Below are 55063 nucleotides of genomic sequence, written 5' to 3'. Positions count from 1 at the left end.
GCGCCAGTCCCGCCGACAGCAGCGCCCGGGCCTCCATGCTCAGCTGTCCCATCGCCGCCGCGGCCGCCAGCCCGTGCCCCACGACGTCGCCGACCACCAGCGCGGTACGGCCACCCGGCAGCGGAAAGCTGTTCACCCAGTCGCCGCCGACGCCCGCGCTGTCCGGGGTGGTGGGCTGGTAGACGCTGGCGACCTCGATGGTGTCGCTCCCGGCGCGCGGCAGCAGCCGGCGCTGAAGGGCCAGCACCTGGGCGTGCTCGCGCTGGTGCTGGCGGGCCAGGTCGACGTGGTGGGCGGTCCTGGCCGCCAGTTCCTGCAGGTCGAGCAGTTCGCTCTCCCGGAACGGCCGGTCCGGCCGGCGCCATATCTCCGCCACGCCCAGCACGATGGGCGGCTTGCCGCCCTGGCCCTCCAGGACCAGGGGTATGCACACCAGGCTGGCGGGCCGGTCGCCGGGCACCAGGGCGCGCACCAGCCGCGGATCGCGGAGCGCCCGCTCGATCACCTCGCGGTCGGGGATGACGATCGGCCGCGCGACGTCCTGGCGTCGGACCGCGATGGCCAGCAGGCGGCTGGCCTCGCCGGGGAGGTTGTCGCCGGGCGTCAGATAGCCGTCCGGCCACGCCCGGTCCGGCACCAGGGCCGCCCGCCGCAGCCGGATACGGCCCAGCGGCTGCTCGGTGACGGCCTCGCCGGTCCACACGGCGTAGTCGAGGTCGACCGCGGCGACGTCCGCCCAGGCCAGCAGGGACTGGGCCAGGGACTGCGCGGTCTCGCCGATGTCCAGCGAGGTCCCGATGGCGGTCTCCGAGGCGTACAGGTGCAGCCGCTTGGCCATGGCGATCAGGGAGACGGTCAGCCCCTCCTGGGGCGCCGCGGCGGGCAGGATGCTCATGGAGACCACCAGCTCCGTGCCGTCGTCCCTGCGCAGCCGCTGGACCCGGGCGACGTGCGGCTCCCGGGTCTCCATCACCTGCCGCAGCCGCCGGGTGACCGTCGGGATGTCCCCGGGGGGCAGCAGGTCGGAGAAGGGCCGGCCGGCAGCCACCGTCAGCCCCTCGAAAGCGGGGGCCTCCAGGTTGCAGCGGGTGATGTTCAGGTCCCGGTCGACGTCGACGGAGCCGAGGATCTGCTCCTGGCTCTCGGTGGCGGGCTCGGCACCGTCGGGCCCTCCCGCGCTCTGCGAAGCGGCAGGACCGACCGCCGTCCGGCCGCCCTGCGGGCCGTAGTTCCCCAGGGCGCGGCTGACCTGATCGGACGGCAACGAAGACGAGGGGGATGGTGTCGAGTCCATACGGCTCTCTCAGCTCGCTCGCCAGCCCCCGGCGCATGACCGGAGGCATACCCGAGTTTCCACGTGCGAAGAAGCCCCGAGATCCCCTACCGCACACCCATTGAATAACACTCGAAGCCGCTCTGCTCGCAAGATCGATCACGCAGCGAAAGCGCGTGGTCACGCCATGCGCGCCGCGCCGCGGAATCCCCGGAGTGGCGCCCGTGAACGCGCCGCGGAATCGGAGGTCGGACCGGTCCGGTCGGGGCCCCGGGCGCCACCGGATCGACCCAGCCGACCGGGCTCACCCGGGCTCACCCGGACCACCCGGACCACCCGGACCACCCGGCTCCGGGGCACCGGCGGAACCCACCCGACTACAGGCGTGTAGACGTAAGAGCCTCGTTCTGACTAAGGTATGCCTTCGCTAAGAACGGTCGGACCCGCCGGTCCGCTACGAGGAGCGAGACACATGTGGGACGACGCGTTCCCGAGCTTTCTGATCGGGCTGCGTGAGGGACTGGAGGCGGGCCTGATCGTCTCGATCCTGATCGCCACCCTGGTGCGCGCCGACGCGCGAGCGCGGCTGCCGCAGGTGTGGACGGGAGTGCTGGCCGCGGTCGCCCTGGCGATGAGTTTCGGCGCGGTCCTCACCTTCACCGCCGCCGGCCTGTCGGCCACCGCGCAGGAGGCGTTCGGCGGCACGCTGAGCGTCCTGGCCGTCGCGTTCGTCACGGCGATGGTCTTCTGGATGCGCCGCTCCGCACGGCATCTGTCCGGGGAGATCAGGGAGAAGGTCACCGCCGCGCTCGCCATGGGCTCGGGCATGCTGGTGGTCACCTCCTTCCTCGCGGTGGGCCGCGAGGGCCTGGAGACCGCGCTCTTCCTGTGGACGACGGCACGCGCCGCGGGCGAGTCCACCGGGCCGATGCTGGGCGCCGGCATCGGTCTGGTCATCGCCGCCGGCCTGTGCTGGGGCCTGTACCGCCGGGTGCTGAAGATCAACCTCACCCGGTTCTTCACCGCGACCGGCGCCGTCCTGATCGTGATCGCCGCCGGGGTGCTCGGCTACGGCCTCCGCGACCTCCAGGAGGGCCGGGTGCTGCCGGGCCGCACCGCGTACGCCGTCGACCTGAGCGGCCACGTCGACGCCGGTTCCTGGTACGCCACCCTCGTCCAGGGCGTGCTGAATCTGACCCCCACCATGACGTGGCTCCAAGTCGCCGCCTACGTCGTGTACTTGGCGGTGGTGATGACGCTCTTCGTCCGGGGTGTCAGGGCGCCCCGCGCACCGGCCGAACGGCCGCACGCCGCCGCCGGGTCCACCGCCGCGCCCTCCACCGCCGCGCCCTCCACCGGCGGCTCCGCTCCCTCCACCGGCGGCTCGCCGCAGCCGAAGGGCGCGAACGCGCCGGAGGAGGCGGGCGCACCAGCCGCCGGCCCCTCCCCCGCCGCCACGGGCCGAACGCGGCGGCGCCCCGCCTGGGCCGTTCCCGTCACGGTGATCGCCGTGCCCACGCTGGTCGCCGGCCTGGTCGTCGCCCTCAGCGACGGCAAGCCCGCCGGCGCCCAGACCGTCGCCGTCTCCGGGTCGGACTGCGGCAAGGGCTTCACCGCGCCCGGGACCGGCCGCCGGACGTTCCAGATGCACAACACCGGCGGCAGGACGTCCGAGGTCTACCTCGTCGACCCGGCCACCAACGCGGTCTACGGCGAGATCGAGGGGCTGGCCCCCGGCACCACCCGGGACCTGGTCGCCACCGTCGGCGCCGGCACCTACGCCTGGCGCTGCGTGCCGACCGGCGGCAAGGCCGTCACCTCGGCCTCGGTACGGGTCAGCGGCAGCGGTACCTCCCGGGCCGTGCTCCCGCTCGCCGAGTCCGACCTGCGACCGCCCCTCGCGGCCTACAAGGCGTACGTGGCCGCCGGTCTCACCACCCTCGTCCGCCAGACGGACACGCTCACGGCCGACGTCCGGGGCGGGCGGCTCGCCGCGGCACGCGCGGACTGGCTCACCGCCCACCGCACCTACGCGTCCCTCGGCGCCGCGTACGGCACGTTCGCCGACTTCGACGGGCAGATCGACGGCCGTCCCGACGGGCTGTCGGGCGGGATCGGGGACCCGCGCTTCACCGGTTTCCACCGGATCGAGTACGGCCTGTGGCACGGCGAGTCGGCGGCCGGCCTGATGCCGTACGTGCAACGGCTCGGCAGCGACGTCCGCGAGCTGCGTACGGCCTTCCCCGGACAGGACTTCGACCCGTCGGACCTGCCGCTGCGCTGCCACGAGATCCTGGAGAACACCCTCCAGTTCGAGCTGACCGGTGCCACGGACCAGGGCAGCGGCACCAACCTGGCCACCGCGGACGCCGACCTCGCGGGCACGAAGGAGTTGCTGCGCGTGCTGCGTCCGCTGATCTCCGCGCGCGATCCGCGGCTGCCGGCGACCGTGGACGCCGATGTCGCGCGCCTGCAGGCGCTGCTGGACGCGGCCCACCAGGGCGCCTCGGGCAAGAGCGCCTCGGGCAAGGGCGGTTCCGGAAACAGCGGCGGATGGACTCCGGTGGAGTCGCTCGACCCGACCGCCCGGGCGAGGATCAACGGAGCCACCGGACAGCTCCTGGAAGACCTCGCCCCGATCCCCGATCTGCTCGAAGTCCGCAAGTCCGGCTGATCCGGGGCCCCTTCGGCGTCCCGCCGACCCGCGCGCCGCCGTCGGCACGACCGCGTCCGTACCCGTACCACCGCATCCGTACGACCGACCACCCCCGTATGACCACATCCGTGGACCGCTCGACCGGCAGCGCCGCTCGGGAGGTCCGGAAGGGACGCCGTCCATGCCCGACTCCGCTCACCCCGAGCCCTCCCAGGGGGGCTGCCCGAGGGACGCCGGCCGCCGGTCGTTCGTGAGGACGGCGCTCGGTGTCGGGGCCGGGGCCACCGCCCTGGCCGGCGGCGGCGCCGCCGTCACCACGGCGCTCGGTGGCGACAGCGCGCACGCGGCCGAGCCCGGCCGGGCGGCACCGGTCGCCTTCCACGGTGCCCACCAGGCCGGCATCACCACGCCGACGCCGGCCGCCGCGGCCTTCGTGTCGTTCGACGTCATCGCCGACACCAGGGCCGAACTCGCCGGCCTGCTCCGCACGATCACCGACCGCGCCCGTTTCCTGACCGTCGGCGGCGCCCCGGCCGACCTCGGCGTCGGCGCCCCGCCCTCCGACAACGGCATCCTCGGCCCCACGGTCCCCGCGGACGCGCTGACGGTGACCGTGGGCGTCGGGTCGTCCCTGTTCGACGACCGCTACGGCCTGTCCGCCGCGAAGCCGCGCCGGCTCGCGCCCATGCGCACCTTCCCCAACGACAACCTCCAGGCGGCGGAGAGCCACGGCGACCTGAGCCTGCAGATCTGCGCCGGCAGCACCGACACCGTGCTGCACGCCCTGCGGGACATCGCCCGGCACACGCGGGGCGCCATGCAGGTCAAGTGGCGTGTCGACGGTTTCCACAGCGCGCCCCGGCCGACCGGGACCCCGCGCAACCTGCTCGGCTTCAAGGACGGCATCGCCAATCCCGACGTGGCGTCCGGGCGCGAGATGGACCGGCTCGTCTGGGTCACCGACGCGCTCGGCGAACCCGCCTGGGCCCGCGGCGGCAGCTACCAGGTGATCCGGATCATCCGGATGCTGGTCGAGTTCTGGGACCGGGTCTCCCTCACCGAGCAGGAGAAGATGTTCGGCCGCCGCAAGGACACCGGAGCCCCGCTCGACGGCGCCCAGGAAGGCGACACGCCGCAGTACGCCAAGGACCCGCACGGCAACGCGATCCCGCTCGACGCGCACATCCGGCTGGCCAATCCGCGCACCGCGCGCAGCGACGACTCCCGCATCCTGCGCCGCGGCTTCAACTACGACCGCGGCGTCGACGCGGTGGGCGATCTCGACATGGGCCTGGTCTTCTGCTGCTACCAGCAGGACGTGGTCCGGCAGTTCGAGGCCACCCAGACCAGGCTCGTCGACGAGCCGCTGGTCGACTACATCTCGCCGGTCGGCGGCGGGTACTTCTTCGCGCTGCCGGGCGTACGCGACGCGAAGGACTGGCTCGGACGCGGACTTCTCGGCGCCTGACGCGCGCCCCTCGCTGTCCACCGCCGCGCCGAACGTCTACAGTGCTGTAGACATTCGGGTCCGCCGGAGCGGCCCGACCCGGCAACGGATGCGGAGCGGCAGCGCGATGATCCCAGCGTCCACCGTCAGCGGGGCCTCGCCCCGGCACCGGCGCGGCCTGTGGCCACGCCGTACGCGGGTCGCGGTCGCCCTGTGCGGATGCGCCCCGCACCGCGGCGGCTCGCCGTGCGGCCGGACCGGTTCCGGGCCGCGGCCCGGCCGGGTCCGCAGGGCTGGGCCGGCGCTCGCCCTGTTCGCGCTGTTCGCGGCCCTGTTCGGGCTGCTGCTGTGGGCGCTGAGCGCGCGCGACGGCGCACCGATCGGACCCGACCGGGTCCTGCACCACTGGGCGGTGGCCCATCGGTCGGCCGATCTCACCGCAGTCGCCCACCTGCTGGACTCGACCGGGGCCGGCCCGCTGCCGTACATCGCGGTGATGCTGGCCGGTTGGACCGGGTGCGCGCACCGGACCGCTTCGCGGCGGGAGGTGTCGGCGGCCCTCGGCGCGGTGGTCATCCTGCTGACCGGGCAGGCGGTCCGCCTCGCGGTCGTGTTCGCGCTGGCCCGGCCCCGACCGCCGGTGACCGACTGGGCGGTGCTCAGCACCGACTGGGCGTTCCCCTCCGGGTACGCCACGACGTCCGTGCTCACCGCGGGACTTCTCGCCTGGGCGGTCCTGCGCAGCGACGCGCCCCGCGGGGCGGTCCGGTTCGACGTGCTGGCCTGCCTGCTGTGGGCGGCCGCCATCAGCGCCACCCGGATCTACCTCGGCGTGCAGTGGCCCACCGACGAGCTGGGCGGCTGGCTGCTGGGCGCCGCGTGGCTCGCGCTGACGCTGCCGATCCTGTCCGGACTCGCCGGACCCGCCGGCCGGACGCTCTGACGCACCCCGCCCGTCGGCCGTGCCGACTCACCTCGCGGGAAACGCCGTTGAGCGCGCGGGCGGCGGCCCGGGAGACTGCCGCCATGGGCTCCCGGCGCTTCGTCTTCCTCGACCCCGACGGCAGCGCCGGCGGATGGCTGTACGCGGTCGTCGAGGCGGCGACGGGAGTGGTCTACCAGCAGCAGTACGGCGGGACCGCCTGCCGGCAGGGGCAGGTCGAGGGTTTCCTGGTGCCGCTCTTCGAGCCGGACGGGCTGGACGCGCTGCGCGAGCTGTTCGAGCGGGACTTCCGCGGTGCGGGCACCCGGCACAGCACCTGGCCGGACGCCAGGCGGGAGCGGCTTCGCGGCATCATCGGGACTCTCCGCTACTGGGTGTCCGACGGGACCAGCGAGGAGCCGTACCCCCTGCGGCTGGACGACAGCCGGTTCGGTGCGGCCGACGAGGCATGGGTACCGGTGATCACACCGGACGGCCCCGCGATGCTGGTGTGGCTGAACTCCGACTGACCGGCCGCCGCCAGGGCTCCCGGCAGCGGGCTCGGGTACGCGGGGAGCGCGGGGAACTCGGGGAATGCGGCGAACGCGGGGACTCGGGGAATCCGACGTGGCGGCCCGGAGCCGCGCGCGGGACCTGCCGCGGCTCCGGGATGCCCGTACACCGTGGGACGGTCAGCCCTTGGCGCCCTTCGGCACCGCGTTCATCACGGCGGTGCTGCTGCGCAGGACGTCCTTGCACAGAGAGACGGTGCCGGTGTTGTCCACGTACTTGGCCGAGACCCAGTTGGAGTTGTCGCGCAGCAGGTACCAGATGTCGTTGCCCGCGATGTTCTGGGCGTGGACCTTGCAGCGCAGGCCGACCTGCTGGTGGTACGCGAGGGAGCCCTTCACGGACGAGTCCGTGCTGGGGAACTGGCGCTGGACGACGCCGTCACCGGCGACGACGGTGCCGTACGGGCGGGCCGGGGTGGCGGCCTGGGCGGCCGTCGCGCCGAGCAGCGTGGTGCCGAGCGCCACAGCGGTGGTCAGCGCGCTCGCGCCGACGATGATGCGGCTGCGGAGAGTGGGAAGAGCAGCGGATGTCGCCAAAGGACTTCTCCTGTTCCAGATGTGCGGGGAGACGCATGGGCACCGCCGAACGTACGCCGCACAATATCCAACAACTAGGATAAATCGCCGTGTTGAGCCGAACGTGCGAGGCACTCACCCGTCTGCGGGTACCGGCGCCGCCCGGAAGGGGGCGGTGGTGCGGGAGGGGCGCCTTCTGGCTGGTGGGCAGGCGCGGCCCCCGACGCCTTCCGTCCGCCCGGGGGAAAGCCCGACCCCGGCGAGGAGCCGATGGAGACGTTGTGCCGGGAACCGGATCACCCCTGACACGTTCCGGGATGTGGGCGGTGCCGAGCCAAAGGCAGCCGGGCGATCTAGGCTGGCGGGTGCAGCTGGTTCGCCCTGCCCGCCAGGCAGGCGCGTCGTAAGAGGGAACCCGGTGGGAATCCGGGACTGCCCCGCAGCGGTAAGTGGGAACGATCGCCGCCATCAGCACTGGGTCCGCGGCGCGGACCTGGGAAGCGACGGCCAGTAGGTGCCTGCCCCGGCAGGCGTGCCCACGAGTCCGAAGACCTGCCCGTTGCCCGTACGCGACCGATCGCGTGCGGATGTCCCGGTGACCTCGTGGGCGGGTCGGCGCACATGTCAGGCGGTGGAGCGTCCTCGAACCGGGCGTGTTCGGTCCGTCCTGTTCGCCGCCTTCGCGTCCGCGTCCCGTCTCCGGGATGCCAGGGAGACATCTCGCGAAGGAGATTTCCGTGTCAGCAAAGCCCGCAGCCGCGGCAGCACGGGCCACCGTGTACGGCTACCCCCGCCAGGGACAGCACCGGGAACTGAAGAAGGCCGTCGAGGGCTACTGGAAGGGCCGTGTCACCGCGGACGCCCTCCGGGAGACGGCGGCCGGACTGCGCCGCGCCAACTGGCGGCAACTCGCCGAGGCCGGCGTCCACGAGGTGCCCACCGGCGACTTCTCGTACTACGACCACGTCCTGGACACCAGCGTCATGGTCGGCGCCGTCCCCGAGCGGCACCGTGCCGCCGTCGGTGCCGACCCGCTCAACAGCTACTTCGCGATGGCCCGCGGCACCCAGGACGTGGCGCCGCTGGAGATGACGAAGTGGTTCGACACCAACTACCACTACCTGGTCCCCGAGTTGGGCCCGGACACGGTCTTCGCCGCCGACTCCGCACAGCAGGTCGGCGAGCTGCGGGAGGCCCTCGCGCTCGGGCACACCCCGCGGCCGGTGCTGGTCGGCCCCGTCACCTACCTGCTGCTCGCCAAGCCCGCCCCCGGGGTGCCGGCCGACTTCGAGCCGCTGACCCTGCTGGACCGGCTGCTGCCGGTGTACGCCGAGGTGCTCGCCGACCTGCGGGCCGCCGGCGCCCGGTGGGTGCAGCTCGACGAGCCCGCCCTGGTCCAGGACCGTACGCCCGCGGAGCTGGACGCCGCCGCCCGCGCCTACCGCGCGCTGGGCACCCTCACCGACCGGCCGAAGCTGCTCGTCGCCTCCTACTTCGACCGGCTCGGCGAGGCGCTGCCGATCCTGGTGAAGGCCCCGATCGACGGCCTGGCCGTCGACTTCACCGGCGCGGCCGCCGCCAACCTCGACGACCTCGCCGCCGTCGGCGGGCTGCCCGGCAAGCGGCTGGTGGCCGGCGTCGTCAACGGCCGCAACATCTGGATCAACGACTACGAGACGTCGCTGTCCACCCTGGCCACCCTGCTCGGCCTCGCCGGCCAGGTCGACGTGGCCGCCTCCTGCTCCCTGCTGCACGTGCCGCTGGACACCGCGCCCGAACAGGACATCGACCCGCAGGTGCTGCGCTGGCTCGCCTTCGCCCGGCAGAAGACCGCCGAGATCGTCACGCTCGCCAAGGGCCTGGCGCAGGGCACCGACGCCATCGCCGCGCAGATCGCCGCCAACCGGGCCGACCTGGCCTCCCGCGCGGCCTCGCCGATCACCCGCGACCCGGCGGTACGCGCCAGGGTCGCGGCCGTCACCGACGCCGACGGCCGCCGCGCCCAGGCGTACCCGCAGCGCGCCGCCGCCCAGCGCGCCCACCTCGGGCTGCCGCTGCTGCCGACGACCACCATCGGGTCGTTCCCGCAGACCGGCGAACTGCGCGCCGCCCGCGCCGACCTGCGGGCCGGCCGGATCGACCGGGCCGGCTACGAGGAGCGGATCAGGACCGAGATCGGCGAGGTGATCGCCTTCCAGGAGCAGACCGGCCTCGACGTCCTGGTGCACGGCGAGCCCGAACGCAACGACATGGTGCAGTACTTCGCCGAGCAGCTCACCGGCTACCTCGCCACCCAGCACGGCTGGGTGCAGTCCTACGGCACCCGCTACGTCCGCCCGCCGATCCTGGCCGGCGACATCTCCCGGCCCGAACCGATGACCGTGCGCTGGACGAGCTACGCCCAGTCGCTCACCTCGCGCCCGGTCAAGGGCATGCTCACCGGGCCGGTCACCATGCTCGCCTGGTCCTTCGTCCGCGACGACCAGCCGCTCGGCGACACCGCCCGCCAGGTCGCCCTCGCGCTGCGCGACGAGGTCACCGACCTGGAGGCGGCCGGCACTTCGGTGATCCAGGTCGACGAGCCCGCGCTGCGCGAGACCCTGCCGCTGCGGGCCGCCGACCGTCCCGCGTACCTGGCCTGGGCCACCGAGTCCTTCCGGCTGACCACCGGCGCGGCGGGCGCGGCCACCCAGATCCACACCCACATGTGCTACGCCGAGTTCGGCGACATCGTGCAGGCCATCGACGACCTCGACGCGGACGTGATCAGCCTGGAGGCCGCCCGCTCCCACATGCAGGTGGCCGACGAACTGGCCGGCCACGGCTACCCGCGGGAGGCCGGCCCCGGCGTCTACGACATCCACTCCCCCCGGGTGCCCGGCGCGGACGAGGCGGCCACGCTGCTGCGCAAGGGCCTGGAGGCGATCCCCGCGGAACGCCTGTGGGTCAACCCGGACTGCGGGCTGAAGACCCGCGGCTGGCCCGAGACCAAGGCGTCGCTGGAGAACCTGGTCGCCGCCGCCCGCACGGTCCGCGCGGAACTGCCCACCGCCTGAGCCCCGGTGGGCCGGGAGGGAGCCGCGCGGTTCCCTCCCGGCCCGCCCGGCGCGGGGGCCGCCGGCGCGGCCACCGGAAGGGCGCGGGCTCTACGGGTGCCGGCTTTACGGGCTCCGGCCTTACGGGTACCGGCCTTACGGGTACCGGCCCCTACGGGTGCCGGCCCTACGGGCGCAGGTCGAGGTTCTGGTAGATCTCCGTGGTCGCCTTGGAGAAGTTCATCGTCATGAAGTGCAGGCCCGGGACGTCCTCGGCGATCAGCCGGCGGCACATCTCGGTCGCGTGCTCGATGCCGATCGCCCTGACGGCCCGCGGGTCGTCCTCGGCCGCGAGCATCCGCTCGGCGAGCCCGGGCGGGAAGGCGGCGGTGCTCAGGCTCGGGATGCGGCGCAGCGAGCGGATCGTGGTGACCGGCATGATCTCCGGGATGATCGGCGTCGCGCACCCGGCGGCCGCCACCCGGTCGCGCAGGCGCAGGTAGGCGTCCACGTCGAAGAACATCTGGGTGATCGCGTAGTCGGCGCCGGCCCGGCACTTGGCCACGAAGTGGCGGATGTCGCTGTCCCAGTCGGGCGAGCGCGGGTGCCGCTCGGGGAAGGCCGCGACGCCGACGCAGAAGTTGCCGGACTCCTTGACCAGTTCCACCAGTTCGGCCGCGTACGCCACGCCCTGCGGGTGCTTCACCCACGGGCCGAGCGGGGCGCCGGGCGGATCGCCGCGCAGCGCCAGCACGTTGCGGACGCCCTGGTCGGCGTACTGGCCCAGGACGTGGCGCAGTTCGGCGACGCTGTGGTCGACGGCGGTGAGGTGGGCGACCGGGGTGAGCGTGGTCTCCTGCGCGATCCGCCCGGTGATGTTGACGGTACGGCCGCGCGTGGAGCCGCCCGCGCCGTAGGTCACCGACACGAAGGTCGGCGCCAGCGCCTCCAGCCGGCGGATCGCCGTCCACAGGCCGGCCTCCGCGGCGGCGCTGCGCGGGGGCATGAACTCGAACGAGTAGGAACGGCCGCCCGCCGCGAGGAGATCGCGGATGGACGGTGCGTGTTCCGCCTGCGTGCTGGGCACCCCGTAAGCCATACGTGCAGGTTAACGGCCTGGCGGCGGCCTCCGGCGGACCGTCCACGTGGTGATATCGGGGTCGCGGCGGGACCCGGGTGGCGGTGCTGGGCGGCGGTGCTGGGCACGGTCGCGGGCCGGCGGTCGCTCGGCCGCGGCCGGTGGGTCAGGCGCGGCCCGGTGGGTCAGGCGCGGCTGTCCTCGGTGCGGCCGGTGCGGCGCAGCAGGTAGGTGTCCATGATCCAGCCGTGCCGGGCGCGGGCCTCCGCACGGACCTGCCGGATGCGGTCGGCGACGTCGGCGAGCCGCCCGGAGACCAGGAGCTCGTCTGGCGTGCCGATGTAGGCGCCCCAGTAGATCCACACGTCGTCGCCCTCGATCCGGGTGAACGACTCGTGGGCGTCGAGCATCACGACGACGTCGCCGTCGCCCTGGCGGTCACCGCCGCCGCTGCCGGTTCCCTCGCCGGCTCCGTCGCCGACCGCGTCGCCTTCGCCGGTCGGGAAGAGCTCGGCCAGCCGGCGCGCGGGCGTGATGTGGACGGGCCGGCCGACCTGGTTGAGGCTGGTGCGGTGCCGGGCCGCCAGCGCGGAGACGCTGCTGATCCCGGGCACCACCTCGACGTCGAAGCCGACCGTGCCGCGCGCCGCGATCTCGTCCAGCATGCTCAGCGTGCCGTCGTACAGCGCCGGGTCGCCCCAGACCAGGAACGCGCCGGCCTGGCCGGGCGCCAACTCGTCCCGGATCAGGCGCTCGCAGGCGTCGGCGCGCCGGGTCCGCCAGTCGTGGACCGCGGCGGTGTACGCCTCGCGGCCCGCCGCCGACCGGTCGCGCGGCGGGTCGTCCAGCTCGACGACGCGGTGCGGCCCGTCCGTGTGCTCGTCGATCACGCTGCGCCGGAAGTCCGTCAACGACGACTTCGCCGGGCCCTTGCCGATGAGGAAGAAGACGTCGGTACGGCGGATGGCCCGCACCGCCCCGAGCGTCAGGTGGTCGGGGTCGCCGGCTCCGATGCCGATGACGAGGAGGTGGCGCTGCTCCGTGCTCATCTGCGGGCTTTCCAGGTGGGTGGTCGAAAGGCCGCTGGTCCGCGGCTGTCACGCACCCGGCAGGGGCGCGCTGCACGAAGCGTACGCTGCCCCGCGCGCGGGCCGGCCGGTGGTATCCCGCCCGCGGGGCCGACCCTGCGCGAGCCGTCGGACGCGGCCGTGGTCGACGGCGACGTGGTGGTGGTGGAGTCCGCCGGGCACCGGCTGACCCGGATGCGGCTGCCCGAGGAGGCGGCCCGCGTGCAGGGCGCCGCCCACCGCACGCAGCGGGCGGCGACCGACGTGGCGCCGGGCCCGCTGCGGCTGGACGTCGTGTTCAGCGCGCCGCCCGGCCAGAAGCTGGACGACCGCTACGGTCCGGCCACCCGGCTGCTGGTCGAGGCGACCCCGCCGGAGCTGCTGAAGGCGGGCACCGGCAAGGGCACCGACCTCTTCCGGGAGCTGGAACTGGACCCGGCCGTGACCGAGGGTGTCCTGCACGTCTCGGCGATGGCGGCGTCGTGCGACGACGACACGGCCAATCCGTATCCCGCCTGCCATGTGCACCAGCAGGACTGGGGTGTCCCGGTGCGGCTGGTGCCGGGCGGCGACGCCCGGCTGGCCCTCGTCCTGGCGGGCATGGACGAGGGCCCCGCCGAACAGGCTCAGTAGCGGCGGTCCGACGGGTAGTAGCGCTCCTCCACGACGGGCGGCACGTCGCCGTCCGCCGTGGGCGGGATGCGCCGACGCTTGAAGATGCTGACGTACGCGGCGAGTCCGATGATGCCCACGGCCATCATGATCAGGCCGACCAGGTCGACGTTGACGCCCTTCATGTGCCAGTCGGTCGCGAACGTGATGATCGCGCCTACGGCGATGAGGACTATGCAGCCTCCGATGCCCACGATGCCCGCCTCCCTGTCGAGTTGACGGCGTGTGGTGACGGCTGTCGCCTACCCGGACCCCCGACCCGCAATCAGCGCGGTTCCTCGGCGGTGCGGTTCCTCAGTGGCGGCTGCGGCTGTGGCTGTGCGAGTGGTGGCTGTGGCTGCTCCCCGACGTGCTGTGACAGGCGGTCAGCCCGACCCCGCACACCGCGACGACCACGGCGGCGACCACGACGCTCCGACTACGGCTGCTGGCAAGGCTGTTGGTACGGCTGGTGCTGTCGCTGCTTCTGTGCGTGCGGCTCGGCATGGCGCGGTATCCCCCGGGGTGTCCTCGGCTGCGGTGTTCGAACGGACATCCTGCCGGGAGAGTTTCACAGCGCGGTGACAGGAACATCCCATTCGCTCGACAGGATGCGCGGATCGGCGATCATGGCGGTATGGATCTCCGCCACCCCGCCAAGCCGCGCCCCGGCGACCGCGTCGCGGTCGTCTCCCCCTCAGCCGGCCTCCCGGCGGTGCTGCCGCTGCCGTACGAGCTCGGACTCACCCGGCTGCGTGCGGAGTTCGGGCTCGAGGTGGTGGAGTACCCCGCCACCCGGCGGATGGGGGCCACGCCGGAGGAGCGGGCCGCGGACCTGCACGCGGCATTCGCCGACCCCGACATCAAGGCGGTGATCAGCAGCATCGGGGGGGACGACCAGATCACGGTACTGCCGCTGCTGGACGCGGAGTTGCTGCGGGCGAACCCCAAGCCGTTCTTCGGCTACAGCGACTGCACCAACCTGCTGGTCTTCCTGTGGAACCTGGGGATCGTCGGCTACCACGGCGGCAGCGTGATGGTGGAGTTCGGCCGGCCCGGGGCCCTGCACCCGCTCACCGAGCGGTCGTTGCGCGCGGCGCTGCTCGGGTCGGGGCCCTACGACCTGGTGCCCGCGGCCGAGTTCACGGACCTGGCGCGCCGTTGGGAGGACCCGCGGACCTTCGACGCCGCGCCCGAGCTGGAGCCGGCCGGCGGCTGGAGCTGGCACCGCCCCGACCGCGTGGTGCAGGGGCCGAGTTGGGGCGGGAACCTGGAGATCCTGTCCTGGCTGCTGATGGCCGACCGCGGCATCAAGGCGCCGGAGGAGTACGAAGGGTGCGTGCTCTTCCTGGAGACCTCGGAGGAACTGCCTTCCGACGAGGAGGTCTTCCGCATCTTGCGGAACATGGGCGAGCGCGGGCTGCTCCGGCGGTTCCCCGCGCTGCTGATGGGCCGCGCGAAGAGCTGGTCGTTCGAACGGCCGCTTCCGCCCGAGCGGCGCGTCGACCACCGTGCCAGGCAACGCGCCGCCGTCCTGCGTGCGTTCGAGCGGTACGCCCCGGACACGATGATCGTCTTCGACGTCGACCTCGGCCACACCGACCCGCAGCAGGTCATCCCCTACGGCGGCCAGGTCCGCGTCGACGGCCCCGCCCGCCGCATCACGGTGACGTACTAGGAGGTACCGGCCACCGGCAGGACGGGGCCGCCGGGCGGGTCAGCTCGCCAGGAACGCGGTGAGGGCGTTCGCCAGGTGGTGCGGGTCGTCCGCGCCGGCGAGCTCGCGGGCGGAGTGCATGGAAAGCAGCGGCACCCCGATGTCCACGGTGGTGATGCCGTGGCGCGCCGCGGTGATCGGCCCGATCGTCGTCCCGCAGGGAATCGTGTTGTTGGAGACGAAGTGCTGCAACGGCACCCCGGCCCGCTCGCACGCGGCAGCGAACACCGCCCGGCCCACCCCGTCGGTGGCGTACCGCTGGTTGACGTTCGTCTTGAGGATCGGCCCCCCGTTCGCCCGCGGGTGATGGCTCGGGTCGTGCCGCTCCGCGTAGTTGGGGTGCACGGCGTGCCCGACGTCGGAGGACGCGCAGACCGTCGAGGCGAGCGCGCGCAGCACGTCCTCCTGGTCACCGCCCCGCGCCAGCACGGACCGCTCGAAGACCCGCCCGAGCAGGGGCCCGCCGGCCCCGGTGTCGGACTGGCTGCCGGTCTCCTCGTGGTCGAACGCGGCCAGCACGGGCACGAACGCGAGATCGGGCCGCGCGGCGGCCGCGATGAGCGCGGCCACGCCCGCGTGCACGGAGAGCAGGTTGTCCAGCCGGGGGGACGCGAACAGTTCGCGGTCGCGCCCGAGATACGCCGGCGGCTGGACGTCGTGCGTCATGAGGTCCCACCCGGTGACGTCGGCCTCGGCGACGCCCGCCTCCTCGGCGAGGAAGGCGATCAGGTCGCCCTCGGTCGCGTCGCCCAGGCCCCACAGGGGCTGGAGGTGGCGCTGCCGGTCCAGGGTGAGCGCGTCGTTCGCCGAGCGGTCGAGGTGGACGGCGAGCTGGGCCACCCGCAGCAGCGGCCGGTCGACGTTCACCAGGCGGGTGGAGCCGTCGCGCAGCGACAGCCGCCCGGCGATGCCGAGGTCGCGGTCGAGCCAGCTGTTGAGCAGCGGGCCGCCGTAGATCTCGACGGCGACCTGGCGCCAGCCGTGCGAGCCGAGGTCGGGCTGTGGCTTGACCCGCAGGTTGGGGGAGTCGGTGTGCGCGCCGACCACGCGGAACGGGGTGTGCGGTGCGGCGCCCTCGGGCACGTACCAGGCGACGACGGCGCCGCCGCGCACCACGTACCGCCCGCCGGCCCCGCCGCCGGTGCCGTCCTCCCACCGCTCGGCCTCCTCGACCCGGCGGAATCCGGCCGCGTCCAGCCGCTCGGCCACGGAGGCCGCGGCGTGGTACGGAGAGGGCGCGGATCGTACGAACGCGGCCAGGTCGTCGGTGTGCCCGCGGTCGAACGCAGGGTGCTGAGAGGTCATGGCAGCAGCTTAGTTTCGGCTCGGTTCCAGCCCCACCCGGCCGTTCGCCCGGTGGCCAGGCGGCGGCACCCGACGGCGGTCCGGCCGCACACGACGGTGTGCCGCCGCCCCGGAAGGGCGGCGGCACACCTGCCGTGCCTCGGTCAGAACGCCTCTTCGGGCAGGTCCATGACGTCGAGCGTGACGGCCTCGGCCAGTGCCCGCGCCGTGCCGACCTCCGGCAGGACGGTGGCCGCGAAGAACTTCGCCGCCGCGACCTTGCCCGCGTAGAACGCCTGGTCCTTGCCGGTCGCCGCCGGCAGCTTCTCCGCGGCCACCGCGGCGCCGCGCAGCAGCAGGTAGCCGGTGACGACGTCGCCGGAGGCGAGCAGCAGCCGGGTGGAGTTCAGCCCCACCTTGTAGATGGAGCGCACGTCCTGCTCGGTGGCCGCGAGGTCGGTGAGCATGGTGCCGACGATCGACTCCAGGTCGGCCGCGGACTTCGCGAGCTGGTCGCGGGCCGGGGCCAGGTCCTGCCCGCCCGGCGCCTCGGCGAGGAACTTCTTGATCTCCTCGCTGAGCGCGGTCAGCGCCTGCCCCTGGTCGCGGACGATCTTCCGGAAGAAGAAGTCCTGGCCCTGGATCGCGGTGGTGCCCTCGTAGAGGGTGTCGATCTTGGCGTCCCGGATGTACTGCTCGATCGGGTACTCCTGGAGGTACCCGGAGCCGCCGAAGGTCTGAAGTGACTGGGCGAGCTGCTCGTAGGACCGCTCGGAGCCGTAGCCCTTGACGATCGGCAGCAGCAGGTCGTTGAGCCCGTGGAGCTGCTTGGTGTCCTCGCCGCGGGCCTCGGCGGCCTCGATGCTGTCCTGGACGGTCGCCGTGTAGAGGACGAGGGAGCGCATGCCCTCCGCGTACGCCTTCTGCGTCATCAGCGAGCGGCGTACGTCGGGGTGGTGGGTGATGGTGACCTTGGGCGCGGCCTTGTCGGTGAACTGGGCCAGGTCCGGGCCCTGGACCCGCTCCTTGGCGTACTCCAGCGCGTTGAGGTAACCGGTGGAGAGGGTGGCGATCGCCTTGGTGCCGACCATCATGCGGGCGAACTCGATGATCCGGAACATCTGGCGGATGCCGTCGTGCCGGTCGCCGATCAGCCAGCCCTTGGCGGGGTGCCGGTCGCCGAAGGTCAGCTCGCAGGTGTTGGACGCCTTCAGGCCCATCTTGTGCTCGACGTTGGTGGCGTACACGCCGTTGCGCTCGCCCAACTCGCCGGTGGTGAAGTCGAACTCGAACTTCGGGACCATGAACAGCGACAGGCCCTTGGTGCCGGGTCCCGCGCCCTCGGGGCGGGCCAGCACGTAGTGGATGATGTTGTCGGTCAGGTCGTGCTCGCCCGAGGTGATGAAGCGCTTGACGCCCTCGATGTGCCAGCTGCCGTCCTCCTGCCGGACCGCCTTGGTGCGGCCGGCGCCGACGTCGGAGCCCGCGTCGGGCTCGGTGAGGACCATCGTGGTGCCCCACTGCTTCTCGACCGAGACGGCCGCGATCTTCTTCTGCTCCTCGGTGCCCTCCTCGAAGAGGATGCGGGCGAAGGCGGGACCGGAGCCGTACATCCACACGGCCGGGTTGGCGCCCAGCACCATCTCCGCGAAGGCCCAGATCAAGGAGCGGGGCGCGGTGGTGCCGCCGATCTCCTCGGGCAGGCCGAGCCGCCAGTACTCGGCGTCCATGAAGGCCGCGTAGCTCTTCTTGAACGACTCGGGCAGCGGCGCGGTGCTGGTCTCGGGGTCGAACACCGGCGGGTTGCGGTCGGCGTCGGCGAACGAGTCGGCGAGCTGGCGCTCCGCGAGGCGGGCGATCTCGCTCAGGACGTCCTTCGCGGTGTCCACGTCCATCTCGGCGAACGGACCGGTGCCGTAGACCTGGTCGCGGCCCAGGACCTCGAAGAGGTTGAACTCGATGTCGCGGAGGTTCGACTTGTAGTGGCCCATGACGGAGGCTCCGTATCGCAGTCAAGAAGAAGGCTTCACCCGAAATGATGCTACCGGTCGGTAATAAGGCGCAACCCCTTCCGGCCGGATGTGACGCCTTCCTCGTTGCCCGCCCGCCCGGGTCGATACCCTTGGGCCCGTGTACGGCTACGAGCAGAGCGGGAACGGCGGGCCCGGCGGTCCGATGGGCGCAGGCCCGATGGGTCCGCCGATGGGTGCGCCCATGGGCTCCCCGATGGGCGGCGGTCCGATGGGCGGCCCCGGCTACCAGGACCCCTCTCCCGCGTACCCGGAGCCGTCGCCGCCGTCGCTGGCCGACGCGGTCCGGGCGTTCACCACGGGCGCGATGATGGCCGAGGACTTCCAGGCGATCTTCGCCACGTCCAAGGTGTACTGCCCGCGCGGCGAGAACCCCGGGTTCCTGGCGCTGCACGACACCCAGCAGCCGGTCATCCCGATGTTCACCTCGCTCAAGGAGCTGCGGCGGTACGCGGGCAAGGAGTCGAAGTACTTCGTGATCACCGGGGCCGAGGTGCTGGACCTGCTCCCGACCGGCTACGGCTTCGTGCTCGACATCGACGGGCAGCACCGGATGGTGTTCGACGCGAAGGCGGTCGAGCAGATGGTCGACTTCACGATGCGCCGGATGTACGGCTAGCTCGTCAACGGGTCCGCTGGCTCGTCAACGGGTCCGCCCGGGTCGCCCGCAAGCACGCGGTGGGCCGCACGTACCAAGAGGCGCGGGGAACCGCGCGACAAGCCACCCACCGGCGGGTGGTCCCTGGAGCCGCGCGACAAGCCACCCACCGGCGGGTGGTCCCTGGAACCGACAGAACGCACCACCCCGGCGGGTCTGCTCGCCGTGAGGGAATGCTCACGCCTTGCGAGATGTTCAGAGTTCAACTACTTTGGAAGCTGAGCATTCGCTAGGAGGCCGTCATGCCCGCAGTGACCGTAGAGAACCCGTTGAGCCTGCCCCGGGTGAGTCCGGCGCAGGGGAGCACGCCGAGGCCCGCGCTCGCGGTGAGCACCGCGCCGAGCGGACTGGAGGGCGAGGGCTTCCCGGTCCGCCGCGCCTTCGCCGGAGTCGACTACCGCCACCTGGACCCGTTCATCCTGATGGACCAGATGGGTGAGGTGGACTACGCGGCGGGTGAGCCGAAGGGCACCCCGTGGCACCCGCACCGTGGCTTCGAGACGGTGACGTACATCATGGACGGCACCTTCGTGCACCAGGACAGCCACGGCGGTGGCGGCACCATCACCAACGGCGACACCCAGTGGATGACCGCCGGGTCCGGGCTGCTGCACATCGAGACGCCGCCCGAGTCCCTCGTGCTGAGCGGCGGCCTCTTCCACGGGCTCCAGCTGTGGGTGAACCTCCCGAAGGCGGACAAGATGATGCCGCCGAAGTACCAGGACATCCGCGCGGGCGGCCTGAAGCTGCTCACCTCCGAGGACGGCGGCGCCCTCATCCGGCTGATCGCCGGGGACCTCGGCGGGCACCAGGGCCCGGGCGCCACCCACACCCCGATCACGATGATCCACGTCTCGGTGAACCCGGGCGCGACCGTCACGCTGCCGTGGCGGGCGGACTTCAACGCGCTCGCGTACGGACTCGCCGGCAGCGGTTTCGCCGGACCCGAGGCCCGCCCCTTCCACCTCGGCCAGGCGGTCGTCTTCGGCAAGGGCGACGCGCTCACGCTGCGCGCCCACGACAAGCAGGACTCCCGCAGCGCGAACTTCGAGGTCGTCCTGCTCGGCGGGCTCCCCATCCGCGAGCCGATGATGCAGTACGGCCCGTTCGTCATGAACTCCCACGCCGAACTCGCCCAGGCCTTCGACGACTTCCAGGCCGGCCGGCTCGGCACGATCCCGGCGGACTCCCCCCTGGGCCGCTGACGCCGGCGCACCGACCGCACGGACCGCACCGACCGCACCGACCGCACCGACCGCATCCGCGGGGGGCGGGTGCAACGGAATTGCCACAGAGAGTGGCGGGTGGTTGAGGGCCGGGAGCGGGGCTCCCTACCGTGGCCGGTGTGACGGCGAATGTGGGGGACGTGGTTGCGGGCCGCTACAGGTTGGTCGAGCTGGTGGGCCAGGGCGGCATGGGGCGGGTGTGGCGCGGCCACGACGAGGCGCTCGAACGCGCGGTGGCGGTCAAGGAGATCCTGGTCCCGCAGGGCACCTCCGCCGTGGAGCAGCGGGTGCGGGTCGAGCGGGTGCGGCGGGAGGCGAAGATCGCCGCGAACCTGCGCCACCCCGGGATCGTCGGCGTCTACGACATCGTGGAGCGCGAGGGCGCGCCGATGATCGTGATGGAGTACGTCGCGGGCCGCTCGCTGCGCGCCGTCCTCGACGAACGCGGGCCGCTGCCGGTGGCGGAGACCGCGGAGATCGGGGCGGCCGTACTGGACGCGCTCGCGCACGCGCACGCCGCGGGCGTGGTGCACCGCGACGTCAAGCCGGACAACATCCTGCTGGCCGAGAGGCGCATCGCCCTCATGGACTTCGGCATCGCCCGCCTCACGGAGGGCAGCACGACGCTGACGGAGTCGGGCGCGATGGTCGGCACGCCGAGGTACATGTCCCCCGAGCAACTGGAGAGCAAGGAGGTCACGGGGGCGTCGGACCTGTGGTCGCTGGGGGCGACGTTGTACACCGCGGTGGAGGGCCGGCCGCCCTTCACCGGGGAGACGCTCACGAACCTGTACGTGGCGATCCTGCTCCAACCGCTGCAACCGCCGCAGCGGGCAGGCGAGTTGGCGCCACTGCTGACGGCCCTGCTGACGAAGGCGCCGGCCGGGCGGCCGGACGCGGCTTGGGTGGCGGGGTTCCTCGACCAGGTGCTCGCCCGGCAGCGGCGCAACGCGGCAGGGGACGGCTCCACCCGGTATCTGACCGACCAACAGCCCCCGGGCGCACCGCTGTTACCCCCGTCGGTCCGCCCGGCGCACAGCCGTCGCGCCCTCCTCGCCGCCGGGCTCGGCGTCGTGGTCGCGGCAGGCGTCGGCATTCCGCTCGCCGTGGAGCACGGCGGCTCGCACAAGAGCGGCAAGGGCGCCGGAGCCGGCAACGGCACCCCGTCCGGCTCCGGCGGCGCCCACTCGGCGGCCGGCGGCAAGGTGACCCTCACGCCCCGTGCCACCCTGGCCGGCGACAGCGCGCGGGGCATCTACGGCATCGCGTTCAGCCCCGACGGCAGCACGCTGTCGGCCGCCCAGGGCGCGGGCGGAGTCAGCGTCTGGGACGTCCGCACCCATCAGCACCGGGTCACCCTCCCGACGAGCAGGCGCGCCACCGCGCCCGGCACCGAGTCGGTCTACGCCGTGGCGTACCGCCCGGACGGCAAGACCCTCGTCAGCGGAAACGGCGACGGAACCGTCGAGGTGTGGGACATGCGCACCTACGGAGCGGTCTCCTCGCTCGACGCGCACACGAACGACGGCGCGTGGATCAGGTTCCTCAGCGTCCTCGCGCTCAGCCCGGACGGCAAGCTCCTGGCGACCAGCTACAACGACACGGTGGTCTCGCTCTGGGACCTCACCTCGAACGCGCGCGTCGCCCAGCTCAAGGGCGGTGGCGAGTGGTGGGCCCAGGCGATGGCGTTCAGCCCCGACGGCAAGCTGCTCGCGGTCGGCTGCGGCGACACTCTGAGCGATGCCACCAGTGACCGCGGTCACCTCGACCTGTGGGACGTCTTCCTCAGAAGCGAGATCTCGACGCTGTCCACCACCAACTGCAACCTGAACTCGGTGGCGTTCAGCCCCGACAGCCGCACCCTCGCCGCCGCCACCGGCGAGGGCAACGTCCAACTGTGGGGCGCCGCCACCCGGGAAGCCGGATACCGGCTCACCAACCCCCGTTCCACGGCCAGTTCACTGGCCTACAGCCGGGACGGCACCATGCTGGCCAGTGGCAACTCCGACGGCACGGTCTCCCTCTGGTCCACCGCCACCCGCAAGATCCTCGCCACCGCCGACACCGGCGCCGTCCTCAACACCACCCCCCACGGCACCCCCGCCACCTGCGTCGCCCTCAGCCCCGACGGCAAAACCCTCGCCACCGGCGGAGCCCGCCTGATGCTGTGGACCCTCGCCACCTGACCCCGTAGCCCCCCAACCCGCCTCCGGCGGGGCCCGGCGGCGTCCGGCCGCGCTCACCCCGCGTACGGCGGCGGAGGTTGCCAGGTACCGCTGCGCATCGCGCCGAGCAGATCCCGGCTGACCGTGGTGAAGTGGTGGTCGGCGCCGAGGCTCTGCTCCCGGCGGGCAGTGACGTCGGCCATGATCGCGACGGCTGTCTCGCGGTCGCCGAGCGCGGCCACCGTCTGCGCGCGCAGTTGGCGTGCCGAGAGCACCGCCGGGTGGTCCGGGCCGAAGCGCTGTTCGTACTGCTCGATGGCGCGGCGGATCTCCGCGTCGGCCCCGGGGAAGCGGCCGAGGACGAACAGCGCCCGGGCGTGGTTGTGGCGCGCGTTGAGCGTGACCGTGTGGTCCGGGCCGAGGCGGCGGACGCACTCCTCGGACAGCTCCAGCAGGGTGCCGCCGTCTTCCGCGGCGAGCTCGGGCGCGGTCAGCAGGGTCAGCATGCTCGCCCGCGAGCGCAGTGTCGCCGGGTGCCCGGGCCCGAGCACCAGGGACCGGGCCGCGATGGTCGACCGGAGCAGGATGACTGCCTCCTCCCGCTTGCCGTGGTTGCCGAGGACGAGTTGCAGCGCGTGGCATGAGTCGAGGGTGTCGGGGTCCGAGGCCCCGAAGAGCCGCTGCTGGGCGGCGCGGGTTTGGCGGAGCAGGGCTTCGGCCTCGTCGTAGCGGCCCAGCCGGAAGAGGGATCGGCCGGTCCTGGATCGGGCGGCGAGCACGCCTCGGTGCTCGGGGCCCAGGGCGCGTTCGGCCAGGGTGGCGGCGGCACTCGCGGTCTCCCAGGCGGAGAGGTAGTCGCCGGTGCGGTGCAGGGCGACGGCCAGCCGGGTGGCGACGGCGAGCACGTCCGCGGTGGTGGCCGCGCTCTCCGGCTCCGCGCTCTCCCGCTCCGCGTTTCCCGGCTCCGCGCCCCGCGGCTCCCCGGTGCCGGAACCCCGCGTGCCCGATCGGCGCAGCAGCGCGAGGGCGTGCGGTGCGAGCAGCCGCAGCCGCGGGTCGTAAGGACCCGCGTCCGGCTGCGCGGGCACGCTCGCGTCCAGCAGCCGGACGGCGGTCGCGTCGAGCACCGGTACCTCCTCGGCCGGTGTGGCGGCGGCGACGCTGTCGAGGAGGACGCCGTGGCAGTGCACGCAGCGCACCCCGAGGTCGACGAGCTGACCGAGCGAGTGGTCGAGCAGCGCGGTCAGCGCTGCCTCGGCACGGGCCGGCGGCAGGACAGCGCCGATGTCCGGCCGGTTGAGCACCGACACCGGCAGCGGCTCGGCGGCGAGCCGGGCGAGCAGCCTCAACAGGCCCACCGCTTCGGGTAATCCGTTCGCCTCGAAGGAGTCGAGGGTGAGCTGCCAGGTGCGGCCGACAAGGTGGCGCGGGTCGTCGCCGGTCAAGCCATCAGCTCCTTGGTCGATGAGGTCCACACGCTCGCCCTGTTCAAGATGGCGGCCGTAGGTGTCCAGCGTCCAGGGATCGATGACCTGCTGCGCGAGGAATCCACCCGCGAGAGTGAGCGCCAGCGGAAGGCGCCCCAGCCGCTCCGCGATCAGCGCCGCCTGCTCCAGGGTGCCGCTGTGCGGAGCGAGGTCGCACAGCACCCGTGCGGCGTCGTCCCGCGGCAGCACGCCGATGTGCTGCAACAGCGCTCCCGGCCACCAACGGGCCGCCGCCCGACGGGTGGTGACGACGACGATGCCGCCGGGGCTGTCGCGCAACCAACTGCCGTCGCGCAGGATCGCCGGGTCGTCGGCGTTGTCGAGCACCAGCAGCCAGGGGTCGGGAGACCGGTCGAGACGGTCCCAGACCAGGTCGGCGGCGGGGCGGTAGCCGTGGCGTGCCGCCTGGAGTTCGCCATCGCCCGCCCCGCGGTCCGCGGCGACGGCGAGCATGCCCGCACGCAGGCTCGCCCGGTCGGAGGCGTTGACCCACAGGCCGATCCGGCCGAACTCCCGGGTCGCGATCTGGAAGAGGTCGTAAGCGACCGCGGTCTTGCCGCAACCGCCCATGCCGTGCAGGACGTAGACCGCGCCGCCGCGAGCCGACTCGACGGCTTCCCGCAGCCGGGCGAGCACGTCGGCGCGGTCGCGGAGTACGACGGGGGTGCGGCCGATCGCCGGGCGGCGTACGGAATCAGGCCAACCTCCGCCGCCGGCGCTCCCGGTGGCACGGGGGCCGTGGTGGTGGTGCTCGGTGATGTACTGGTCGCCCGATGACTGGTAGACCCGGCCGCTGTCCTCGGCACGTCCGTCCATGCCCCGGTCCGGCAGGTCGGCCGGGGTGCCGGCCGGGCCGTCGGACGCGCGGGGGGCAGGGTGGGGTGCCTCCTTTCTGTGCGGGTCGCCGGTCATCGCTCGGTGATGTGCTGGTCGTGTCCTGCCTGGTAGACGCGGCCGGAGCCGGAGGCGGTGGCGTGTTGGGCGATCGCGGAGGCAGTGGTGGGCAGGGGGCCGAGTTCTGCGAGGAGGCCGCGGAGGTCGGAGGCGGCTTCGGGGTGGGCGGCGATGAGCCGGCGGAAGCGGGCCTGCCACTGGGCGCGCAGCTCGGCGAGGGTGTGCTCGCTGTCGCGGGAGGGGTGGAGGTCGGCCGCCGCGGCCTCCCGCTGGTCAGCGGTTAACTCGGAGGCGACCGCGTCCGTTTGGTCGGGTTGGAGCGCCTGCCAGAACCGGATGACGGCGCCGCGGACCGCCTGCCAGGTGTCGGCGGCCATCAGAGTGACCAGTGTGGTGCCGGCTTCTTGCGTGAGTGCTGTGATTTCCGGGTCCACTGCTCTCCTGATCGTGTCGTTCGCAGTCGTGCGATTGCCGTGCTTTCTCTCAATAGGATCGCATAAATCGCAGGTGGGGTAAGGCGATTCGGCGGTGCGTACGAGATGGCCTGTTTCTTTCGGAATCGACCCAAAACAATATTGCCCCTTTGGGGCCGGTGCTACCGTGGGCGGGATACCGGAATGTGCAGGTCGAACTCGGTCCGAGGGGGCAACTGTGACAAGGCCGTGGGACGCAGATCCGGATACCGGTTTTCGGCGGCGGTTGGGCAAGTCCCCCCAGGAGTTGGGCGTCACCTCCGACAGCCCCGACTGCCCCGACCTGTGGGAACTGGAGAACGGCGACATCGCCGTGATCGGCCGCGACCTGTCCGCGTCACTCGGTCAACGGCTCCCGGCCGGCGTCTCGTTGGGCGCGGACGAGCGGCTGGTGGTGATCCCGCGGAGCATGCTCGTCGCGGCGAAGCCGGACATCCCCGGTGTTTGACTCGTTCGCCGCCGCCAGGCCCGAGCGGCTCGACCGGCCCGCGTACCACGCGGAGTTCTACCGGATCTTTTCGAGCGGAATCCGGCGCATGAACAAACTGGAGCGCGGCCAGCACTTCAAAGAGCGGGGCTTCGCCAGTTGGGAGGCGTTCGCCGCCGGTGAATGGGACACGGCGATCCGGCTCATCGAGGACCGCCGCGACAGCTACGCCGAACAGGTGCGCGAGGCACGCCGCCTCGGGGTCCTCCAGCGCCGGCTGCGGGTGGTGGAATTCCCGCTGACGCCCTACCTGCAATGGGAGTTGTACGTCCTGCGGGTGCGCACCCAGGTGGGCGACCCGATCCGGATTATCGACGCCCGCACCATCGCCGCCATCGAGCAGCGCCACCCCGTACCCGAAGTGGTCGTCCTCGGGGACGTCGCCATGTTCGAGGTGAAGTACGACGCCGACGGCAACGCGGACGGCGCCAACCGCTTCACCGACCCCGCCCTCATCGCCGAGACCTCCGCGGGCTTCGACACCCTCTACGCCCGCGCCGAGGAGTACGACGCCTTCTTCGCCCGCGAGGTCGCCCCGTTGCCCGCCCCGGCCACGACCCCGTAGGGACCCGGCCCGGCCTTGGGTTCGCGACCCTAGAGTCGGGTCGCGGTGCGGACCAGGGCCGCGAGGGGGCGGGAGTGGGTGTGCGGCGGCCAGGCGATGACCGTGATGACCTTGGGGGCGTCGACGAGGGGCACGGCGGTGAGGTCGTCGAGGAGATGGGTGCGGGAGGACTCGGGGAGGATGGCCGCGGCCCGGCTCAGGGAGATGAGCTGGAGCAGTTGGGTGTGGTCGCGGACCTGGGGTCCGGGCCCCTCGGGGAAGGTGCCCTCGACGTCGGGCCAGCGGGGCAGCGGCAGGTCGGGCAGCGCGGCGACGTCGGCCATCCGCAACTCCGTACGGGTGGCGAGGGGATGTCCGGCCGGGAGGACCACCATCTGCTCCTCGGAACGGAGTTCCTCCGTGTCGAACCCGGCCGTCGAGTCGAACGGCAGGTGCAGCAGCGCCACGTCGGCCCGCCCGTCGCGCAGCAGCCGCTCCTGCTCGCCCGGCCCGCACAGCACGACGTCCACGGGCACCGCGTCGGGCTCGGCCGCGTAGGCGTCGAGCAGTTTCGCCAGCAGTTCGTTGGACGCCCCGGCCTTCGTGACGAGCACGACACCCGCACGGCCGCGCACCGCAGCCGCACGCCGGGCCCGCCGCTCCGCGGCGTCGACCGCGTCGAGCGCCGCCCGCGCCTCCCGGAGCAGCACCGCCCCCACCTCGGTCAGCGCGACACCGCGGCTCGTACGCTCCAGCAGCGGCGCCCCGAGCCGCCGCTCCAGCCGCTGGATCGCCCGCGACAACGGCGGCTGCGCGATCCCGAGCCGCCCTGCCGCCCGCCCGAAGTGCAGCTCCTCCGCGACGGCGACGAAGTACCGCAGCTCCCGCGTCTCCATACCGCCAAGGTACCCGACACGCCGCCGGCGCGGACCGAAACGCCAGCGATGAGCTGCGGCCATACCCGTGCGGTATCGCCGCCCACCTACTTGGTCTTGGCGCCCGGACCCGGGTGCGGAGCACGCTGGAAGACATGAGCGAAGAGACGAACGGACCCGTGAACGGCCAGGACGGCGGCCAGGCCGGCAGCCAGGCCGGCAGGCAGGCCGGCGGCCAGGACGGCAGCCAGGCCGGCGGCCGGACGATCGCGCTGGTCACCGGCGCGAACAAGGGCATCGGATACGAGATCGCGGCCGGCCTCGGCGCCCTCGGCTGGAGCGTCGGCGTCGGCGCCAGGAACGACGAACGCCGGGAAGCCGCCGTACAGAAACTCCGGAAGGACGGCGTGGACGCGTTCGGCGTCCCGCTCGACGTGACCGACGACGCGAGCGTGGCCGCCGCCGCCCGCCTGATCGAGGAGCGCGCCGGTCGCCTCGACGTCCTCGTCAACAACGCCGGCGTGACCGGCGCCGCGCCGCAGACGCCCACCACCGTCGCCCTCGACACCGTACGGACGGCCGTGGAGACCAACGTCATCGGCGTCCTCCGCGTCACCAACGCGCTGCTGCCGCTGCTGCGCCGCTCGGCGTCGCCGCGGATCGTGAACATGTCCAGCAGCGTCGGCTCCCTCACCCTCCAGAGCACGCCCGGCGCCGAGGTGGGCCCGATCTCCGCGGCGTACGCGGCGTCGAAGACGTTCCTCAACGCCGTCACCGTCCAGTACGCCAAGGAGCTGGCGGACACGAACATCCTGATCAACGCGGGCTGCCCCGGCTACTGCGCGACCGACCTCAACGGCTTCCGCGGGGTGCGCACCCCCGAGCAGGGCGCCGGGATCGCGATCCGGCTCGCGTCCCTCCCCGATGACGGCCCGACCGGCACCTTCTCCGACGACGCCGGCGTGGTGCCGTGGTAGACGGTCCCTGATGCACGGCCCCGCGACGGCCCCGCTACAGCCCCGCGAAACGCACGGGCGCTGACGGTACGGCCCGTGCCAGGATGCCCGCATGTCAGGACGCGCGCTGAGTTTCGGAGCGAGGGCGGAGGCGTACGAGCGCTTCCGCCCGGGGTACCCCGACGAACTGGTCGACGTGGTGGCGGAGTTCGCGGGCCGCCCGGTGCGCACGGCGCTGGAGATCGGTGCGGGGACCGGCAAGGCCACCCGCCTGTTCGTCCGCCACGGCATCGCGGTCACCGCGACGGAGCCCGACGGCGCGATGCTCGCGGAGCTGCGCAAGCACGTGCCGGCACACGTCCGCATGGTGCGGGCCGCGTTCGAGGAGCTGCGACCGGGCGGCGCGGCCGGCGCGGGCGGCACGGGCGGCACCGGCGGCGGCGAAAGCCCGGGCGAGGGCGCAGGCGAGGGCGGGGCCGGGGCCGGGATCAGGGCCGGGGCCGGGGTCGGGGTCGGGACGTACGGCCTGGTCTACGCCGCCGCGGCCCTGCACTGGACCGACCCGGACGGCCGCTGGCCCCGCGTGGCCGCGCTCCTCGAACCGGGCGGCGTGTTCGCCTCCTTCGGCGGGCCGGTCGAACTGGCCGACCCCGCCCTGGCGGAGGCGATCCGCGCCGCCCGCGCACCGTTCCTGGACAGCGACGACATCCCCTCGCCCGACGGCACACCCCCGGACCACGCCATGCAGTGGCCGGGCACGGAACTCCGACGGTCCGCGTGGTTCACCGACGTCCAACAGGTGCTGATTCGGCGGCGGTTGTCGATGAGCGCCGACGACTACCTCGGCCACCTCTCGACCATCTCGGCCTATCTGATGCTGCCCGCCCCGGAACGGGCCCAGGCGTTCCGCGCGATCGGCCAGGTCCTCCCCGCCACGGTCGGGATCGCCGCGGACATCACCGCCCACCTCGCCCGCCGCCGCCCCGACCCCGCGGCGCCGAAACCGAGTTGAGGTCCGGCGCCCTCCTCGGGTTTCCTGTGCTGATGGCCGACCTCCGCCTGCGCATCCACCAGCCCGCCGACGAGGCCGCGTTCCGCGACTGGCAGCACGTCCACAACGCGATCATCCCGACGCACGTCCTGTCCCTGGCCGACGTACGGGACCGGTCCCGGCGCCACCACCTCGAAGTCGCCTACTTCGACGACGTGTTGGTGGGATGCAGTACGGTGCGTCCGCCGGCGGACGACACCCGGACCGCCACCGTGATCGCCCGCGTGCTGCCTCCGTACCGCCGCCGCGGGTTCGGCGCGCGGCTCTACGCGCGAGGGCTCGACCGCGCACGCGAGCTTGGAGCCGAGGTGGTCGAGACCGTCGTGCTGTCCTCCAACGAGGACGGACTGCGCTTCGCCTCGCGGCACGGCTTCGCCGAGATCGAGAGGTACCTGCTGCCCGGCGACACGATTCCCTGGATCGACCTCCGCCTCAGCTGACGCCGGCCTGCCCGCGGCCGGTGGAGACCGGGGCGTCGGTGCAGAGCTGGGCGGCGAGGGTGGTGGCGGCCCACTCCTCCCACGCCTCGGGGGACCAGCCCCGATCGCGGACGAAGATCAGGTACAGCTCCGGGCTGAGCAGCCCGTAGAGCAGGTCGGCGGCGCGGTCGGCATCGACGTCGGGGCGGGCGTCGGGCTTGGCGGTCAGTGCCTTCGCCGCGGCGTGCTGGACGGTGTAGCGCGGGTCGGGACCGGCGGCCGGCCACTGCGCGGCGATCTCCGGGTCGGTGGCCGCCGCGGCCGCGATCACCGGCATGATCGGGGCGACACGGCCGAGGATGTCGGCTACTCCCCTTACGTGGGAGCGCAGTTGACCGGCCGCCGTGGGCTCGGCGCACGCCGCGCGGAACCACGCGCGGTCCATCGTGGCGACCGGTTCGGCGTCCCCCGCGATGGTCGTGTCGACGACGTCCTTGAACAGCCCGCGCTTGGTGCGGAAGACGAAGTACACGGTCTGGACGGCCACACCCGCGCGATCCGCCACCTCCTGGAGGCTCGTCACGCCGTACCCCTGCGCGACGAACAGGTCCCGCGCCGCCGCGACGATCTTCTCGCGGGTGCGCCGCGAGCGCTCGGCCCGCTTGTCGGGGCGCTTGACGCTTCCGCCGGTTCCCTTGACTTCATCCATGACCGGAGTCTATCTCTAGAGTCAGTCACTAGAGATGAACTCTAGTTTCCTGGAGGGGTGTGGCGATGGGCGAGACACGAACGGCCGCGGAACTCGATCAAGAGGCCGCGGTGCGCGGCTACATGGAGGACTTCTACCGGGACGGCAAGCCGCCGTGGGACAGCGGGATCACCCCGCCCGAGCTGGTGGCCCTGGTCGAAGGCCCCGGCGCACTGGCGCCGGGCCGGGCGCTCGAACTCGGCTGCGGCACCGGGACCAACGCGGTGTACCTGGCCAGGCACGGCTGGCAGGTGGCGGCCGTCGACCTGGTCGACCGCGCGGTCCGGCAGGCGAGGGAGAAGGCCGCGGCGGCCGGAGTGGACATCCCCGTGCTGTGCGCCGACGCCACCCGGCTCGACGAGGTGGGCCTGCCCGGCCCGTACGACCTGTTCTTCGAACTGAGTTGCTACTGCGGGATTCCCCCGCACCGCCGCGACGCCTACGCGGCCGGCCTCACCCGGCGGGCCGCCCCCGGCGCGCACCTGCTGATGTTCGGCTACGGGCCCGGGGCCTTCGACGACCTGGTGTCCGGCGTCACCGCCGACGAACTCACCGCCAGGTTCACCGGGTGGCGGCTGGTCGACGTGACACCCGGCACCAATCCCGTCCCGACGTTCTGGTTCACGCTGCACCGCACCGCCACCACGGCGTGAGCCCTGGCTGACGACCGCCGGCGGCCGGACATCCAGGACACCCGGCCGCCGCTTTCCCACTGTCGACCTTGCCCAGGCACAGGGTGGCGATTGGGTGGAACGAGCTGCGTCTCATCTGCGGCCCGATCAGCCCACGGGCAGCCCGAGTTGGTCGGCCAGGTCGTCAAGTCCCTTGGCGTGCAGGTCGAACCGGTCCGCCGGCGTCGGCGGGTCCCCGACGGGACGGGCCACGTACGCGGTGCGCAGCCCGAGACGCTGGGCTCCGCGCAGGTCCCAGGCGTGGGCGGCGACCATCAGCAGCCGCTCCGGCGGCACTCCGGCCACGGTGACCGCGAGTTCGTAGACGGCCGGGGTCGGCTTGTACGTGCGCGCGTCCTCAGCCGACAGCGCCTGGTGCCAGCGCAGACCCGCGTGGGCGTTGAGCCCCAGCAACGCCGTCCGGCCGGCGTTGGAGAGCCCGATCAACGGGAAGTGTGCGGCGAGGCGGGCGAGACCGGCCACGGTGTCGGGCCAGGCCGGCAGCCGCCGGCCCGCCAACGCCAGCGTGTCGACTGCGGCGGCACCACCGAACCCCGCCGCCTCGGCGACGAGTTGAGCGGCCTCGCGGTCCAGAACGTCGCTGGCGGCGTAGGGCCGGCTCCCGTCCAGGATGCGTTGCTGGGCATCCTCGATGTGGCGCTGCCACACCTGCAACAGCTCCTCGACCGCGCTGTCGGCGAGCGACGGAACGAGGCCACGGATTCCGGCGCGGATTCCGGCGGGTTCGTCGACGAGCGTGCCGAGCACATCGAACACCAGGGCGTCGATCTCAGGGGCGGGCATGTGCGAGTTCTCCCGAGCGGATGGGGTCACAGGGTGGGGAAGTCGTTCGCCTGCACGGCAGTGAGGAAGGAGGTCCACGCGTCGGCGGTGAAGGTGAGGACGGGGCCTTGGGGGTCCTTGGAGTCGCGGACCGGGACGATGCCGGGGGCGCCGTCGGCTACTTCGACGCAGCTGTCGGGGTGTGCGTTGTCGCTGTAGGACGACTTACGCCAGATGTACGGCATGTCACGTGCTCCTTCGACGGGGCGAGTGTCGAGCGGGACGTGGTGCTGGGAGAGAATAAGTGTGGGCGCACGCGACTTCTTTGGGTAGTCGCGTGCGCCCGTTTGGCCTGAATTGCGGTCAGGCGGTGGGGAATTCGTCCGCCTGGACGGCCGAGACGAACGACGTCCACGCGTCAGCGGTGAAGGTCAGGGCGGGGCCCTGGGGGTCCTTGGAGTCGCGGACGGGGACGACGCCGGTGAAGCCGTCGGCCACCTCGATGCAGCTGTTGGGGTCCGGGTTGTCGCTGTAGGACGACTTGCGCCAGACGGCTACGCTCAGGTCTGGGACGGAACCGGGCATGATGATTGCTCCTCCAGCGTGGTTCGCAGTAGCTCAAGGGACTCAGAGGGCGACAGGGCGGAGTCCCTGAGCCGATCGTAGAACAACCAGAGCTGTTCCACGTCTTCGATTTCCTCGATGAGTTGCCCGCTCCAGCTGTTCTCGACGTATGCCACAGTTCGCCCGCTCGGCAGCGACAGCAGCTTGAGAACCATGTTGGGGAAGCAGTGCAGGCCGACGTGGAACGGCACGATCTGGAGTGAGATGTTTGGTTCCTGCGCAGCCTCGATCAGGCGCTCCAACTGCGCTTTCCAGACGCCGGTTTCGCGGGGTACCCGCCGGATCACCGCTTCGTCGAGCAATCCCCTGTAATTCGTGGGCTTGCTGCCGGTGAGGATGTCCTGACGCTTGATGCGGGCATCGATTCCCGCAGCCAACTGCGCGGAGCTCAGTGGTTCCGGTGTGAGGAGTTGCGCCTCCGCGTATCCCCTGGTCTGCAACAGCCCGGGGACCGTAGAGACGCTGAACTCCTGGATCTTCGTCGCCTGCTCCTCCACCTCCGCGAAGCCCCCGTACCTGCTCCGCTTCGCTTCCTCCTTGGCCAGCAGCCAGAGCTTGGCCACGTGCCCGGTTCCGTAGACCCTGTCCAGCGCCTGCGCGGCCTCCAGGGTGCCCAGGCGGCCGCCGGTCTCCAGGCGGTGCAGGTACGACTGCTCGTAGTTGCAGCGGTCACCCAGTTCCACGAGGGTCCAGCCGTGGAGCTTGCGCAGGCGCGCGAGCTCTTCCGCGTACATACTCCGAGCGGTGATGGTAGCTTCCTCGGCGTTGTTCATCAGAAAAGAGAGCCCTTTCTCCTTGTCCTGGCACCAGGTCAAGCGGCGCACTGCGCGCGCATGGTGCCAGATGGTTGCGTAGTTTCGGTCTGCCGTTTTCCGTGCATGGCTCGCCAACTAGTCCCATATGTACGGCAACGGCTCACCTCTGCCGATCGTAGAGTGCGCACGGCATTCTTGTTCACGGAACGTCAGGAATCGATCACAGAGAGACCGAACGCATGCTGTATCCGGAAGGCACATGGGTGGTGGACACGATGACGGGAGACCTCGGCGAGGTGCTGCGGCAGACCGGTGGCCTGCTGTCCCTCCAGCGCCCCGGGCGGGGCGGGTTGTGGTCGGCGGACCCCGGAAGCGTGCGGCCGGCCACCGAACGCGACCTGCGCGTAGAGGCGTTGACGGGCACGTTCGTCGTGGCGGCAACCGGAACGAGGACGTGAGGAGTTGGGGGACATGCCGGTGCGGCGCGCGCAGCGCTTCATCTGCGGCAGGCGGACGCTGGTGCCGGACGAGCTGGTGCGTACGGTGCTCAGCCTGGTGAAGGCGGACGACGTGTACGCGTACACCCGGGAGGACATGTTCGCGACGCTCGTGTGCACGATCGAGGTGCACCGAGGGCCGATTCACTACGGTGCGGCGCTCAACCTGCGCGGGCCGGAGGCCGGGACGCTGTGGGCGCTGTGGCGGGACGGCGGCACCCCGAGCGCGGTGATCGAGATACCGGACTGCCCGGCCGGGCGGGAAGTGGACAGCCCGTGCAGCGAGTTCGAGGGGCACCCGGGCGGGCACAGCTGGGAGCTGGACGATCCGCCGCGGATAGCGACCGCGTTTCCGCTGCCACGCCGGTCGTGGATGTAGCGGCGGGACGTCCCGAACATGCGCGCGGCGAAGGGGTATCGAGCCGTGGAGCCGTCGCCGGGACGACCGTCGTCCGTGAGTCGTAGAGCCGTAGAGCGGCAGAGCCGTAGAGAAGGAACACCGCGCATGATCAGCATTCCGCCCGCACCGGCCGAGTTCCCGGAGTTACCCGGACCCGCGCGGCGGTGGACCCTCACGTCCGTCGACGGGCACACCCTCAGCGGCTATCTGCCGCCGTGGGCCGGGGACGACCCGAGCGAACACCACGTGCCCGTTGACCAGTTGGCTCATCGGCTCGCCGACATCCACCACAGCGCCCGCTTCCCCGGGCAGACCGCCACCGTCTACACCGCGGCCGACCGATCCGGGCGCCCTTCCGAGCAGGAGATCTTCTCCTGCACCCTCGACTGCACGCCCTACGCCGAACTCCCCGACCCTCGCGTGCCGGTGGCCAACGTCCATCTGTGTGAGGAGAGTTGGTTCATCGACCTCGACCCGGAGGGGCTGCTGCAAGTAGCCGATCTGCTTCGCGCCCAGGCCGATCTGCTCGACCGCAAGGTGCGGCCTGCTCTGATCGCGGCTCGCGAGGACTGGGCCAGCGGCACTCACTCCGAGCCCCATGGCTCGCCCTGACTCCCTGGCCGGTGGCTCTGCCGGCGTCTGGCGTGGGCGTCCTCCAGCGCTTCCAGCGCCTGGTCCTCGCCCAGAGTGTCGCCGACCGCGCGGTAGGCGTGCCCGGCGGCGGCGAGGATGGCGATGGCCTCGTCGTAGCGCCGTGCCTCCATCAGCGCGGCCCCGAGGTTGCTCAGCGCGGCGGCCTCGTCGGCGTGGGCGCCCGCCGCCCGGTAGAGGGTGGCCGCCGCGGCGAGTGCGGTGACGGCCTCGTCGTGGCGGCCCGCGCCGAGTTCGGCCAGGCCGAGGTTGTTCAGGGCGATGGCCTCGCCCTGGTGGTCGGCGGTGGCCCGGTGGATGGAGGCCGCCGCGGTGAGCGCGGTGACCGCCGCGTCGTGGCGGCTCGCCTCGATCAGCGCGGCGCCGAGGTTGGTCAGCATCGCCGCCGATCCCGTGAGGTCGCCGCGCTCGTGAAGGATCTCGGCGGCGGCCGTCGCGAGGGCGGTGCAGTCGTCGAAGTGCCGGCCGTGCACGAAGTACCGGGCGAGCACCGCGGCGAGGTCGGTCTCCGCGGGGTGGTCGTGGCGGGGCGCGGTGACGGTGGCCGCGGTGACGAGGTTGTCGCGTTCGGCGTCGAGCCAGGCCAGCGCCTGCGCGCGGTCGCCGAACACGTCGTCGTACGCTTCGTCGTACGGTGCGACGTCCCGCGTCTCCCACCGGGCGTCGGCGGCCCTCGCGGTGGCGAGGTAGTGGTCGAGCAGGCGGGCCGCGGCTTCGTCGCGGTGGTCGGCCTCGGCGTGCTCGCGGCCCAACTCCTCGGCGAATTCCCTGATCTGGTCGTGCAGCCGCCAGTGGTCCCGCGACCCCGCGAGGCGTACGACGAGGTGGGCGCGGGCGAGGTCGCTCAGCAACTCCTGTGCGGTCTGCGCCTCTTGACCGATGAGGGCGGCTTGACCGATGAGGGCGGCGGCGGCCCGGGTGGAGACGTGGGGGCCCGCGTCGAGGGGCAGCAGCCGCACGAGTTGGGCCTGGCCGGGGGTGCGGTGGCGGTAGGCCAGGTCGAAGGCGGCGCGGACGGCCTGTTCGGCGCCGGGGTGGCGGATCGGGTCCAGCCGGGTGTGCTCGGCTCGGAGCGCGTCCGCCATCGCGGCGAGCGGCTGCGCCGGGCTCTCGGCGAGCAGGGCGGCGGTGATCCGTAGCGCGAGGGGCAGGCCGGCGCACAACTCGGCGATGCGCAGGGCGTCTTCGGGCGCGTCGTCCACACGCGTGTCGGCCGGGCCGCGCAGCTGGTGCAGGGCCTGACGCAGGACCTCGACCGAGGCGGCGGGACCGAGGGTGGCCACCTCGTGGCGCCGGGCTGCGATGTCCATCGTGCGACGGCAGGTGACGAGCGCGGCCGTGTGCGGGTCGGCCGGAAGCAGGGCGCGGGTGCGGGTCTCGCTGCCCGCGTTGTCGACGACCACCAGAAGCCGGCGGCCCTGCTCGGCGTAGGCCGCGAGCACCTCTCGGAACAGGCTCACCCGGCCCGGCAGTTGGTCCGGTATGTGCTCGGGCGGCATCCCGAGCGCCCGCAGCCACCCGTCCAGTACGCGATGCGGCACCATGCGGCGGTCCGGGTCGGGGTCATGTCCGTCGAGATCCGCGAACAGCACGCCGCCGGGGAACCAGCCCGGCTCGGCCAGCACCCGGAACGCCGCCTGCACGGCCACTTCGGTCACCCCGACCCCAGCGAGCCCCGGCACCGCGGTGACCAGCACCACCCGTTGCCCTTCGGCCCCCCTGTCAGCGGCCGGGTCCAACACGGCCACCAACTCGCCCAACTCCGCTGCCCGCCCTGCGAAAGCCCCCGAGGGAGCGGGCAGCCCCGTCACCTCGGGCCGCACGCTCCCGGCCAACTCAACGGTGACAGGGCGGCCTTGAACCACCAGGTCGAAGAGCACCCCGCCCCCGTGGGCGCCGCCCTCCCCGCTGTCGCCGCCGCCGTCCTCGGAGTTCGTGACCTTGTCCGCGGAATCCACAACCGCCCCCCAGGCGAGACGTACCGCTCCTCACACCCGCACTATCCAGAAGCCAATCTAGGTGCGTTCGGCGAGCGATGTCGCGCACGGCCGTCCGGCGAGTGCGCGGCGCCCGACCTGGCGGTGGTGAGGGGTGCGGGGGCGGCTACGTCCTCTCACGTAGCGCGCGGGCCAGGTTGTTCGGCGCGACCGCCTCGGACTCCTCGTCGCTCAGCCGGTCTTCTTGATCACCCGGGCGGGCACTCCCGCGACCATGTTGCCGGCAGGAACATCACGAGTGACCACCGCGCCGGCGGCGACCACCGCACCGGCACCGACGGTCACCCCCTGCGTGATCACGGCAGCCGTCCCGATCCAGACGTCGTCCTCGATGACGATCGGGGCGAAGGAGAGATGCGCGCGGCGCTCGGCCAGGGGCAGCGGATGGCCGCCGGTGATGAGGCTGACCTTCGGGGCGATCATCACGCCGTTCCCGATACGGATGCCTCCCTTGTCCATGAAGGTGCATCCCTGGTTGACGAAGACGTTCTCCCCGAACGTCGTGTTCAGCCCGTACTCGGTGAAGAACGGTGGGTAGATCGTCACCGATTCCGGCAGCGGGCCACCGAACACAACAGAAAGGAGTTCCGCGCGGCCTTCGCCGTCGCTGAACGGAAGCACGTTCAGTCGAGACGTCGCATCGGTCACCTCCACGATCCGCTCCACATGACGCGCGAACTCAGGCGTATGGACCTGCATGACCTGCTCTGTGCGGGTAGACATGCGCTGATTCCACCACCGCGCGGAACGCTCGATCAAACAACTCCGCACCACACCTGACACAACCATTGGTTGTGGAATTAGGGTGGAAGGCGTGGACGTTGAAGCGCTGCGGACGTTCGTGGCCGTCGCTGAGACCGGCCAGTTCCAGGCCGCGGCCGACGAGTTGGGGATCAGTCAGCAGGCGGTCTCCAAGCGGGTCGCGGCCCTGGAGAGGCATGTCGAGGTCCCGCTCCTGGTGCGGACCTCCCGAGGCTCGCGGCTGAGCCTGGACGGGCAGGTCTTCCTGCCGTACGCCAAGAAGGTCCTGGCGGCCGTCGAGCAGGCCGAGCAGGCCGTGCGCCCTGGAAGCCGTCCCTTGCGTGTCGATGTCCTCAACCGGCGCATCTCCCCGGCCCGGGCCGTCTACCGGTTCTACCGCTCCCACCCCAAGACGGGCCTGGACACGGTCACCCTGAGCGACAAGAACGCCGCCCAGGCCGCCCACGCGGTGCTCGAAGGAACCATCGACGCGTCCTTCCGTGCCCTGCCGGCCGACCAGGTCCCGGCCGGGATCAGCGCCGAACGGCTTCTGGACTCACCCCTGGAGCTCCTGGTCGGCCCCGGCCACCCGCTGGCCGACGCGCCCTGGGTCAGTCCCGCGGACCTGGCCGGCCACCGCATCTGGATTCCCGGGATCAGGCTCGGCACGGAGTGGGCGGCGTTCTACCAGGCGATGTCCGAGACCTTCGGCCTGAGCATCGACGCGCTCGGCCCCCACTTCGGTGACGAGGCCCTGATGGACGCGCTCGCCGACCCGGCCTCGCCGGCCACCCTCGTCGGCAGCGGGGACCGGTACCTGTGGCCCCAGAACCACGACCTGCGGCGCATCCCGCTGCACGACCCGACCCCGGTCTACCCGCACGTGCTGCTCTTCCGCAGCGCGGACCAGCACCCTGTGCTGGCCGCGCTACGCGACCATCTGCGCACCGCGGGCCCGCGAACCCCGCACGACGTGTGGGCGCCGGACTGGATGGGCCGCTGACCGGACGACCGAAGCAACGGACACGTGAGGGCCGGCGGTCGCCGCGGAGTGCGCGCAGGGCACGGGGTCGGTGCCGGCCCGGCGGCGAGCCCGGACGCTGCGGCGTGGCCGCATCGACCAGGTCGCCGCGTTCGGCTTCGGGCCGGTTCAGGGCCTGCGCGCGCCGTCATCCGCGGTCGTGGGGCGCCCCGTCACGGCCGCGGGCATGGGTGTCGGCGACCGACGAGAACGCGGCGGATGTGCGTGCCGGATGCCGCGACGCCGCGGAGATCCCCACGACAGGACCTAGATCAGCCCCAGGTCGCGGGCCCGCGCGCCCGCCTGGAAACGGGAGTCCGCCCCCAGCGCGGACATCAGTTCCGCGACCCGGCGCCGATACGTGCGCACCCCGAGGCCCAGCGCCCGGGCCGCCGTCTCGTCCTTGCAGCCGGAGGCGAGCAGTTCGAGCACCCGCGGCGCCATCTCGCGCAGCTCCGCGTGCTGCACGTCGTAGACCGCGAGATCGGTCGCCGACCGCCAGGCCGCCTCGAACAGCGAGGTGACGTTCTGCACCAGCGTCGGCTCGGAGACCACGCTGTAGCTGCGCCGTCCCGCGTCCGGATCGCCCGCGAGGATGGCGAACCGCTGGTCGATGATGATCGTCTCGTTGATGGTGTCCGCCGTGATGCGGACCTGCGCGCCCGGGGAAGCCGCCACGGTCCGCAGATGCCGGGCCATCGGCGGGCTCATCAGCGCGCTCGGCTGGTACAGCTTGCGCAACCGGGGATGCGCCTCGGGCAGCCGGTCGGGAACCGTCCGGCCGAGGGCCCAGGTGTTGAGGTCACGCGCCGCGCACCACAGCTCACCGGCCGTGGCGAACAGATGGTGCGTACGGGCGAAGACCTCCGCCTCGCCGCGCAGCACGCGCACGCCACTCTCCACGCTCATGGCCCCAGTGTCACCCGACCGCCACCGACCCGCCAAGGCAGGCAGGAAGTTGCCATTCCCGGCGGCGCGGGTCCACGCGGGCAAGACTGCATCCCATGACAACGACCAACGCCGCCGCCGCCGGCACCTGGACGCTCGGCGACCGCACCGTCCACCGACTCGGCCTCGGCGCCATGCGCCTGGTGAGCAAGGCCGACGGCAGCCCCAGCGACCGCGCGCAGGCCATCGAGGTGCTGCGGCAGGCGGTCGAGCTGGGCGTCAACCACATCGACACCGCCGCCTTCTACTTCTCCGACCTGCGCTCCGCCAACGAGCTGATCAACACCGCGCTCGCCCCCTACCCGGACGACCTGGTCATCACCACCAAGGTCGGTCCCGGCCGCGACCCGTCCGGGGCCTTCGTCGGGGCCCACACCAAGGAGGAACTGCGCGGCCAGGTCCAGGAGAACATCCGCCAACTCGGCCTGGACCGACTTGAGGTGGTCAACCTCCGCATCGGCCTCGGGCTCGAGCGCGGTGAGGGCTCTCTCAAGGAGCGTTTCGAGGCGCTGGCCGAACTGCGGGAAGAGGGCCTCATCCGGCACCTGGGCATCTCCAACATCGGCCCCGAGCACCTGGAGGAGGCCCTGGCCATCGCCCCGGTGGTGTGCGTGCAGAACCAGTACGGGCTCGCGACCCGTCGCGAGGACGACGCGATCCAGCGGGCGTGCGCCGAGCAGGGCATCGCCTTCGTCCCCTTCTTCTCCGTGGGCGGCGGCCCCGCCGGTGCCACCGCCTCCGCCTCGGGCCCCGCGACGGAGGCGGACCGGGCCCTCGCCGAAGTCGCCGACCGCCACGGCGCTTCCCCCTCCCAGATCCGCCTCGCCTGGACCCTCCACAAGGGCCCCAACGTGCTGGCCATCCCCGGAACCGGCGACCCGGCGCACCTGAGGGAGAACGTGGCGGCCGCCGGCCTGCGCCTGTCGGAGGAGGACCTGGCCCGGCTCGGCTAGCCGGACCGCCCTGTGAGCAGCGTCGCCAGATGGCCGGCGAACGCGGTGATCCGGTCCAGCTCCGGACCACCGCGGGCGATCCGGAACCCGTGCCGCAGGCTCCAGAACGTGGCCTGGACGGCGTGCAACTGCGCCCAGCGCGCGACGCGTTCACGATCGAGTTCGGCGGCCTCGGCGAAGACGTCGAGCGAGCGGTGGACGGCCTTGCGGAGGTCGTCCGCCTCGATCAGCCGCAGGGCGAGCGCCTTGAGCAGCGTGCCGCCGTCGTAACCGCGGTCTCCCGCGTACCCCTTGGGATCGACGGCCAGCCAGGGCTCGCGGTCCGCGCGCAGGATGTTGCCGGGGTGCAGGTCGCCGTGGATGAGGGTGTCCGGCTGGTCGCGGCCCAGCTCGCGGACGGTCGCGACGGCGGCGGCCACCACGTGGGGCGGCAGCACCTGCGCGAACTCCGCCGCGTCCTGGTGGATTTCCCGCTCCCAGGTGTCGGCCTGCCCGCGCAGCCGGGGCAGTTCGGGCGGTGCGGGCACGGCCAGTCGCAGGCTGAGCCGGCCCGCGACCGTCACCACCTCGTCGACGTCCTCGATCTCCGCGAGGGTCGAGGTACGGGCCCGTTCCAGCAGCATCGCGAAGCGCTCGTCGTCGCGCTCGTGCAGCAGGACGGCGCCGTGCCCGCGCCATGCCGCGAACGCGTCGGGCTCGTGGACGTTGCCGGGGTGCGGGAAGGACACCTTCAGCACCGCGGGCTCGCCGTCGGGCCGGCGTACCGGGGCGATCAGGCCGACGCCGCCGTGCAGCGGCGGGCCGTCCGGTGCGCACGCCCAGCGCTCCAGCAGGTCGTCCACGATTCCGGGCAACTCGGCGAGCCAGGCCGATCCCCGGGCGCCCTCGCGGGCGACGGTGCTCTGCGTGAATTCCTCCGGTATCGCGGTCATCCGGGCACCCTATGCGGTGGTCCGGGTGCGGGGAGCCGTGACGGCGCCGGTGGTGGCCTCGTCGGCGGGGGCGAGGACCGCGGTGAGGTAGTCCGTGATGGCGTCGCGGTTGCGCGTGAGGGTGGCGATGCGGGCGGTCATCCGGTCGCGTTCGGTCTGGAGGGTGGAGACGATCTCCGGGGTGGCGTCCGGGATGTGGATGACGGACGGCTTGGTGAGGCACGGCAGCAACTGCTTGATGATGCGGGTGGGCAGACCCGCGTCCAGGAGCCCGCGGATGTGCAGAATGGTGTCCACGAGGGCTTCGGGGTAGTCGCGGTAGCCGTTGGCGCAGCGCGGCACGTGGATCAGGTCCTGCTCCTCGTAGTAGCGCAGCAGGCGGCGCGGGGTGTCGGTGCGGGCGGAGAGTTCGCCGATGCGCATGTGGGGTGCCTCACAGGGGGCGGGGGACGGGCCGGGTTGACCTTCACACTGATGTGAGGGTTTGACCATAACCGGCATGACCACGCGAACGCGTTCCGCGCTCCCCCTGTCCGCGCTGCTGTCGCTGGCGACGGCCGTCTTCATCACCTGCCTCACCGAGATCCTTCCGGCCGGGCTGCTGCCCGCGATGTCGCGCGACCTCGGGGTCGGCGAGTCCGCGATGGGCCAGTCGGTGACGGTCTTCGCGATCGGTACGGCCGTCACCGCGATCCCGCTCACCACGGCGACCGCGGGGTGGCCGCGCAAACGGCTGCTGCTCGTGTCGATGGCCGGGTTCTGCGTCGCGAACACGGTGACCGCGCTGTCCGGGAACTACCCGCTGACGATGGTGGCGCGGTTCGTCGCCGGGGTGGCGGCCGGGCTCGCGTGGGCGCTGCTCGCCGGGTACGCGCGGCGGCTGGCCCCCGCGGGGCTGGAGGGGCGGGCGATCGCCGTCGCGATGTCCGGGATTCCGGTCGCGCTGTCGATCGGGGTGCCCGCGGGGACGTATCTGGGGAAGGAGGCGGACTGGCGGATCGCGTTCCTGGTGATGTCGGGGCTCACGGTGCTGTTGCTCGGGTGGATCACGCTGGCGGTGCCGGAACGGCCGGGCGAGGAAACGGGGTTGAGCGGGGACGGGAGTACGCAGGGGGTCGGCCGGGAGGAGGGTGCGGGCCGGGAGGACGGTGCGGGCCGGGAGGACGGTGCGGCCGCCCCTCTGCTCGGGGCACTCCGCGTGCCCGGGGTCGTCCCGGTCCTCTTCGTCACCTCCGCGTACGTGCTCGCGCACACCATCCTCTACACGTACATCTCGACGTTCCTCGACCGCGTCGGGCTCGGCGGGCGTACCGACCTGGTGCTGCTCGCCTTCGGGGTCGCGTCACTGCTCAGCGTCTGGACGGTGGGCGCGCGCATCCACCGCGCGCTGCGCGCGCTGACCCTCGGAGGTGTGCTGCTCATCGGTACGGCCGCCTTCCTCCTGGGAGTCGGTGCGCACCAGCCCGTGCTCGTCTACGTCGCCGCCGTGCTGTGGGGGCTCGGGTGGGGCGGGGCGCCGTCGCTGCTCCAGACCGCCGTCGGCGAGGCGGGCGGCGAACACGCCGACGCCGCCCAGGTCCTCCTCGTCACCCTCTGGAACGTGGCGACGGCCGCCGGCGGTCTCGTCGGCGGCCTCCTCCTCGACCTCCTCGGCACCCACGCCCTCCCCTGGACCGTCCTCGTCCTCCTCGCCCCCGCCTTCGCGGCCACCTTCGCCGCCCGCACCCACGGGTTCCCCGCGGCGATGGGCACGAGCCGAGAGGTGGCGCCGCAAGGGTGAACGTCCCTTCCGAGCCGCCTCGTTGACCGTCCGCGGTTCGGTGGCTCCACGGCTCGGCGGCTCAGCGGTTCGGTGGCTCAGCGGCGCTTGATCACCTCTTCCGGGTGGCCGGGGCGCCAGAGCCCCACCGACACCCCGGCCCCGCTCCACGCCACGTGCGGCACGATGGCCGTCGTGAACCGTTACGAGAGGCTGCTTCGGGACCTGGACAAGGCGGGTTTGTGGCGGGAGCTTCCTGCCGACGAGAGCAGCGCGGCCGCGCGGCGGCTCAACTCCGGCACGAGCGCGGTGTGGTGGAGCGGAGGCGGGTGGGCGGCCGACGGTGAGGACCTCGCCGAGGGTGAGGTCGAGGACTGGCTGCGCGGCATGGCGCGGCCACTGGCCGACTGCGGGGTCGTGCTGGACGTCACGACCTCCTCGGGTCCGTGGGACGACATCCCGGCGCCCGGCTACACGGTGACGGTGAACGGCGGTCCGCTCACCCTCTACTCCACCGACGCGGCAGATCCGCACCTGCCGTTGAGTGGTGACCCGTGGATGGACTGCACCCTCATGCCGGCCGCTGAGCTGAACCGGCTGCTGGCCGGGGCCGGAAGCGACCGCCGGCTCGCGTTGTTCTGGCCGGGAGGCAACGATGGGTTCGCGGTGCTCGGCCCTGCGGACGTGCTGCGCCGGGCGGGCGCGGTGACCACGGCGTCCCGTGGTGAGGTCGCCTTCGTCATCCCGTGAGCTTCGCCATCCCCTGAGCCTCGTCCCCGCCACCGGCGGACCGGTCGGGTGACGGTAGGTCCGGGGGAGTGGCGGGGCTCGGATATTCGGGTGCCGTGCGGGGGTGGGGTGCGTAGGCTCCCCGGTGGGACGGGGCTCGTAGCGCAGCGGTTGTCGCACCCCCACTGCGTGTGGGAGGACGCCGGTTCGAATCCGGCCGGCTCCGTCCCCTCCGCGCTTCGGGTGCCCGACGGGGTCAGCCGCGGGACAGGGTCAGGAGGAAGCGGGTCTCCGGGCCGTGGCGGCCGGCGCAGAACCTGAGGGCCGCGTCGAGGACGCCGAGGGAGCGGCACCAGCGCAGCACGCGGGCGGGGGACATCCCGGGCACGAGTGCGGCCAGCGTGTCGATGCGTCGTTCCAGGTCCGCGTGGTCGGTGACCGCGTCGAGTACCCAGTCCACGGCGTCGAAGTCGGGGTCGCCCCAGGCGGGGCGCGGGTCGATCGCCACCAGAGCCGTTGCCGGTGTCGGCGCCTGGCCGGGGCCCGCGACCGTATCCGCGCCCGGGCCGGACAGCACGTTGGCCGGGTTGAGGTCACCGTGGACGAGCCCGAGCGGGCCGTCGACGGCCAGTTCCAGAGCCGCGGCCCGGGCGCGGTCGAGCACGCCCGCGTCGAACGGTTCGCCCACGCCGGCCGCGGCCAACCTGCGGAGGGTCAGGTCGAAGACGAAGTCGACCCGATGCGTCAGCGGCCGTAGCGCGGAGTGGGGAACGGGCGCGACGGCGGGGACCCGCAGGTCCCGGAGGAGCGGGCCGATGTCGGCGAGCCGCCACCCGAGCCGCTTCACCTGCACCCCTGGTCGTACGTCGCCCAACAGCAGCGCGCCTACGGCGAGTTCCTCCGCGAGCAGCGGTACGACCGACGGCCTGCCGGCCCAGGCGCGCAGCGCCGCCGCCTCCTCGCGGGCGATCGCGGGCTCCGGGGTGAGCTTCAGCCACACCGAGGCGCCGGTGTCGCGCCGCACGCAGCGGAAGACCCGCGAGGTGCCGCCGCCGCCCGCCGCGACCGGCTCCAGGTTCCAGCGGGCGGTGAGTTCACCGACGAGGGACGGCAACGCGTCGAGCCAGCCGACGACTTCGGGACCGAACCTGACGACGAGGCGGTCCCGCACCGCGGGCGGGACGCTGACGAGTTCGCCCACCCGTCAGCCGGCCGCGGTGAGGGACTTGAACTCGGCGAGCGACTCGTGGATGACGTCGGCGAGTTCGCGCGGCTGGTCCGCCTCGCCGACCCAGCGCTCGAAGGCGACCCGGAAGACGGCGGTGCCCGCTTCGGCGGCGAGGCTCGCGGCCGGCTCGGTCACGCCACGGCCCCGCAGGGTCCGCGTGAGAGCCGACGAGAGCGCGGCGAGCTTGACGAGTTCGCGCTCCTGGAGGTCGGTGTGCGCGGAGACGAGGGCCTGGCGCCGGCGGGCGTGCCGGTGGGCGCCCCGGAAGATCTGGTCGGCGGCGGCGTCGAGGCCGGCGGCGATCGCGTCGATCGGTGCGGTGCCCTCGGGCGTGGCCGCGACGGCGCCGACGATGAGGTCCTGGAGGGCCGCCGAGCCGGCGAAGAGCACCTCGCGCTTGTCGGCGTAGTGCCGGAAGAAGGTCCGCTCGGTGAGCCCGGCCCGGTTGGCGATCTCCGCCACGGTGGTCTGCTCGTATCCGCGCTCGTCGAACAGTTCCAGCGCTGCCTTGCCGAGGCGCCCGCGCGCGTCCGGCTCCCATCTGCCCATGCCCCGATCGTACGCGACCCCGGCATGCAATGGCAGGCGCTGACATCGCCACCGGTCCGCCGCTCCCGCCCTCCCTGGCATCGCAAGGGCCGGCGCCACCCTCTTCTCCCGGCCAGGGGGTAATCCGGACATAAAGGGGTAGCGGGAGGAAATGGAAAGTCGCCGCCTGTCGGTGGACCGCCTCCTGGAGCAGCCGTCGGGCCGTAGCCGTCTGCTGGTGTTGCCGTTCGTGCTCATCGCGGTGATCACGGTGACGGATCTGCTGCTGCCGGAGACCGTCCACCTCGGCCCGCTGCTGGTGATCGCGCCCGCCCTCACCGCGTCCCTCGCCGGGCCGAGGCTCACCGCTGTGGCCGGGGTGCTCGCGGTGGCGGCGCAGACGTTGATCGGAGTGTTCGAGGGCGGTCTCGGCACGGCCAACCACGTGGCGCAGATCATCGCGCTGACCGGACTGTCGCTCCTGGTCTTCCTGGTGTGCGTCGCGCGCGACAGACGCAACCGCGAGCTGGGCCGCGCACGTTCGGTCGCCGAGACCACACAGCGGGTGCTGCTGCGGCCGCCACCCCGCCGGGTCGGACCGCAGCAGGTGGCCTGGCTGTATCTCTCCTCCGAGGACGAGACGCAGATCGGCGGCGACCTCTTCGCCACGGCCCGCGCCGCCCACCCCGCCACCCGCGTGATCATCGGCGACGTACGGGGCCACGGCCTGGCGTCCATCGGCGAGGCGTCGATGGTGCTGGGCGCGTTCCGCGAGGCCGCCCACCGGCACGCCGGACTGCCCGACCTCGTGGCCGCCGTGGAGGAAAGCGTCAGCCGGAACCTGGAGGAGGTCGCGGATGTCGAGGAGGACATCGGCGAGCACTTCGTCACCGCGCTCCTGCTCGACCTGCCCGACGACGGCTCGCGGGCGGAGATGATCAACTGCGGCCATCCACCGCCCCTGCTCATCCACGACCGCCAGGTCACCGCGCTGTACGCCCACCGGATCTCGCCCCCGCTCGGCGTCACCGCCCCGCACCCCGCCGCGGTCCTGCGCACCGAGCAGTTCGCCTTCGAGCCCGGCGACTTCCTCGTGCTGTACACCGACGGGTTCATCGAGGCGCGCTCACCGGCCGGCGAGTTCTACCCGCTCGCCGAGCGCGTGGCCGGCCTGCCCGCGACCGACCCGGACGTACTCCTGGACCACATCCACCACGACCTGCTGCGGCACACCGGAGGGCAGCCCGCGGACGACGCCGCGCTGCTGATCCTCCAGCGGACGGCCAAGCAGCAGGAGCCGGGGCGGCACGCGGACCGGTGGCCCGGCACGGACCCCGGCCACCGGCGCGCGGCCTGACACGGACCCCGGCCACCGGCGCGGGGCGGGACGGACGCGCCGCCCGAACGCTCGTTGAACGTCTGGCGAACAGCGCGAACCGTGTACAACGCTCACTTAGTCACCAGGGTCACAGGGGTGTCATACACGTCTGCGCCACTCCGCGAGGACCCACTCATGAACCTTCGTCGCACTCTGTCGGCCGCTGCCACGGCCACCGCGATCGTCCCGGCCGTGCTGCTGAGCGCCACCGCCGTGGCACACGCCGATCCCGGGCCGGCCGGCTCGACCACGGCCCCCTCGACCTCCTCGACACCGTCGGCCCCCTCGACCCTGCCGACGGCCGACACCTCCACCCCGTCCTCCTCGGCCCCCACCACGTCGCCGTCGTCGTCGCCCACGGCCACGCCGACCGACGCGGGAACGCCGCCGCCGTGCAGCAGCGGGCCCTCTAGCACCATCCGCGTCCAGCTGAAGGGGCTGCCGTCCAGCATCGTGGCGGGCGGCGGCTGGTCCACGTTCACGCTGAACGTGGCCGGCACCACCGACAAGGCGCTCGGCGCGGTCGAGGCGTCGGTCACCGCCAACAACGGCGAGGACAGCTACAACGCCGACCTCTACAAGCACGCGTACCTGGAGTACTGGGACGCCGGAAACGGCAAGTGGCTGAGCCTGAAGGACGAGGGCAAGGACGACATCCGCGAGACCGGCCTCATCTACGGCCACACCACGCTGAAGACCGCCCACGCGTCGGCCGACCTGAAGTTCCGGATCAGGGTCGACGCCAAGGCCACCCCCGGCCCCAGCTACGCCGTCGGCGGCGGCAGCTACGTCGACACCACGAAGAACTGCACCCGGGGCAGCACCACCGACGCCACCTTCGACGTGCTCGCGCCCGGCTCGAAGACCGGCGGCAGCGGTACGCCGGCCCCCTCGACGGCTCCTGACGGCGGGACCCTCGCGGAGACGGGTTCGTCCTCGGCGACGCCGTTGATCGCGGGCATCGGCGGCGCGGCGGTGCTGGTCGGCGCGGGGGCGATCGGTGTCGTACGGCTGCGCAGGAAGGGCTCCGCGGCGGTCTGAGCCGCGGAACGGAAACGGCGGACCCGCGTACGGGGTGGCCGCCCGGGCCCGCCCGGGCGGTCGCGTCACCCCGCGGCGGCGGCGGCGCCGTGCCGGTCGCGGAAAGTGCGCCGGTACGTGTCCGGGGGCACGCCGAGCGCGCGGTGGAAGTGCCTGCGCAAGGTCGCCGCGGTGCCCATGCCGGTGCGCGTCGCGATCAACTCGACGCTGTCGTCCGTCGTTTCGAGCAGTTCCCGGGCGCGCCGGATGCGCTGGGTGTGCAGCCAGCGCAGCGGGGTGAGGCCGGTGGCGGCCGTGAAGCGGCGGGTGAGGTTGCGGGTGCTCATGTTCGCCCGGCGGGCCAGGTCGGGCACGGTCAGCGGTTCGTCGAGCCGTTCGAGCGCCCAGTGCTGGAGGCCGGCGAGCGCGGGGGCGGTGTCGGGGGCGGCCGGCGCGGTGGCGTACTGGGCCTGGCCGCCGGCCCGGTGCGGGGGGACGACCAGCCGGCGGGCCAGCGCGTTGGCGACGGCCGCGCCGTGGTCGAGGGCCACGATGTGCAGGCACAGGTCCATCCCGGCCGCCTTCCCGGCCGAGGTCAGCACGGTCGTCTCGTCCGTGTAGAGGACGTCCGGGTCCACCTGGACGCGGGGGTAGCGGGCCGCGAGCGCCGCCGCGTGCTCCCAGTGCGTGGTCGCGCGGCGGCCGTCCAGCACTCCTGCGGCCGCCAGCACGAACGCGCCCGTGCACAGCGACACGAGCCGGGCGCCGCGGTCGTGGGCGGCGCGTACGGCCGCGACCAGGTCGGGCGGGGGAGCGGTGTCGATGTCGGCGCAGGCCGCCACGACCACGGTGTCCGCGGTGGCGAGCGCGTCGAGGCCGTACGGGGTGTCGACCCGCAGCCAGCCGCCGACCGGGGAGCGGCGCGGGCCGCAGACGCGGAAGTCGTACCAGGTGTCGGTCAGTTCGCGGTCGACGCCGAACACCTCGCAGGCCGCGGCGGCCTCGAACAGCATCGCTCCGTCGTAGAGCGCCAGCGCCACGGATGTCATGTCCGAAAGTGTACGCAGCTCGTCGTTTCGGCCACTCGTGCGGGGGGCTTGTGAAGCCGACCCTTGTCCGTATGAACACACCGCAGGGATACGACGGGCATGGGCGCGACGAGAACGGGAGCGACGGGCGCGAAGGGAGCGACGGGCGATACGGGCGGCAGGCGCACCGCGGGGCCATCGCCGTCTTCGGCGCCTACGGGCACACCGGCGTCTTCGTCGTCCGCGAGTTGCGGCGGCGCGGCTGGACGCCGATTCTCGCGGGGCGCGACCGGGACAAGCTGAACGCTGTCGCGCGGGGGCAGGGGGGAGCGCAGGACGGGTCCGGTGCCGAGGTCCGGGTCGCGTCCATCGCCGAACCGGCCTCCCTGGCGGGCGCGTTGGAAGGTGCGGTCGCGGTCGTCAACTGCGCGGGACCGTTCGCCGCCACCGCGCTGCCGCTCGTCGACGCCGCGCTCCGCGCCGGGATTCCCTACCTCGACGTCGCCGCCGAACAGGCGGTCACCCTGGAGACGTTCGAGCGGCGGGCGGACCGGGCGCGCGAGGCGGGGGTGGCGGTGGTGCCGTCGATGGCGTTCTACGGCGGCCTCGGCGACCTGCTGGCGAGCGCGGCGATGGGGGACTGGACGGACGCGGACGACCTCACCCTGGCGATCTCGCTGGACAGTTGGCGGCCGACGCGGGGCACCCGCGAGACGGTGCGGAGCAACGCCGGCCGGCACCTGGTCTTCACCGGCAACCGGCTCGTCCAGCCCACCGGGCCTGCCGCCGAAGGCAGTTGGGAGTTCCCGGCGCCGCTCGGCGTCCAGGACGTGACCGAACTGTCCACCGCCGACCAGGTCACCATCTCCCGCCATCTGCGGGTGCCGGAGATCCGGGTGCACATGAACCAGGCGCCGCTGCGGGACCTGAGCGACCCCACCACCCCGCCGCCCGCGCCCGCGGACCCCGACGGCCGCTCGGCGCAGACCTTCCTCGTCGACGTCGTCGCCCGCAGGGACGGCGTCCACCGCCGCGCGACCGCGTCCGGCCGCGACATCTACGCGATCACCGCGCCCCTGGTCGTGGAAGCCGCCGAACGCCTCCTCGACGGCCGCGTCCAGGGCCCCACCGCGGGCGTACTCGCCCCCGGCGCCCTCTTCGACGCCCCCGACTTCCTGCGCGCCCTCTCCCCGGCGCACCTGACCTTCACCGGCCCCGACCGCCTTGCCGTGCGGGGCAGTTGACCGGCGTCCCGCGCCGCCCCCCGACTGCTCCGCCGCCCGACTACTCCGCCGGCGCCGCCTTCTTCGCCGCGGCGCTCTTCTTGGAGCCGGCGGTCTTCTGGGCCGGGGTGGTGGTCTTCTTGGCGGACGCGGACGCGGACGCGGACGGGGCGGCGGGTGCGGCCGAGGCCGGCGGCGGGACCTTGGCGGTGACCTGGCCCCGGGTCCACATCGCGACCAGGACGGAGGCGAGGCTCATCACCGTCGACTGCTGGTCGGGGGTCCAGTGCAGGCCGAAGCCGATCGCGAGCGACATCCCCGCCTGCAGCAGCCCGAGCACCGCCGCGTTGACACCGTCATGAACGCTGAGCGCGACCAGCAGACCGACGACCGCGGCGGCGAACGCGTTCACCACCGCCTGCTGCTTGTCGCTGAGGTCCAGCCCGAACGCCGTGCTCAGCTTGATCACCACCGCCAGGAGCGACAGCCACAGCGCGGGCTCTCTCCCGAGGATCTTCATCTGCCGCTCCGTTCACAGGAGTTGAAGTACGACCCGACCGCACAAGTCCGGGCCGCGTCCTCCTACCCCTGAGCACACCGACTGATGCCGATTCCACCCCCGCACGCCCACCCGACCGCTCGACCGGCCGACTTGGGGCCGTGACAGGTGCTCACGCGGTCGGAATCGACGCTGATGAACATCGAGGTCGGTCCTGCGGGACCTCCACCTTCAGCGTGTAGGTGTACTCGAAGCGGTGCACCCGGGCGTCCCGGTCGGGCACTTGTGCCAGTCGGCGCCGACGCCGGCACGCGGGCGGAGGACGCGACAGGGCGCCCCGTACGGCGCCCACGGGAGGGCCGCGGAAGCCGTCAGACGCGGGTTTCGAAGAGGTCGAACCAGATGGATTTGCCGTCGCCGCGGGGCTCGACGCCCCAGGCGTCGGCGAGTTCCTCGATGAGGAAGAGGCCGCGGCCGGACGAGGCGAGTTCGCCGGGGGAGCGGGGGTGGGGCATGTCGTCGGAGCGGTCGGCGACCTCGACGCGCAGGCGGCGGGTGCCGGGCATGCCGATCACCTCGGCGATGAGCACCGCGTCGTCGTCGGTGTGCACCAGGACGTTGGTGATCAGCTCGGAGACGAGGAGGACCGCGGACTCGAACTGGTCGGGGGAGGCCCAGTCGTGCAGCAGGGAGCGGATGTCCTCGCGGGCGGAGCGGATCTGCCCGGGGTCGGACTGCGAGACGGTGAGGACGGTGCGCCGTATCGGCACCGCGCAGGTCGGCCCGTCGGGGTCGCGGCGCAGCAGCAGCAGCGCGATGTCGTCCTCGCGGCGGTCGGCGAGCGGCCCGGTGGTGTGGTGGGAGGCGGGGCCGTGCACGGCGCGCACCATGGAGTCGGCGAGCTGCTCCAGATCCTCCGCGGGCCCGGCCTCGAAGACCTCGCGCAACCGCAGCCACCCGGTGTCCAGGTCGTGCCCGCCGGTCTCGATCAGCCCGTCGGTGCACATCAGCAGCACTTCACCGGGTTCCAGGACGAGCCGGGTGGTGGGGTAGTCCGTGTCGGGCTCCACGCCCAGCGGCAGGCCGCCCGCGGTGCGCCGCATGATCGTGGTGCCGTCGCCGAGCCGGATCGCGGGCTCGGGGTGCCCGGCGCGGGCCACCTCCACGGTGCCGTCGGAGGGGTCCACCTCCAGGTAGAGGCAGGTGGCGAAGCGGATGTCGGGGGCGCCGCCGGGCTCCTCGGGCGAGGCGTCGGCGCCCAGGCCGGCCAGAAAGCGGGACGTCCGGGAGAGCACCGCGTCGGGGCTGTGGCCCTCGGCGGCGTAGGCGCGCAGCGCGATCCTGATCTGGCCCATGATCCCGGCGGCCCGCACGTCATGGCCCTGCACGTCGCCGATGACCAGGGCGGTACGGCCGGACGGCAGGTCGATCACGTCGTACCAGTCGCCGCCGACCTGGAGGCCGCCGCCGGTCGGGACGTAGCGCGCGGCGACCGCCATCCCGTCGATCTCGGGCTCGCGGGCGGGCAGCATGGTGCGCTGGAGGCCGTCGGACAGGGCTCGCTCGGACTCGTGCAGGTGGGCGCGGGACAGCGCCTGGGCGAGCATGCGGGCCACCGTGGTGAGCACCGACCGCTCGTCGGGGGTGAAGTCGACCCGCTCACGAAAGGCGGCCATCCAGGCGCCGATGGTGGACCCGGCGACGGTCAGCGGGAGGTACGCCCACGAGGAGCGGCCGTAGGGCTTGATGAGCGGCCAGCTCATCGGATACCGCTCTTCGTACGACTCGGGGCTGGGCAGGTAGACCGCCTGGCCGGTGCGTACCGCCGTGACCGCGGGATAGTCCGTGGTCAGCGGCATGTCGACCAGAAAAGGGTCGCCGAGTTCCTGTCCATGGTGACCGATCAGCGACAGCCGGTCACCATTGATGCCGAAGACGGCCAGCCCGTCGGGGGAGAAGCCGGGCATGGACAAGGTGGCGGCGACCCGCAGCACCTCGGAGGTGGAGTCGGCCTCGGCGAGCGCCCGCCCGGCGTCCAGCAGGAACGCCTCGCGGGCCCGCCGCCAGTCGCCGCGGGCCTCGTGGTTGCGGGCCAGGCCGGACAGGCCCGCGCTGTGGCCCAGGCCGTGGCCGTGTCCCTGCCGGCCGGCGCGCCCCTGGCCGTCGTACGGCGCGGAGGGCTCGCGGATCTCGTGCAGGCTGCCGCTGAGCAGCGGACCCTGCGGCCGCAGCCGGGCCCGGACGGTGCGCTCCACCTGGCCGTTCTCGCCGACCACCCGCAGCAGCGCCTCGGCCACGGTGCCCTCGGCGGCGGCGAGCGACACCGCGCCGGCGAGTGCGACGTAGTCCGCGGGGTGCAGCCGGGCGCGCACCTCCGACGATCGGCGGGTGGCGGCGCCGCCGGACAGTCCGAGCAGGCGCGCCGCGCGACCGTCGACCGCCACGGTGCCGGTCGATTCGTCCCACTGCCACAGGCCGTAGCCCGCGGCGGCGAGGACGTCCTCTGTGCGCATTTTCCTAGTTTATGGTGCTCAGGAAGGTATGGGCGAATAGATCCCTGTGGAGGGTGGGGGGAGGGGCGCCGGTAGGCTGAGCCCCACCGATTTCCCGACACCACGCCACCGACACACCTCCGACGACTTCTGTCACATCCCACGCCTAGGACGAAGCTGATGCACCGGTACCGGTCCCACACCTGCGGCGAGCTGCGCGCCACCGACGTCGACACCGACGTCCGCCTGTCCGGCTGGCTGCACAATCGCCGCGATCTGGGCGGCATCCTCTTCGTGGACCTGCGCGACCACTACGGCTTCACGCAGCTCGTGGTGCACCCGGGCTCCCCGGTCTACGACCAGCTCAGCGGCCAGTCCAAGGAGTCCGTGCTGCGGGTGGACGGCCGGGTGCTCGCCCGCTCCGCGGAGAACGTCAACCCGGAGCTGCCCACCGGCGAGATCGAGGTCGAGGTCACCTCGCTGGAGGTGCTGGGCGCCGCCGACCCGCTGCCGTTCCCGGTCTTCCCCGAGGACAACGCCAACGAGGAGATGCGGCTGACCAACCGCTTCCTCGACCTGCGCCGCCAGCGCATGCACCGCAACCTCATGCTGCGCACCCAGGTGATCTCCTTCCTGCGCCGCGAGATGACCGCGCTCGGCTTCAACGAGATGGCCACGCCGATCCTGTCGGCCACCTCGCCCGAGGGCGCCCGCGACTTCCTGGTGCCCTCCCGGGTGCACGCCGGCAAGTTCTACGCGCTGCCGCAGGCACCGCAGCAGTTCAAGCAGTTGCTGATGATCTCCGGCTTCGACCGCTACTTCCAGATCGCGCCCTGCTTCCGCGACGAGGACTCCCGGGCGGACCGCTCGCCCGGCGAGTTCTACCAGCTCGACGTCGAGATGAGCTTCGTGGAGCAGGAGGACGTGTTCGGCGTCATCGAGAAGGTGATGACCGACCTCTTCACCGAGCTGGGCGGCGGCCGCACCGTCACCTCGCCCTTCCCGCGCATCCCGTTCCGCGAGTCGATGCTCAAGTACGGCAACGACAAGCCCGACCTGCGCACCTCGCTCGAACTCGTCGACGTCTCCGGGATCTTCGCGGGCTCCTCCTTCAAGGCGTTCGCCGGCAAGCACGTCCGCGCGCTGGCCGTGCCCGACACCGCGGACCAGCCGCGGAAGTTCTTCGACTCGCTCGGCGAGTACGCCGTCTCGCTCGGCGCGCAGGGCCTGGCCTGGGTGCGGGTCGGCGAGGAGAACAAGCTCACCGGGCCGATCGCCAAGTTCCTCACCGAGGACGACACCACCGCGCTGCTGGCCGCGGTCGGCGCCAAGGCGGGCACCGCGATCTTCTTCGGGGCCGGGGAGTTCGACGAGGTCTCGAAGATCATGGGCCCGGTGCGGGTCGAAGCGGCCCGGCGGGCCGGGCAGTTCGACGAGAACGTCTTCCGCTTCTGCTGGATCGTGGACTTCCCGATGTTCGAGCGGAACGAGGACACCGGCGCGATCGAGTTCTCGCACAACCCGTTCTCCATGCCGCAGGGCGGCCTCGAAGCGCTCCGCACGAAGGACCCGCTGGACATCCTCGCCTGGCAGTACGACATCGTGTGCAACGGCATCGAGCTGTCCTCCGGCGCGATCCGGAACCACGAACCCGACGTGATGTACGCGGCGTTCGAGATCGCCGGGTACACGCGGGAGACGGTGGAGGCCGAGTTCGGCGGGATGCTGCGGGCGTTCCACTTCGGCGCGCCCCCGCACGGTGGGATCGCGCCCGGCGTCGACCGGATGGTCATGCTGCTGGCGGACGAGCCGAACATCCGGGAGACCATCGCGTTCCCGCTCAACCAGAACGCCCAGGACCTCCTCATGGGTGCCCCCTCGGAGGTGCCCGACACCCGGCTGCGCGAGCTGCACCTCCAGCTGCGCAAGCCCGCGCAGAAGAACTAGCGCGCAGGCCGTATCCGGCCGTACGCAC

Annotated in this window: 53 protein-coding genes, 1 tRNA gene, 1 pseudogene and 1 riboswitch (1 of these 56 cut by a window edge); of the genes and pseudogenes, 28 read left to right on the top strand and 27 right to left on the bottom strand. The window is 72.7% G+C overall.

All coding sequences use genetic code 11. The features are described 5' to 3' along the window. Positions 1-1294 carry the 5' portion of a SpoIIE family protein phosphatase gene (locus AB0399_RS26425; RefSeq protein WP_329371200.1) on the bottom strand. The gene continues 869 nt to the left of window position 1, outside the view, so only the first 1294 of its 2163 coding nucleotides appear in the window; the start codon lies at positions 1292-1294; its stop codon lies beyond the left edge, outside the window. A gap of 451 nt (positions 1295-1745) precedes the next feature. On the opposite strand from AB0399_RS26425, the gene efeU reads away from it, so the two are divergent. The 4 genes from efeU to AB0399_RS26405 all read left to right on the top strand — a co-directional run bounded on the left by efeU (position 1746) and on the right by AB0399_RS26405 (position 6828). After that, positions 1746-3947, top strand: a complete 2202-nt coding sequence (efeU, locus tag AB0399_RS26420) for an iron uptake transporter permease EfeU (protein WP_366413039.1) — start codon at positions 1746-1748, stop codon at positions 3945-3947. 163 nt (positions 3948-4110) lie between these two features. After that, positions 4111-5397, top strand: coding sequence for an iron uptake transporter deferrochelatase/peroxidase subunit (gene efeB / locus AB0399_RS26415; protein WP_366413038.1), 1287 nt, complete (start codon positions 4111-4113; stop codon positions 5395-5397). A 106-nt stretch (positions 5398-5503) separates the two neighbouring features. Continuing rightward, entirely contained in the window at positions 5504-6319 is an 816-nt protein-coding gene (locus AB0399_RS26410) for a phosphatase PAP2 family protein (RefSeq protein ID WP_366413037.1), read from the top strand. Positions 6320-6402: 83 nt separating this feature from the next. Continuing rightward, positions 6403-6828 carry a DUF6210 family protein gene (locus AB0399_RS26405; protein WP_329371192.1) on the top strand — a complete coding sequence of 142 codons (426 nt, stop codon included), beginning with the start codon at positions 6403-6405 and terminating at the stop codon, positions 6826-6828. A gap of 162 nt (positions 6829-6990) precedes the next feature. Here AB0399_RS26405 and AB0399_RS26400 read toward each other — a convergent pair whose 3' ends face one another. Continuing rightward, on the bottom strand, positions 6991-7407 hold the full coding sequence (locus AB0399_RS26400; RefSeq protein ID WP_329371190.1) for an SH3 domain-containing protein: 417 nt from the start codon (positions 7405-7407) through the stop codon (positions 6991-6993). A 352-nt stretch (positions 7408-7759) separates the two neighbouring features. After that, a riboswitch (cobalamin riboswitch) is annotated at positions 7760-7961 on the top strand. A gap of 162 nt (positions 7962-8123) precedes the next feature. On the opposite strand from AB0399_RS26400, the gene metE reads away from it, so the two are divergent. Beyond that, positions 8124-10442 (top strand): 5-methyltetrahydropteroyltriglutamate--homocysteine S-methyltransferase, encoded by a 2319-nt coding sequence (gene metE, locus AB0399_RS26395; RefSeq protein WP_366413036.1) that lies wholly within the window; start codon positions 8124-8126, stop codon positions 10440-10442. A 166-nt stretch (positions 10443-10608) separates the two neighbouring features. Here metE and metF read toward each other — a convergent pair whose 3' ends face one another. Beyond that, the gene (metF, locus tag AB0399_RS26390) at positions 10609-11520 is read right to left on the bottom strand and encodes a methylenetetrahydrofolate reductase [NAD(P)H] (protein WP_329371186.1); all 912 of its coding nucleotides are present in this window, start codon (positions 11518-11520) and stop codon (positions 10609-10611) included. Between the two features lie 164 nt (positions 11521-11684). Further along, positions 11685-12548 (bottom strand): precorrin-6A synthase (deacetylating), encoded by an 864-nt coding sequence (gene cobF, locus AB0399_RS26385; protein WP_366413035.1) that lies wholly within the window; start codon positions 12546-12548, stop codon positions 11685-11687. Positions 12549-12683: 135 nt separating this feature from the next. Between cobF and AB0399_RS26380 the strand changes: the two are divergent. Continuing rightward, positions 12684-13199, top strand: a pseudogene (locus AB0399_RS26380) (alkyl hydroperoxide reductase); the annotation flags it as partial. Here the strand turns inward: AB0399_RS26380 and AB0399_RS26375 are convergent. Beyond that, complete coding sequence (locus tag AB0399_RS26375) at positions 13193-13432, bottom strand: DUF6458 family protein (RefSeq protein ID WP_329366869.1); 240 nt, start codon at positions 13430-13432, stop codon at positions 13193-13195. The pseudogene AB0399_RS26380 and the gene AB0399_RS26375 overlap by 7 nt on opposite strands. Positions 13433-13532: 100 nt before the next feature. Further along, complete coding sequence (locus AB0399_RS26370; protein WP_366413034.1) at positions 13533-13724, bottom strand: hypothetical protein; 192 nt, start codon at positions 13722-13724, stop codon at positions 13533-13535. A 130-nt stretch (positions 13725-13854) separates the two neighbouring features. On the opposite strand from AB0399_RS26370, the gene AB0399_RS26365 reads away from it, so the two are divergent. Next, the gene (locus tag AB0399_RS26365; protein ID WP_366413033.1) at positions 13855-14895 is read left to right on the top strand and encodes a S66 peptidase family protein; all 1041 of its coding nucleotides are present in this window, start codon (positions 13855-13857) and stop codon (positions 14893-14895) included. A gap of 39 nt (positions 14896-14934) precedes the next feature. On the opposite strand, the gene AB0399_RS26360 is transcribed toward AB0399_RS26365, so the two are convergent. Both AB0399_RS26360 and AB0399_RS26355 read right to left on the bottom strand, forming a co-directional pair. Continuing rightward, on the bottom strand, positions 14935-16239 hold the full coding sequence (locus AB0399_RS26360) for a M18 family aminopeptidase (RefSeq protein WP_366413032.1): 1305 nt from the start codon (positions 16237-16239) through the stop codon (positions 14935-14937). A gap of 143 nt (positions 16240-16382) precedes the next feature. Continuing rightward, a complete protein-coding gene (locus AB0399_RS26355; protein WP_366413031.1) occupies positions 16383-18209 on the bottom strand; it encodes an acyl-CoA dehydrogenase in 1827 nt (608 codons plus the stop codon). Positions 18210-18444: 235 nt separating this feature from the next. Between AB0399_RS26355 and AB0399_RS26350 the strand changes: the two genes are divergently transcribed. The 3 genes from AB0399_RS26350 to AB0399_RS26340 all read left to right on the top strand — a co-directional run bounded on the left by AB0399_RS26350 (position 18445) and on the right by AB0399_RS26340 (position 22318). After that, complete coding sequence (locus tag AB0399_RS26350) at positions 18445-18867, top strand: SseB family protein (protein ID WP_329374113.1); 423 nt, start codon at positions 18445-18447, stop codon at positions 18865-18867. A gap of 281 nt (positions 18868-19148) precedes the next feature. Next, positions 19149-20111 carry a pirin family protein gene (locus tag AB0399_RS26345; protein WP_329366861.1) on the top strand — a complete coding sequence of 321 codons (963 nt, stop codon included), beginning with the start codon at positions 19149-19151 and terminating at the stop codon, positions 20109-20111. 140 nt (positions 20112-20251) lie between these two features. Continuing rightward, on the top strand, positions 20252-22318 hold the full coding sequence (locus AB0399_RS26340; protein WP_366413030.1) for a serine/threonine-protein kinase: 2067 nt from the start codon (positions 20252-20254) through the stop codon (positions 22316-22318). A gap of 53 nt (positions 22319-22371) precedes the next feature. On the opposite strand, the gene AB0399_RS26335 is transcribed toward AB0399_RS26340, so the two are convergent. Together AB0399_RS26335 and AB0399_RS26330 are read right to left on the bottom strand one after the other, a co-directional pair. After that, positions 22372-24600: a tetratricopeptide repeat protein gene (locus AB0399_RS26335; RefSeq protein WP_366413041.1), complete on the bottom strand. Its 2229-nt coding sequence runs from the start codon at positions 24598-24600 to the stop codon at positions 22372-22374. Positions 24601-24692: 92 nt separating this feature from the next. Then, positions 24693-25055 carry a hypothetical protein gene (locus tag AB0399_RS26330; RefSeq protein WP_366413029.1) on the bottom strand — a complete coding sequence of 121 codons (363 nt, stop codon included), beginning with the start codon at positions 25053-25055 and terminating at the stop codon, positions 24693-24695. 274 nt (positions 25056-25329) lie between these two features. Between AB0399_RS26330 and AB0399_RS26325 the strand changes: the two genes are divergently transcribed. Beyond that, positions 25330-25599, top strand: a complete 270-nt coding sequence (locus tag AB0399_RS26325) for a hypothetical protein (RefSeq protein ID WP_329366855.1) — start codon at positions 25330-25332, stop codon at positions 25597-25599. Next, positions 25592-26203 carry a DUF6879 family protein gene (locus AB0399_RS26320; protein WP_366413028.1) on the top strand — a complete coding sequence of 204 codons (612 nt, stop codon included), beginning with the start codon at positions 25592-25594 and terminating at the stop codon, positions 26201-26203. The genes AB0399_RS26325 and AB0399_RS26320 overlap by 8 nt, the downstream gene beginning before the upstream one ends. Positions 26204-26232: 29 nt before the next feature. On the opposite strand, the gene AB0399_RS26315 is transcribed toward AB0399_RS26320, so the two are convergent. Continuing rightward, positions 26233-27078, bottom strand: a complete 846-nt coding sequence (locus tag AB0399_RS26315) for a LysR family transcriptional regulator (RefSeq protein ID WP_329366851.1) — start codon at positions 27076-27078, stop codon at positions 26233-26235. A 134-nt stretch (positions 27079-27212) separates the two neighbouring features. Between AB0399_RS26315 and AB0399_RS26310 the strand changes: the two genes are divergently transcribed. The 3 genes from AB0399_RS26310 to AB0399_RS26300 all read left to right on the top strand — a co-directional run bounded on the left by AB0399_RS26310 (position 27213) and on the right by AB0399_RS26300 (position 29504). Further along, on the top strand, positions 27213-28034 hold the full coding sequence (locus AB0399_RS26310) for an SDR family oxidoreductase (protein WP_366413027.1): 822 nt from the start codon (positions 27213-27215) through the stop codon (positions 28032-28034). Between the two features lie 91 nt (positions 28035-28125). Beyond that, the gene (locus tag AB0399_RS26305) at positions 28126-29025 is read left to right on the top strand and encodes a class I SAM-dependent methyltransferase (RefSeq protein WP_366413026.1); all 900 of its coding nucleotides are present in this window, start codon (positions 28126-28128) and stop codon (positions 29023-29025) included. A gap of 32 nt (positions 29026-29057) precedes the next feature. Next, a complete protein-coding gene (locus AB0399_RS26300; RefSeq protein ID WP_366413025.1) occupies positions 29058-29504 on the top strand; it encodes a GNAT family N-acetyltransferase in 447 nt (148 codons plus the stop codon). On the opposite strand, the gene AB0399_RS26295 is transcribed toward AB0399_RS26300, so the two are convergent. After that, positions 29497-30192, bottom strand: coding sequence for a TetR/AcrR family transcriptional regulator (locus AB0399_RS26295; protein WP_366413024.1), 696 nt, complete (start codon positions 30190-30192; stop codon positions 29497-29499). The two genes, AB0399_RS26300 and AB0399_RS26295, sit on opposite strands and share 8 nt — an antisense overlap. Positions 30193-30257: 65 nt before the next feature. On the opposite strand from AB0399_RS26295, the gene AB0399_RS26290 reads away from it, so the two are divergent. Continuing rightward, on the top strand, positions 30258-30884 hold the full coding sequence (locus AB0399_RS26290; protein ID WP_366413023.1) for a class I SAM-dependent methyltransferase: 627 nt from the start codon (positions 30258-30260) through the stop codon (positions 30882-30884). 126 nt (positions 30885-31010) lie between these two features. Here the strand turns inward: AB0399_RS26290 and AB0399_RS26285 are convergent, their stop codons facing one another. From AB0399_RS26285 to AB0399_RS26270, 4 genes are all read right to left on the bottom strand, one after another. Further along, entirely contained in the window at positions 31011-31706 is a 696-nt protein-coding gene (locus tag AB0399_RS26285) for a haloacid dehalogenase type II (protein ID WP_366413022.1), read from the bottom strand. Positions 31707-31732: 26 nt separating this feature from the next. Then, positions 31733-31930: a DUF397 domain-containing protein gene (locus AB0399_RS26280; RefSeq protein WP_366413021.1), complete on the bottom strand. Its 198-nt coding sequence runs from the start codon at positions 31928-31930 to the stop codon at positions 31733-31735. A gap of 118 nt (positions 31931-32048) precedes the next feature. Then, positions 32049-32270: a DUF397 domain-containing protein gene (locus AB0399_RS26275; protein ID WP_366413020.1), complete on the bottom strand. Its 222-nt coding sequence runs from the start codon at positions 32268-32270 to the stop codon at positions 32049-32051. Next, positions 32246-33133 carry a helix-turn-helix transcriptional regulator gene (locus AB0399_RS26270; protein WP_366413019.1) on the bottom strand — a complete coding sequence of 296 codons (888 nt, stop codon included), beginning with the start codon at positions 33131-33133 and terminating at the stop codon, positions 32246-32248. The genes AB0399_RS26275 and AB0399_RS26270 overlap by 25 nt, the downstream gene beginning before the upstream one ends. 170 nt (positions 33134-33303) lie before the next feature. Between AB0399_RS26270 and AB0399_RS26265 the strand changes: the two genes are divergently transcribed. The 3 genes from AB0399_RS26265 to AB0399_RS26255 all read left to right on the top strand — a co-directional run bounded on the left by AB0399_RS26265 (position 33304) and on the right by AB0399_RS26255 (position 34573). After that, positions 33304-33522 (top strand): hypothetical protein, encoded by a 219-nt coding sequence (locus AB0399_RS26265; protein WP_366413018.1) that lies wholly within the window; start codon positions 33304-33306, stop codon positions 33520-33522. Between the two features lie 13 nt (positions 33523-33535). Continuing rightward, complete coding sequence (locus AB0399_RS26260) at positions 33536-33940, top strand: hypothetical protein (RefSeq protein ID WP_328466829.1); 405 nt, start codon at positions 33536-33538, stop codon at positions 33938-33940. Positions 33941-34066: 126 nt separating this feature from the next. Further along, complete coding sequence (locus AB0399_RS26255; protein WP_366413017.1) at positions 34067-34573, top strand: hypothetical protein; 507 nt, start codon at positions 34067-34069, stop codon at positions 34571-34573. Here the strand turns inward: AB0399_RS26255 and AB0399_RS26250 are convergent. Further along, the gene (locus tag AB0399_RS26250; RefSeq protein WP_366413016.1) at positions 34546-36570 is read right to left on the bottom strand and encodes a tetratricopeptide repeat protein; all 2025 of its coding nucleotides are present in this window, start codon (positions 36568-36570) and stop codon (positions 34546-34548) included. The genes AB0399_RS26255 and AB0399_RS26250 overlap by 28 nt on opposite strands. 210 nt (positions 36571-36780) lie before the next feature. Next, positions 36781-37308, bottom strand: coding sequence for a DapH/DapD/GlmU-related protein (locus AB0399_RS26245; RefSeq protein WP_366413040.1), 528 nt, complete (start codon positions 37306-37308; stop codon positions 36781-36783). Positions 37309-37423: 115 nt separating this feature from the next. Here AB0399_RS26245 and AB0399_RS26240 point away from each other — a divergent pair, with 115 nt between their 5' ends. Continuing rightward, on the top strand, positions 37424-38353 hold the full coding sequence (locus AB0399_RS26240) for a LysR family transcriptional regulator (protein ID WP_366413015.1): 930 nt from the start codon (positions 37424-37426) through the stop codon (positions 38351-38353). 285 nt (positions 38354-38638) lie between these two features. On the opposite strand, the gene AB0399_RS26235 is transcribed toward AB0399_RS26240, so the two are convergent. Then, a complete protein-coding gene (locus tag AB0399_RS26235) occupies positions 38639-39280 on the bottom strand; it encodes a DNA-binding response regulator (protein ID WP_366413014.1) in 642 nt (213 codons plus the stop codon). A gap of 95 nt (positions 39281-39375) precedes the next feature. On the opposite strand from AB0399_RS26235, the gene AB0399_RS26230 reads away from it, so the two are divergent. Beyond that, positions 39376-40272 (top strand): oxidoreductase, encoded by an 897-nt coding sequence (locus AB0399_RS26230; protein ID WP_366413013.1) that lies wholly within the window; start codon positions 39376-39378, stop codon positions 40270-40272. Here the strand turns inward: AB0399_RS26230 and AB0399_RS26225 are convergent. Together AB0399_RS26225 and AB0399_RS26220 are read right to left on the bottom strand one after the other, a co-directional pair. After that, positions 40269-41204, bottom strand: a complete 936-nt coding sequence (locus AB0399_RS26225; protein WP_366413012.1) for an aminoglycoside phosphotransferase family protein — start codon at positions 41202-41204, stop codon at positions 40269-40271. The genes AB0399_RS26230 and AB0399_RS26225 overlap by 4 nt on opposite strands. A 9-nt stretch (positions 41205-41213) precedes the next feature. Further along, positions 41214-41627 carry a MerR family transcriptional regulator gene (locus AB0399_RS26220; RefSeq protein ID WP_366413011.1) on the bottom strand — a complete coding sequence of 138 codons (414 nt, stop codon included), beginning with the start codon at positions 41625-41627 and terminating at the stop codon, positions 41214-41216. Positions 41628-41703: 76 nt separating this feature from the next. Between AB0399_RS26220 and AB0399_RS26215 the strand changes: the two genes are divergently transcribed. From AB0399_RS26215 to AB0399_RS26205, 3 genes are all read left to right on the top strand, one after another. After that, positions 41704-42984: an MFS transporter gene (locus AB0399_RS26215; RefSeq protein WP_366413010.1), complete on the top strand. Its 1281-nt coding sequence runs from the start codon at positions 41704-41706 to the stop codon at positions 42982-42984. 174 nt (positions 42985-43158) lie between these two features. Beyond that, a complete protein-coding gene (locus tag AB0399_RS26210) occupies positions 43159-43713 on the top strand; it encodes a hypothetical protein (protein WP_366413009.1) in 555 nt (184 codons plus the stop codon). 131 nt (positions 43714-43844) lie between these two features. Then, positions 43845-43918: transfer RNA gene (locus tag AB0399_RS26205), tRNA-Gln, on the top strand. A gap of 30 nt (positions 43919-43948) precedes the next feature. On the opposite strand, the gene AB0399_RS26200 is transcribed toward AB0399_RS26205, so the two are convergent. Beyond that, positions 43949-44893 (bottom strand): aminoglycoside phosphotransferase family protein, encoded by a 945-nt coding sequence (locus AB0399_RS26200; protein ID WP_366413008.1) that lies wholly within the window; start codon positions 44891-44893, stop codon positions 43949-43951. A 3-nt stretch (positions 44894-44896) separates the two neighbouring features. Continuing rightward, positions 44897-45469 (bottom strand): helix-turn-helix domain-containing protein, encoded by a 573-nt coding sequence (locus tag AB0399_RS26195; RefSeq protein WP_366413007.1) that lies wholly within the window; start codon positions 45467-45469, stop codon positions 44897-44899. A gap of 151 nt (positions 45470-45620) precedes the next feature. Between AB0399_RS26195 and AB0399_RS26190 the strand changes: the two genes are divergently transcribed. Then, on the top strand, positions 45621-46805 hold the full coding sequence (locus AB0399_RS26190) for a PP2C family protein-serine/threonine phosphatase (protein ID WP_366413006.1): 1185 nt from the start codon (positions 45621-45623) through the stop codon (positions 46803-46805). Positions 46806-46897: 92 nt separating this feature from the next. Here AB0399_RS26190 and AB0399_RS26185 read toward each other — a convergent pair whose 3' ends face one another. Continuing rightward, positions 46898-47302 carry a hypothetical protein gene (locus tag AB0399_RS26185; RefSeq protein WP_366413005.1) on the bottom strand — a complete coding sequence of 135 codons (405 nt, stop codon included), beginning with the start codon at positions 47300-47302 and terminating at the stop codon, positions 46898-46900. 13 nt (positions 47303-47315) lie between these two features. On the opposite strand from AB0399_RS26185, the gene AB0399_RS26180 reads away from it, so the two are divergent. Next, positions 47316-47867 (top strand): LAETG motif-containing sortase-dependent surface protein, encoded by a 552-nt coding sequence (locus AB0399_RS26180; protein ID WP_366413004.1) that lies wholly within the window; start codon positions 47316-47318, stop codon positions 47865-47867. Positions 47868-47932: 65 nt separating this feature from the next. Here the strand turns inward: AB0399_RS26180 and AB0399_RS26175 are convergent, their stop codons facing one another. After that, entirely contained in the window at positions 47933-48895 is a 963-nt protein-coding gene (locus AB0399_RS26175; protein ID WP_366413003.1) for a helix-turn-helix domain-containing protein, read from the bottom strand. 71 nt (positions 48896-48966) lie between these two features. Here AB0399_RS26175 and AB0399_RS26170 point away from each other — a divergent pair, with 71 nt between their 5' ends. Continuing rightward, positions 48967-50118: a saccharopine dehydrogenase NADP-binding domain-containing protein gene (locus AB0399_RS26170; RefSeq protein WP_366413002.1), complete on the top strand. Its 1152-nt coding sequence runs from the start codon at positions 48967-48969 to the stop codon at positions 50116-50118. Positions 50119-50158: 40 nt separating this feature from the next. On the opposite strand, the gene AB0399_RS26165 is transcribed toward AB0399_RS26170, so the two are convergent. Then, on the bottom strand, positions 50159-50617 hold the full coding sequence (locus AB0399_RS26165) for a hypothetical protein (protein WP_366413001.1): 459 nt from the start codon (positions 50615-50617) through the stop codon (positions 50159-50161). Positions 50618-50967: 350 nt separating this feature from the next. Beyond that, positions 50968-53109 carry a SpoIIE family protein phosphatase gene (locus AB0399_RS26160; RefSeq protein ID WP_366413000.1) on the bottom strand — a complete coding sequence of 714 codons (2142 nt, stop codon included), beginning with the start codon at positions 53107-53109 and terminating at the stop codon, positions 50968-50970. A gap of 159 nt (positions 53110-53268) precedes the next feature. Between AB0399_RS26160 and aspS the strand changes: the two genes are divergently transcribed. Then, positions 53269-55035 carry an aspartate--tRNA ligase gene (gene aspS, locus AB0399_RS26155; protein ID WP_329366804.1) on the top strand — a complete coding sequence of 589 codons (1767 nt, stop codon included), beginning with the start codon at positions 53269-53271 and terminating at the stop codon, positions 55033-55035. Positions 55036-55063 lie beyond the last annotated feature (28 nt).

Source organism: Streptomyces sp. NPDC088194, assembly GCF_040702025.1.
Classification (GTDB): Bacteria; Actinomycetota; Actinomycetes; order Streptomycetales; family Streptomycetaceae; genus Actinacidiphila.
This window is presented reverse-complemented; position numbering and strand designations above follow the sequence as displayed.

Coding starts and splice junctions, on each gene's coding strand:
- efeU (WP_366413039.1), top strand. CDS start 1,746: ATGTGGGACGACGCGTTCCCGAGCTTTCTGATCGGGCTGCGTGAGGGA.
- efeB (WP_366413038.1), top strand. CDS start 4,111: ATGCCCGACTCCGCTCACCCCGAGCCCTCCCAGGGGGGCTGCCCGAGG.
- AB0399_RS26410 (WP_366413037.1), top strand. CDS start 5,504: ATGATCCCAGCGTCCACCGTCAGCGGGGCCTCGCCCCGGCACCGGCGC.
- AB0399_RS26405 (WP_329371192.1), top strand. CDS start 6,403: ATGGGCTCCCGGCGCTTCGTCTTCCTCGACCCCGACGGCAGCGCCGGC.
- metF (WP_329371186.1), bottom strand. CDS start 11,520: ATGGCTTACGGGGTGCCCAGCACGCAGGCGGAACACGCACCGTCCATC.
- cobF (WP_366413035.1), bottom strand. CDS start 12,548: ATGAGCACGGAGCAGCGCCACCTCCTCGTCATCGGCATCGGAGCCGGC.
- AB0399_RS26370 (WP_366413034.1), bottom strand. CDS start 13,724: ATGCCGAGCCGCACGCACAGAAGCAGCGACAGCACCAGCCGTACCAAC.
- AB0399_RS26365 (WP_366413033.1), top strand. CDS start 13,855: ATGGATCTCCGCCACCCCGCCAAGCCGCGCCCCGGCGACCGCGTCGCG.
- AB0399_RS26360 (WP_366413032.1), bottom strand. CDS start 16,239: ATGACCTCTCAGCACCCTGCGTTCGACCGCGGGCACACCGACGACCTG.
- AB0399_RS26355 (WP_366413031.1), bottom strand. CDS start 18,209: ATGGGCCACTACAAGTCGAACCTCCGCGACATCGAGTTCAACCTCTTC.
- AB0399_RS26350 (WP_329374113.1), top strand. CDS start 18,445: ATGGGCGGCGGTCCGATGGGCGGCCCCGGCTACCAGGACCCCTCTCCC.
- AB0399_RS26345 (WP_329366861.1), top strand. CDS start 19,149: ATGCCCGCAGTGACCGTAGAGAACCCGTTGAGCCTGCCCCGGGTGAGT.
- AB0399_RS26335 (WP_366413041.1), bottom strand. CDS start 24,600: ATGGACGGACGTGCCGAGGACAGCGGCCGGGTCTACCAGTCATCGGGC.
- AB0399_RS26330 (WP_366413029.1), bottom strand. CDS start 25,055: ATGGCCGCCGACACCTGGCAGGCGGTCCGCGGCGCCGTCATCCGGTTC.
- AB0399_RS26315 (WP_329366851.1), bottom strand. CDS start 27,078: ATGGAGACGCGGGAGCTGCGGTACTTCGTCGCCGTCGCGGAGGAGCTG.
- AB0399_RS26310 (WP_366413027.1), top strand. CDS start 27,213: ATGAGCGAAGAGACGAACGGACCCGTGAACGGCCAGGACGGCGGCCAG.
- AB0399_RS26305 (WP_366413026.1), top strand. CDS start 28,126: ATGTCAGGACGCGCGCTGAGTTTCGGAGCGAGGGCGGAGGCGTACGAG.
- AB0399_RS26300 (WP_366413025.1), top strand. CDS start 29,058: ATGGCCGACCTCCGCCTGCGCATCCACCAGCCCGCCGACGAGGCCGCG.
- AB0399_RS26295 (WP_366413024.1), bottom strand. CDS start 30,192: ATGGATGAAGTCAAGGGAACCGGCGGAAGCGTCAAGCGCCCCGACAAG.
- AB0399_RS26290 (WP_366413023.1), top strand. CDS start 30,258: ATGGGCGAGACACGAACGGCCGCGGAACTCGATCAAGAGGCCGCGGTG.
- AB0399_RS26285 (WP_366413022.1), bottom strand. CDS start 31,706: ATGCCCGCCCCTGAGATCGACGCCCTGGTGTTCGATGTGCTCGGCACG.
- AB0399_RS26280 (WP_366413021.1), bottom strand. CDS start 31,930: ATGCCGTACATCTGGCGTAAGTCGTCCTACAGCGACAACGCACACCCC.
- AB0399_RS26275 (WP_366413020.1), bottom strand. CDS start 32,270: ATGCCCGGTTCCGTCCCAGACCTGAGCGTAGCCGTCTGGCGCAAGTCG.
- AB0399_RS26265 (WP_366413018.1), top strand. CDS start 33,304: ATGCTGTATCCGGAAGGCACATGGGTGGTGGACACGATGACGGGAGAC.
- AB0399_RS26260 (WP_328466829.1), top strand. CDS start 33,536: ATGCCGGTGCGGCGCGCGCAGCGCTTCATCTGCGGCAGGCGGACGCTG.
- AB0399_RS26255 (WP_366413017.1), top strand. CDS start 34,067: ATGATCAGCATTCCGCCCGCACCGGCCGAGTTCCCGGAGTTACCCGGA.
- AB0399_RS26245 (WP_366413040.1), bottom strand. CDS start 37,308: ATGCAGGTCCATACGCCTGAGTTCGCGCGTCATGTGGAGCGGATCGTG.
- AB0399_RS26235 (WP_366413014.1), bottom strand. CDS start 39,280: ATGAGCGTGGAGAGTGGCGTGCGCGTGCTGCGCGGCGAGGCGGAGGTC.
- AB0399_RS26230 (WP_366413013.1), top strand. CDS start 39,376: ATGACAACGACCAACGCCGCCGCCGCCGGCACCTGGACGCTCGGCGAC.
- AB0399_RS26225 (WP_366413012.1), bottom strand. CDS start 41,204: ATGACCGCGATACCGGAGGAATTCACGCAGAGCACCGTCGCCCGCGAG.
- AB0399_RS26220 (WP_366413011.1), bottom strand. CDS start 41,627: ATGCGCATCGGCGAACTCTCCGCCCGCACCGACACCCCGCGCCGCCTG.
- AB0399_RS26215 (WP_366413010.1), top strand. CDS start 41,704: ATGACCACGCGAACGCGTTCCGCGCTCCCCCTGTCCGCGCTGCTGTCG.
- AB0399_RS26195 (WP_366413007.1), bottom strand. CDS start 45,469: ATGGGCAGATGGGAGCCGGACGCGCGCGGGCGCCTCGGCAAGGCAGCG.
- AB0399_RS26190 (WP_366413006.1), top strand. CDS start 45,621: ATGGAAAGTCGCCGCCTGTCGGTGGACCGCCTCCTGGAGCAGCCGTCG.
- AB0399_RS26175 (WP_366413003.1), bottom strand. CDS start 48,895: ATGACATCCGTGGCGCTGGCGCTCTACGACGGAGCGATGCTGTTCGAG.
- AB0399_RS26170 (WP_366413002.1), top strand. CDS start 48,967: ATGAACACACCGCAGGGATACGACGGGCATGGGCGCGACGAGAACGGG.
- AB0399_RS26165 (WP_366413001.1), bottom strand. CDS start 50,617: ATGAAGATCCTCGGGAGAGAGCCCGCGCTGTGGCTGTCGCTCCTGGCG.
- AB0399_RS26160 (WP_366413000.1), bottom strand. CDS start 53,109: ATGCGCACAGAGGACGTCCTCGCCGCCGCGGGCTACGGCCTGTGGCAG.
- aspS (WP_329366804.1), top strand. CDS start 53,269: ATGCACCGGTACCGGTCCCACACCTGCGGCGAGCTGCGCGCCACCGAC.